At 54.4% G+C, this 57,671-nt stretch carries 51 protein-coding genes (2 of these 51 cut by a window edge); 36 read left to right on the forward strand and 15 right to left on the reverse strand.

Features of this window, described 5'->3' with window-relative positions:
* Both U9M73_RS00235 and U9M73_RS00240 read left to right on the forward strand, forming a co-directional pair.
* On the forward strand, positions 1-339 hold the final stretch of the coding sequence (locus U9M73_RS00235; protein ID WP_323075825.1) for an aminotransferase-like domain-containing protein. It extends 1,143 nt beyond the left edge of the window; 339 of the gene's 1,482 nt are visible here — the last part of the coding sequence; its start codon lies off the left edge, out of view; it ends in the stop codon at positions 337-339.
* 57 nt (positions 340-396) lie between these two features.
* Positions 397-1,332 carry a D-alanine--D-alanine ligase gene (locus tag U9M73_RS00240; protein ID WP_323075826.1) on the forward strand — a complete coding sequence of 312 codons (936 nt, stop codon included), beginning with the start codon at positions 397-399 and terminating at the stop codon, positions 1,330-1,332.
* Positions 1,333-1,388: 56 nt separating this feature from the next.
* Here U9M73_RS00240 and ald read toward each other — a convergent pair whose 3' ends face one another.
* Together ald and U9M73_RS00250 are read right to left on the reverse strand one after the other, a co-directional pair.
* The gene (gene ald, locus U9M73_RS00245; protein WP_323075827.1) at positions 1,389-2,522 is read right to left on the reverse strand and encodes an alanine dehydrogenase; all 1,134 of its coding nucleotides are present in this window, start codon (positions 2,520-2,522) and stop codon (positions 1,389-1,391) included.
* 103 nt (positions 2,523-2,625) lie between these two features.
* The gene (locus U9M73_RS00250; RefSeq protein WP_323075828.1) at positions 2,626-3,873 is read right to left on the reverse strand and encodes a PucR family transcriptional regulator; all 1,248 of its coding nucleotides are present in this window, start codon (positions 3,871-3,873) and stop codon (positions 2,626-2,628) included.
* Between the two features lie 159 nt (positions 3,874-4,032).
* Here U9M73_RS00250 and alr point away from each other — a divergent pair, with 159 nt between their 5' ends.
* The 3 genes from alr to U9M73_RS00265 all read left to right on the forward strand — a co-directional run bounded on the left by alr (position 4,033) and on the right by U9M73_RS00265 (position 7,793).
* On the forward strand, positions 4,033-5,208 hold the full coding sequence (gene alr, locus U9M73_RS00255) for an alanine racemase (protein WP_323075830.1): 1,176 nt from the start codon (positions 4,033-4,035) through the stop codon (positions 5,206-5,208).
* 238 nt (positions 5,209-5,446) lie between these two features.
* Positions 5,447-6,379 carry an aldo/keto reductase gene (locus U9M73_RS00260; protein ID WP_316011272.1) on the forward strand — a complete coding sequence of 311 codons (933 nt, stop codon included), beginning with the start codon at positions 5,447-5,449 and terminating at the stop codon, positions 6,377-6,379.
* A gap of 46 nt (positions 6,380-6,425) precedes the next feature.
* Positions 6,426-7,793, forward strand: a complete 1,368-nt coding sequence (locus tag U9M73_RS00265; RefSeq protein WP_323075832.1) for an MATE family efflux transporter — start codon at positions 6,426-6,428, stop codon at positions 7,791-7,793.
* 83 nt (positions 7,794-7,876) lie between these two features.
* On the opposite strand, the gene U9M73_RS00270 is transcribed toward U9M73_RS00265, so the two are convergent.
* Positions 7,877-8,812: an S-layer homology domain-containing protein gene (locus tag U9M73_RS00270; RefSeq protein ID WP_260069757.1), complete on the reverse strand. Its 936-nt coding sequence runs from the start codon at positions 8,810-8,812 to the stop codon at positions 7,877-7,879.
* 188 nt (positions 8,813-9,000) lie between these two features.
* Positions 9,001-9,783, reverse strand: a complete 783-nt coding sequence (locus U9M73_RS00275) for a Cof-type HAD-IIB family hydrolase (RefSeq protein ID WP_323075834.1) — start codon at positions 9,781-9,783, stop codon at positions 9,001-9,003.
* A 198-nt stretch (positions 9,784-9,981) separates the two neighbouring features.
* Between U9M73_RS00275 and U9M73_RS00280 the strand changes: the two genes are divergently transcribed.
* The 3 genes from U9M73_RS00280 to U9M73_RS00290 all read left to right on the forward strand — a co-directional run bounded on the left by U9M73_RS00280 (position 9,982) and on the right by U9M73_RS00290 (position 14,267).
* Entirely contained in the window at positions 9,982-10,941 is a 960-nt protein-coding gene (locus tag U9M73_RS00280) for an alpha/beta fold hydrolase (protein ID WP_009224628.1), read from the forward strand.
* 65 nt (positions 10,942-11,006) lie between these two features.
* Positions 11,007-12,614: an amidohydrolase gene (locus U9M73_RS00285; protein ID WP_407673852.1), complete on the forward strand. Its 1,608-nt coding sequence runs from the start codon at positions 11,007-11,009 to the stop codon at positions 12,612-12,614.
* A 390-nt stretch (positions 12,615-13,004) separates the two neighbouring features.
* Positions 13,005-14,267, forward strand: a complete 1,263-nt coding sequence (locus tag U9M73_RS00290; protein WP_456094082.1) for an IS91 family transposase — start codon at positions 13,005-13,007, stop codon at positions 14,265-14,267.
* Between the two features lie 329 nt (positions 14,268-14,596).
* Here U9M73_RS00290 and U9M73_RS00295 read toward each other — a convergent pair whose 3' ends face one another.
* Entirely contained in the window at positions 14,597-16,426 is a 1,830-nt protein-coding gene (locus U9M73_RS00295) for a methyl-accepting chemotaxis protein (protein WP_009224631.1), read from the reverse strand.
* Positions 16,427-16,591: 165 nt separating this feature from the next.
* Between U9M73_RS00295 and U9M73_RS00300 the strand changes: the two genes are divergently transcribed.
* The gene (locus U9M73_RS00300; protein WP_009224632.1) at positions 16,592-17,098 is read left to right on the forward strand and encodes a CYTH domain-containing protein; all 507 of its coding nucleotides are present in this window, start codon (positions 16,592-16,594) and stop codon (positions 17,096-17,098) included.
* 32 nt (positions 17,099-17,130) lie between these two features.
* Here the strand turns inward: U9M73_RS00300 and U9M73_RS00305 are convergent, their stop codons facing one another.
* The gene (locus U9M73_RS00305; protein ID WP_323075840.1) at positions 17,131-17,889 is read right to left on the reverse strand and encodes an SGNH/GDSL hydrolase family protein; all 759 of its coding nucleotides are present in this window, start codon (positions 17,887-17,889) and stop codon (positions 17,131-17,133) included.
* Positions 17,890-18,080: 191 nt separating this feature from the next.
* On the opposite strand from U9M73_RS00305, the gene U9M73_RS00310 reads away from it, so the two are divergent.
* From U9M73_RS00310 to U9M73_RS00355, 11 genes are all read left to right on the forward strand, one after another.
* Positions 18,081-19,064 carry a Gfo/Idh/MocA family protein gene (locus U9M73_RS00310; protein WP_269724332.1) on the forward strand — a complete coding sequence of 328 codons (984 nt, stop codon included), beginning with the start codon at positions 18,081-18,083 and terminating at the stop codon, positions 19,062-19,064.
* Between the two features lie 212 nt (positions 19,065-19,276).
* Positions 19,277-20,011: a hypothetical protein gene (locus tag U9M73_RS00315; protein WP_009224635.1), complete on the forward strand. Its 735-nt coding sequence runs from the start codon at positions 19,277-19,279 to the stop codon at positions 20,009-20,011.
* Between the two features lie 18 nt (positions 20,012-20,029).
* Positions 20,030-20,269: a hypothetical protein gene (locus tag U9M73_RS00320; RefSeq protein ID WP_009224636.1), complete on the forward strand. Its 240-nt coding sequence runs from the start codon at positions 20,030-20,032 to the stop codon at positions 20,267-20,269.
* 591 nt (positions 20,270-20,860) lie between these two features.
* Positions 20,861-21,088, forward strand: coding sequence for a reverse transcriptase domain-containing protein (locus U9M73_RS00325; RefSeq protein WP_260069761.1), 228 nt, complete (start codon positions 20,861-20,863; stop codon positions 21,086-21,088).
* 3 nt (positions 21,089-21,091) lie between these two features.
* On the forward strand, positions 21,092-21,502 hold the full coding sequence (locus U9M73_RS22115; RefSeq protein ID WP_407673965.1) for a group II intron maturase-specific domain-containing protein: 411 nt from the start codon (positions 21,092-21,094) through the stop codon (positions 21,500-21,502).
* A gap of 288 nt (positions 21,503-21,790) precedes the next feature.
* Entirely contained in the window at positions 21,791-22,771 is a 981-nt protein-coding gene (locus tag U9M73_RS00330; RefSeq protein WP_323075846.1) for a sugar-binding protein, read from the forward strand.
* Positions 22,768-24,207: a sensor histidine kinase gene (locus tag U9M73_RS00335; RefSeq protein ID WP_260069763.1), complete on the forward strand. Its 1,440-nt coding sequence runs from the start codon at positions 22,768-22,770 to the stop codon at positions 24,205-24,207. The genes U9M73_RS00330 and U9M73_RS00335 overlap by 4 nt, the downstream gene beginning before the upstream one ends.
* Before the next feature lie 22 nt (positions 24,208-24,229).
* Positions 24,230-25,801, forward strand: a complete 1,572-nt coding sequence (locus U9M73_RS00340) for a helix-turn-helix domain-containing protein (protein WP_323075847.1) — start codon at positions 24,230-24,232, stop codon at positions 25,799-25,801.
* Between the two features lie 57 nt (positions 25,802-25,858).
* Positions 25,859-27,148: a D-xylose ABC transporter substrate-binding protein gene (gene xylF / locus U9M73_RS00345; RefSeq protein ID WP_323075848.1), complete on the forward strand. Its 1,290-nt coding sequence runs from the start codon at positions 25,859-25,861 to the stop codon at positions 27,146-27,148.
* Between the two features lie 112 nt (positions 27,149-27,260).
* Positions 27,261-28,772, forward strand: a complete 1,512-nt coding sequence (locus U9M73_RS00350) for a xylose ABC transporter ATP-binding protein (protein WP_323075850.1) — start codon at positions 27,261-27,263, stop codon at positions 28,770-28,772.
* A gap of 2 nt (positions 28,773-28,774) precedes the next feature.
* The gene (locus U9M73_RS00355; protein WP_009224642.1) at positions 28,775-29,968 is read left to right on the forward strand and encodes a sugar ABC transporter permease; all 1,194 of its coding nucleotides are present in this window, start codon (positions 28,775-28,777) and stop codon (positions 29,966-29,968) included.
* Positions 29,969-30,095: 127 nt separating this feature from the next.
* Here the strand turns inward: U9M73_RS00355 and U9M73_RS00360 are convergent, their stop codons facing one another.
* From U9M73_RS00360 to U9M73_RS00375, 4 genes are all read right to left on the reverse strand, one after another.
* Positions 30,096-31,316 carry a phosphodiester glycosidase family protein gene (locus U9M73_RS00360; protein WP_323079033.1) on the reverse strand — a complete coding sequence of 407 codons (1,221 nt, stop codon included), beginning with the start codon at positions 31,314-31,316 and terminating at the stop codon, positions 30,096-30,098.
* Between the two features lie 612 nt (positions 31,317-31,928).
* The gene (gene glgP / locus U9M73_RS00365; protein WP_009224644.1) at positions 31,929-33,545 is read right to left on the reverse strand and encodes an alpha-glucan family phosphorylase; all 1,617 of its coding nucleotides are present in this window, start codon (positions 33,543-33,545) and stop codon (positions 31,929-31,931) included.
* A 175-nt stretch (positions 33,546-33,720) separates the two neighbouring features.
* Positions 33,721-34,314 (reverse strand): SLOG family protein, encoded by a 594-nt coding sequence (locus tag U9M73_RS00370; RefSeq protein WP_009224645.1) that lies wholly within the window; start codon positions 34,312-34,314, stop codon positions 33,721-33,723.
* A gap of 500 nt (positions 34,315-34,814) precedes the next feature.
* On the reverse strand, positions 34,815-35,327 hold the full coding sequence (locus tag U9M73_RS00375; RefSeq protein ID WP_009224646.1) for a hypothetical protein: 513 nt from the start codon (positions 35,325-35,327) through the stop codon (positions 34,815-34,817).
* 157 nt (positions 35,328-35,484) lie between these two features.
* On the opposite strand from U9M73_RS00375, the gene U9M73_RS00380 reads away from it, so the two are divergent.
* Together U9M73_RS00380 and U9M73_RS00385 are read left to right on the forward strand one after the other, a co-directional pair.
* The gene (locus U9M73_RS00380) at positions 35,485-36,471 is read left to right on the forward strand and encodes a Gfo/Idh/MocA family protein (RefSeq protein WP_323075851.1); all 987 of its coding nucleotides are present in this window, start codon (positions 35,485-35,487) and stop codon (positions 36,469-36,471) included.
* A gap of 22 nt (positions 36,472-36,493) precedes the next feature.
* The gene (locus U9M73_RS00385; RefSeq protein WP_323075852.1) at positions 36,494-37,663 is read left to right on the forward strand and encodes an SEC-C metal-binding domain-containing protein; all 1,170 of its coding nucleotides are present in this window, start codon (positions 36,494-36,496) and stop codon (positions 37,661-37,663) included.
* 76 nt (positions 37,664-37,739) lie between these two features.
* Here the strand turns inward: U9M73_RS00385 and U9M73_RS00390 are convergent, their stop codons facing one another.
* Positions 37,740-40,046 (reverse strand): helix-turn-helix domain-containing protein, encoded by a 2,307-nt coding sequence (locus U9M73_RS00390; protein ID WP_009224649.1) that lies wholly within the window; start codon positions 40,044-40,046, stop codon positions 37,740-37,742.
* Positions 40,047-40,404: 358 nt separating this feature from the next.
* Here U9M73_RS00390 and U9M73_RS00395 point away from each other — a divergent pair, with 358 nt between their 5' ends.
* The 7 genes from U9M73_RS00395 (at position 40,405) to U9M73_RS00425 (ending at position 50,293) form a co-directional block, all read left to right on the forward strand.
* Entirely contained in the window at positions 40,405-41,367 is a 963-nt protein-coding gene (locus U9M73_RS00395; RefSeq protein WP_009224650.1) for an ABC transporter permease, read from the forward strand.
* 18 nt (positions 41,368-41,385) lie between these two features.
* Entirely contained in the window at positions 41,386-42,291 is a 906-nt protein-coding gene (locus U9M73_RS00400; protein ID WP_009224651.1) for a carbohydrate ABC transporter permease, read from the forward strand.
* 41 nt (positions 42,292-42,332) lie between these two features.
* Positions 42,333-43,982: an extracellular solute-binding protein gene (locus tag U9M73_RS00405; protein WP_009224652.1), complete on the forward strand. Its 1,650-nt coding sequence runs from the start codon at positions 42,333-42,335 to the stop codon at positions 43,980-43,982.
* A 51-nt stretch (positions 43,983-44,033) separates the two neighbouring features.
* Complete coding sequence (locus tag U9M73_RS00410) at positions 44,034-45,473, forward strand: alpha-L-fucosidase (protein WP_260069768.1); 1,440 nt, start codon at positions 44,034-44,036, stop codon at positions 45,471-45,473.
* A 39-nt stretch (positions 45,474-45,512) separates the two neighbouring features.
* Positions 45,513-46,559: a carbohydrate-binding family 9-like protein gene (locus U9M73_RS00415; RefSeq protein ID WP_323075856.1), complete on the forward strand. Its 1,047-nt coding sequence runs from the start codon at positions 45,513-45,515 to the stop codon at positions 46,557-46,559.
* Positions 46,560-46,565: 6 nt separating this feature from the next.
* Positions 46,566-49,193 (forward strand): transglutaminase domain-containing protein, encoded by a 2,628-nt coding sequence (locus tag U9M73_RS00420; RefSeq protein ID WP_323075857.1) that lies wholly within the window; start codon positions 46,566-46,568, stop codon positions 49,191-49,193.
* A gap of 62 nt (positions 49,194-49,255) precedes the next feature.
* Positions 49,256-50,293, forward strand: coding sequence for a glycoside hydrolase family 18 protein (locus U9M73_RS00425; protein ID WP_009224656.1), 1,038 nt, complete (start codon positions 49,256-49,258; stop codon positions 50,291-50,293).
* Positions 50,294-50,481: 188 nt separating this feature from the next.
* Here U9M73_RS00425 and U9M73_RS00430 read toward each other — a convergent pair whose 3' ends face one another.
* Positions 50,482-50,709, reverse strand: coding sequence for a hypothetical protein (locus U9M73_RS00430; RefSeq protein ID WP_009224657.1), 228 nt, complete (start codon positions 50,707-50,709; stop codon positions 50,482-50,484).
* Positions 50,710-50,887: 178 nt separating this feature from the next.
* Here U9M73_RS00430 and U9M73_RS00435 point away from each other — a divergent pair, with 178 nt between their 5' ends.
* Both U9M73_RS00435 and U9M73_RS00440 read left to right on the forward strand, forming a co-directional pair.
* Complete coding sequence (locus U9M73_RS00435; protein ID WP_009224658.1) at positions 50,888-51,232, forward strand: DUF1492 domain-containing protein; 345 nt, start codon at positions 50,888-50,890, stop codon at positions 51,230-51,232.
* Positions 51,181-51,405 (forward strand): hypothetical protein, encoded by a 225-nt coding sequence (locus tag U9M73_RS00440; RefSeq protein WP_009224659.1) that lies wholly within the window; start codon positions 51,181-51,183, stop codon positions 51,403-51,405. Before U9M73_RS00435 ends, U9M73_RS00440 begins: the two co-directional genes overlap by 52 nt.
* A gap of 155 nt (positions 51,406-51,560) precedes the next feature.
* Here the strand turns inward: U9M73_RS00440 and U9M73_RS00445 are convergent, their stop codons facing one another.
* The 3 genes from U9M73_RS00445 to U9M73_RS00455 are packed head-to-tail and all read right to left on the reverse strand — an operon-like array spanning position 51,561 to position 53,184.
* On the reverse strand, positions 51,561-52,154 hold the full coding sequence (locus U9M73_RS00445) for a DUF4825 domain-containing protein (RefSeq protein WP_323075861.1): 594 nt from the start codon (positions 52,152-52,154) through the stop codon (positions 51,561-51,563).
* Positions 52,151-52,828 (reverse strand): permease prefix domain 1-containing protein, encoded by a 678-nt coding sequence (locus tag U9M73_RS00450; protein WP_036644908.1) that lies wholly within the window; start codon positions 52,826-52,828, stop codon positions 52,151-52,153. Before U9M73_RS00450 ends, U9M73_RS00445 begins: the two co-directional genes overlap by 4 nt.
* On the reverse strand, positions 52,825-53,184 hold the full coding sequence (locus U9M73_RS00455) for a PadR family transcriptional regulator (RefSeq protein ID WP_036644910.1): 360 nt from the start codon (positions 53,182-53,184) through the stop codon (positions 52,825-52,827). The genes U9M73_RS00450 and U9M73_RS00455 overlap by 4 nt, the downstream gene beginning before the upstream one ends.
* 233 nt (positions 53,185-53,417) lie before the next feature.
* On the opposite strand from U9M73_RS00455, the gene U9M73_RS00460 reads away from it, so the two are divergent.
* The 5 genes from U9M73_RS00460 to U9M73_RS00480 all read left to right on the forward strand — a co-directional run.
* Positions 53,418-53,594 carry a hypothetical protein gene (locus U9M73_RS00460; RefSeq protein ID WP_323075863.1) on the forward strand — a complete coding sequence of 59 codons (177 nt, stop codon included), beginning with the start codon at positions 53,418-53,420 and terminating at the stop codon, positions 53,592-53,594.
* Positions 53,595-54,110 carry a DUF6273 domain-containing protein gene (locus U9M73_RS00465; protein WP_009224663.1) on the forward strand — a complete coding sequence of 172 codons (516 nt, stop codon included), beginning with the start codon at positions 53,595-53,597 and terminating at the stop codon, positions 54,108-54,110.
* Positions 54,111-54,568: 458 nt separating this feature from the next.
* Positions 54,569-55,597 (forward strand): LacI family DNA-binding transcriptional regulator, encoded by a 1,029-nt coding sequence (locus U9M73_RS00470; protein ID WP_323075868.1) that lies wholly within the window; start codon positions 54,569-54,571, stop codon positions 55,595-55,597.
* A gap of 344 nt (positions 55,598-55,941) precedes the next feature.
* The gene (locus U9M73_RS00475) at positions 55,942-57,360 is read left to right on the forward strand and encodes an ABC transporter substrate-binding protein (RefSeq protein ID WP_323075870.1); all 1,419 of its coding nucleotides are present in this window, start codon (positions 55,942-55,944) and stop codon (positions 57,358-57,360) included.
* 151 nt (positions 57,361-57,511) lie between these two features.
* Positions 57,512-57,671, forward strand: the 5' end (the start) of a protein-coding gene (locus U9M73_RS00480) for a carbohydrate ABC transporter permease (protein ID WP_407673853.1). It continues 926 nt past the right edge of the window; only the first 160 of its 1,086 coding nucleotides appear in the window; its start codon is at positions 57,512-57,514; its stop codon lies beyond the right edge, outside the window.

Consider the following 57,671-nt stretch of genomic DNA (forward strand, 5'->3'; position numbering starts at 1 on the left):
AATCTCGAAAAATATCTGAAACGGGCCAGGGCCGAATATCGGCGGAAGTACGAATGGACGAAGGCCTGCTGCGAGCAGTACGTGCCATTCTCCCGGTTGTCGGGCAGCGGCGGGTTACATTTGTTCCTGGAGTTTCCGGAGGAGTTCGATACGTGGAAGCTGCTCGAGCTTTGCGCGGATCAGGGCGTCCTCTTTACTCCGGGGGATATGTTCTACGTTGACGGCGGAGGACGGAACACGATGCGAATTGGTTTTTCGCGGGTGTCCGAGGAAGACATCGAAAAGGGGATTCGCCTGATCGGTGATACGGCTGCAAAGCTGTTAGGAGATCAGAGTTAGCAACGGGGTAGTTAGGTGCTGCATGGACTTAAACAACGGGTGAAGGAGAGAAACAGGATGAAGGTAGGCGTAATTATGGGCGGCGTCTCCTCGGAACGCGAGGTCTCGCTGATGACGGGGAAGGAAATCGTGGGGAAGCTGGACCCCAATAAATATGAAGTGGTGCCGATTGAGCTGACGAAGCGGGAGGAGTTGATCGACCGGGTGCGGGGCATCGACTTCGCTTTGCTGGCGCTGCATGGCGTGTTTGGCGAGGACGGTACAGTGCAGGGCGTTCTGGAGACGATGGGCATCCCGTACTCGGGCAGCGGCGTGTTGTCCAGCAGCTTATGCATGGATAAGAATCTGACGAAGAGGCTGCTGCAGACTGAAGGGATTGCGACGCCGGACGGGGCCTATCTGGAGCGGGCCATGTTCGCGGACGGAACGTGGGAACCCAAGATGGCGGGGCTCGCGTATCCGCTGTTCGTCAAGCCGAATGCAGGAGGCTCCAGCATCGGCGTCCAGCGCGTCGACCGGCCGGAGTTGTTGCGCGGTGCGCTGGAGGAGGCGTTCCGCTGGGGCGAGTCTGTGCTCGTCGAGTCCATGGTGTCCGGCCAGGAAATCACCTGCCCGATCCTGGACGGGGAGCTGCTTCCGGTGCTGGGCATCCGGGCGGCCAATGGAGCGGAGTGGTTTGACTACGAAGCCAAATACAGCGACGGCGGGGCGGAGGAGAAGCCGATCACGCTGCCTCCCGACGAAGAGACGCGGGTACGGGCGGCAGCACTGGCGTGTTATCGGCTGTTGCAATGCCGCGTTTATGCCCGGGTCGATATGATTCTCAAGGACGGTGTCCCTTACGTGCTGGAGGTAAATACGCTGCCGGGGATGACGGCGAACAGCCTGCTGCCGCGCAGCGCCGCTGCCGCTGGCATCAGTTACAGCGAACTGCTCGATCGGATCATCGAGCTGTCGCTGGCCGAGCGAGGGAGCGGCGTTGCTGCCACATAAAATAAGAGACCCGCTGGTTGCGGATCTCTTGCTCTTGTTGAATGCGGCGAAATCGCCTAGTTAACTGGGGAACTGGGCAGCTCCAGCGCTTGCTCAACAGGCACATACTCGTAGTGAAGGTCCCGGGCAACAGAGGCGTACGTAATCGCACCAGCGGCGACGTTAACGCCTTTGCGCAGAGCTGCCCGTTCACTGAGCGCCGTGTAAAGGCCCTTCGAGGCGATCTCCAGCGCATAAGGCAGCGTAGCGTTGGCCAGCGCCAGCGTAGAGGTGCGCGGTACGGCGCCCGGCATGTTCGCCACGGCGTAATGCACGACGCCATGCTTCACATAGGTCGGATCGGAATGGGTCGTGATCCGGTCGACCGTTTCGAAGATGCCGCCCTGGTCGATGGCCACGTCCACGATGACCGAGCCGGGGCGCATCGCCTTCACCATGCTTTCGGTGACCAGCTTTGGCGCCTTGGCACCGGGGATCAGCACCGCGCCGATCACCAGGTCGGATTCAGCAACCGACTCGGCGATGTGCTGCGGATTCGACATCAGCGTCTGCACGCTGGCGCCAAAGATGTCCTCCAGCTGCCGCAGGCGATCCGGATTCAGATCGATGATCGTCACGTCGGCGCCCAGGCCGATCGCCACTCGGGCTGCGTTCGTGCCAACGACGCCTCCGCCGATGATCGTCACTTTGCCGCGCTTCACGCCAGGCACACCGCCGAGCAGGATGCCTTTGCCGCCGTGCGGCTTCTCCAGGAACTGCGCCCCGATTTGCACGGACATCCGACCGGCAACCTCGCTCATTGGCGTCAACAGCGGCAGCGTTTTGTTCACTTCAACCGTTTCATACGCGATGGCGGTCACACCTTGATCTTTTAACGCTTGCGTCAGTTCCGGTTCCGGCGCCAGATGCAAATACGTGAACAGGATCAGACCTGGACGGAAAAAGCCATACTCCGACGGCTGCGGCTCCTTCACCTTCATCACCAGATCGGCCGACCAGGCTTCGGCGGCGCTGCCGACCACCTTGGCCCCGGCGGCCGCATATTCCGTATCCTCAAAGCCGCTGCCGGCACCCGCCTGGGTCTCGATCCATACCGAGTGACCTGCTTTCACCAGCGAATAGGCGCCCGATGGGGTCAGGGCAACTCGATTCTCATTATTTTTGATTTCTTTGGGGACTCCAATGATCATGCTGTAACCTCCTCTGTCAAACGATCTGACATCAGTATAGGACAGGAGCTGTGATTTTTGTTTGTGGCGATATGAGAAAAAAGACAGCCCGCATTGTGAAATTTCACAATGCGTTGCTGCCGCCGAAACGTTCGGCTTTGAGTTCCAAATATAAGGTTACTTTCTGCTCCATGCTGGTTAAGTCGATCCGGCCGATTTCAGCGATTCGCTTCAGCCGGTAATTCAGGGTATTCGCATGAACATGCAGGGCTTCGGCGGCTGTCTTCGCATTGCTGTCATGCGCCAAAAACACCTCCAGCGTGTGCACCAGCTCGCTGTGATGCTCCTGATCGTAGGCCCGCAGCCGGGCCAGTTGGCTGCCCGCGCGGCCATGCCGCTGAAGCTCCTCCCAGATTCGGGGAAGATACCGGTAATACCCGAGATCGCTATATATCACGAGATCTCCGGTCTCCTTGGGAAACCGCTGCTTCACCTCAAGCAGGAGCAGCGCTTCGCGGTAGCTGTCTTCCAGCCGTCCGTATTCGCTGTAGAGACATCCGCTGGCCAATCCTAGGAAATGCGGCGAAAAATAGGTGCGCAAATTCTGCTGAAGCAGCCCCAGCTGGCTGGCGACTCCATCCTTAGTATCCGCCGTTATCGGCGCAAATAACAAAATCAGCTGATTTTTATTGATGGCGTGCAGCACGATCCGGCTATAAGCGGAGAGGGGAGCGCATTTCTCCAGCGCCTGCCGCTGCCACGATTCCTTCACTTCGGCGGCAAACTGCAGGACGACCACATGGAATTGCGGAGGGAGTGCGATCCCGATCCGCTGAGCCTTATCCCGGATTAGGGTTTCGTTGGACAGATGCCCGGTCAGCAGCTGCCAGAAAAAATCGCGATGCGCCTCTTCCTCCTTATGGCGCTGCAGCTGCCACCTAGCCATTTTGGTGCGGGCGGCTTGGGCCGCCTTGGCGAATAACGCCATTTCCCGTTCTGAAAAAGGCCTCTCCGCCTCCAGCACCCAAATAAAGCCGACAACCCGGGAGCCCAAACGGATCGCCGTTGCAACGCGGCCGCTAAGCCCCACCTCTTGAATCGGAGCGACGCGAATCGGCGCTTCGCTCTCCAATAGGCGAGGCATAACGCCGTCCCGCCAGAGACTGCCAATGATCTGATCGGGCACCCGGCGCCCGACGATGGTGGCCAGCCGCGCCGCGTCGGTCTCCGGCTCGTGCGAGCTGTAGGCAACCAGCCGATGGTTGGCGTCTTCGATCGTGACCGGACGGCCCAGCACGTCGCTGATCTTCTCCGCGAGCAATTCCAGATTGTCGGAGTATGGCTCGAAAATATCGTCTTGATCTTGGCTCATAGGCGAGCGTCACCTCCGATGCGGTATGGTTTGTGAAGCCGCACTAGGATCATGCCGTTTTTTTGGGGTAGGAAGACAAACCCCGGCAGGAGCGGCTCAATTATACTTAATTTCAAGATGCTTCATGCTGATTATTGATTAGGAAAGAGGTATTCCACGATGACAACGATGCAATCGAGGGTCTCCACCCCTACCGGCTATCGGGAAACTTGGGCGGAGGTGTCGCTGGACGCCATCGCCCACAATACGAGGCTCTTCCGCAAGCAAATCGCCGAGGGCTGCCGGCTGATGGCCGTAGTCAAAGCGAACGGCTACGGACACGGAGCGGTGCAAGCGGCGCAAGCCGCCATCCATGCCGGCGCCGATTGTCTCGGCGTTGCCCTCGTTGATGAGGCGCTGCAGCTGCGAGCGGCCGGTATATCACAACCTATTCTAGTGCTCGGCTACACGCCACCGTTTGGCGTCGAAGCGGCGGTTCGGCAGGGCATCACCTTGACGGTGGATACCCAGGAAGTCCTGCAGGAGACGATCGCTTGCGCCAAAAAGCAAGGGTGTGCAGCACGCATCCACTTGAAGGTGGATACCGGGATGTCCCGGATCGGCTTATCCAGCACCCGGGCGGTGATTGAGCTCGCTGAACTTGCGGCAGCGGCTGCGCCCTTCGTCATCCTGGAAGGCGTGTTTACCCATTTCGCGGATGCGGACGGACCCGACCCGACGTATACGTGGGAGCAATTCGCCCGGTTCCAAGCTTGTCTCGATGCCCTGGAGGCTCACGGATTGCACGTACCGATCAAGCACTGCTGCAACAGTGCTGCCGCGATGCGGTTCCCGCAAATGCATCTGGATCTCGTTCGCATCGGGATCGCACTCTACGGGCTATATCCTTCGCCGCAGCTGCGGCTGCCGGAATATCCTTTGCAGCAGGCGATGCAGCTCAAGACGAAAATCGCTTCGCTGCGGCGGATCAAGCCGGGCCAAACCGTCGGCTACGGCCGGACGTACCGGGCAGCCGAGGAGCGGCTGATCGCCACGGTTCCCATCGGATACGCCGACGGGCTGTCGCGGACGCTTTCGAACCGAGGGTTTGCGCTGGTTCGCGGACAGCGGGCGCCAATCATCGGCCGAGTGTGCATGGACCAGACGATGTTGGATGTCACCGAGGTAGAGGGCGTCCAAGCGGGAGAGGAAGTGATCCTCTTTGGCGGAACGAGCGATACGGCGGCGATATCGATTGACGAGGTCGCCGATTGGATCGGAACGATCAACTATGAGGTCGTTTGTCAGCTCGGAGTCCGAGTCCCGCGCGTATATCCTCAAATCTTAAATATGTAAGATTAGGTATCATGCTTATGGCATCATAATCCAAGCTTCCGGTTTTCGTAAAGAGGTTTTTGCGGTATTTCCCGTGAAAAACCTCTTTTATGTCATATATCTTAACGTTGTATGCGGACAGGTTTCAAGTAGGAAAGGGGGGGAGCGGATTTCTCCTTGCGCGGCTTACATGATCCGGTCTAGAATTGGGGCATGAGTTCCTTTATTTAAAATCCAAACATCGCAGGAGCGTGAGAGGATGAAGTACAGAAGGTACGGAACGACCGGCAAGCAGGTGTCGGAAATCGGCTTTGGTGCTTGGCAGCTTGGCAACAAGCAGGATTGGGCGGGGATGGAGGATGATGAGGCCATTCGGCTCGTGCACGAGGCGCTGGATCTTGGGGTGAACTTTTTTGATACCGCTCCCAATTACGGGCAAGGCAAAAGCGAGGTCTTACTCGGCAAAGCGTTGGAACGAAAACGGGACAAAGCGGTCATCAATACGAAGTTCGGTCATTCCCCGGAAGGGACCGATTATTCCGCATCTCAGATCCGCAATTCGGTGGAACGCAGCCTGATGCGGCTGCAAACCGATTATTTGGACTCGGTATTGATCCATAATCCGCCGTTTGATGTTCTGGATGGTAAATACGGTCATTATCAAGTGCTGGAGGATCTGAAGGCGGAAGGCAAAATTCTGGCATATGGCGTGTCCGTCGATTCCAGCCGTGAGATGTTGGAGGCGCTGGAGCATTCTCAGCTTGGGGTTATGGAAGTGATGTTCAACATCTTTTATCAGGAAACAGCACAAGCGTTCCAGGCCGCACAGGAGAAAGATGTTGCGCTCATTATTAAGGTGCCGCTGGATTCCGGCTGGTTGTCGGGCAAATATGACGAGAACAGCTCGTTCTCCGGCGTGCGCAGCCGCTGGTCTCCGGAAGTGATTCAGACCCGTGCGAAGCTGGTGGAGCAAATTCGCTTCCTGGAAGATGAGCACACGACGATGACGATGGCGGCACTTCGTTTTATTTTGGCGTATCCTGAGGTGACAACGGTGATTCCCGGCGTCCGAAACAGCGCTCAGCTTCGTGAAAATGTAGCTGCAAGCAGCGCGCCTCTGCCGGAGGAATCACTGCGAAAACTGCAAGAGCTATGGGAACGGGATATCCGCTTCAAATCGTTGGGCTGGTAAGCAAACGTGAAGGCTAGTAAGCATACATGAAAGCTGGTACGCAAACATGAAATTTCTGGTGCAGGATAAGGCATTTTATCGCAGCTTCTTCAGACTGACTCTGGTAATTGCTTTGCAAAACATCATTTCCTTTGGCGTCAACTTATCGGACAATATCATGCTTGGCGGTTACAGCGAATCGGCCTTATCCGGAGTAGCTCTGGCCAACCAGATCCAGTTCCTGCTGCAAATGCTCGTGCTGGGCGTAGGGGAGGGCGTCGTCATCCTGTCGTCACGGGCATGGGGCGCGCGGGACATGGGGACCATCAAGCGGGTGGCCAGCATCGGGATGCGCCTGGCGCTGCTACTAGCGTTGCTGCTGTGGCTGGCGGTGTTCTTGTTCCCGCACGGATGCCTGTCTTTATTCACCAACGAGGACAGCGTCATCGCTGAAGGGGCCAAATATTTACGGATTATCGGCTTCTCCTATCTCTTTTTTGCGGCAACCAATCTGCTGCTCGCTTCCCTGCGCAGCGTGGAAACGGTCAGAGTTGGATTTATCCTCTCCGTATCGACATTACTGATCAACGTCTGCCTGAACTATTTGCTGATTTACGGGCATTTTGGCTTTCCGGCTTGGGGCGTGCGCGGCTCGGCCGCAGCGACGTTAACGGCCCGGATCATCGAGTTGGCCATCGTGGTGGGATATCTCAAACGGGTGGATCGCAAAATCCGGTTCGCGCTGCGGGACTTCTTCCAATTTGACCGGGGCACGTTCAAGCAATACCTTAGCGTGGGCTCCCCAATCCTGATGTCTAATGCCCTCTGGGGGCTGGCCATGGCGGTACAGTCCGGGATCTTGGGGCATATGGGGGAAGCAGCGATCGCCGCGAACAGCATCGCCACGACGGTCTTCCAAATCGTGTCGGTCGTCACGTACGCTTCGGCCAGTGCAACGGCCGTCATCATCGGGAAGACGATTGGCGCCGGACATCCGGAGAAAATCAAGCCATACGCCCAAACGCTGCAGGTGCTTTATGTGATCATCGGTTTGGGGACGGGGGCGGTGCTCTTCTTGATCAAAGACATGGTACTGGGATTTTATGCCATATCCCCGGCATCGAAGGATCTGGCCCTGCAGTTTATGACGGTGCTCTCCATTACGGCGGTAGGCACGGCTTACCAAATGCCGGCGCTGACGGGAATTGTGCGCAGCGGGGGAGATACGAAATTTGTGTTGTACAACGATTTTATCTTCATGTGGCTGATCGTGTTGCCTTCCGCCTTTCTATGCGCTGCGGTGTTGGGGTTATCGCCGCTGCTGACGTTTATCTGTCTTAAATCCGATCAGATTCTGAAATGCTTGGTGGCGATCGTGAAGGTGAATCGCTATCGGTGGATTCGGACGTTTGGAAACCCGGAGCCTCGAGCATAAACTCCACATAACAAAGAAAGGACCGCGATCGTCCGGCTGCTGCCGGACCCATGCGGTCCTTTCTTTTTTTCATATCATGCGGGTTATTTCGATTGGGCGCCCAGCACCGGCTGGTATCCGGCCGGAATGTACGTGACGGCCTTCACCTCGGAAATGACCTGAGGATAAAATTGTCCTGGCTGAGGCTCTACGACGCGATAGTCGATGATCGCCTTGCCGTCTTTAAAGGAGATATTCGACACTTCCAGGCCGTAGCCCGGATGCGGCGCCATCGCCGTGATCTTCACTTTCGTCACGTCACTGGTGATTTTGTCTGTGCTCACTCCAAAATCGTACAGGCCGGGAATCGGGTTCACAATCGGCTCATTGTCTTTGATAAATTGCAGCGTCCGATCAAGCATGCCTGCGGCTTCACTGCGGGAGATCGGTTGCTTCGGTCCGAAGTTGCCCTTCTTATCCAGGGTGACGATTTTGGCTTTCAGAAGCGCTTGAATGCTGTTCATATAGTCTTTGTTGATTTGCTTCTCATCATTGATGGACAAATATTGCATCGTAAACGCGTATTCGCCCTTCGTGCTCAGCGCTTTGAACAGCCAGTGGCTGAATTGCTCCTTCGTCACTTTGGCGGCCGGGTTGATGTCCTTCGGAATGTCCAGCCCGTAGTAGTTCGCGATCACGAAGGCTTCGGAATACCAAGCGTTATCTTTCACCTTGGTGTAATAGTTGCTGGCTTTTGGCAATTGGATGAACCGGACCGTATCGAAGTTCAGGTCCAGCGTTTTCACGATCAGAGAGACGGCTGCAGCACCCGTCAGCTTCTGGGCCGGGTAGTAACGACCGTGAAGGCCGCCTTTAATGATCCCCAGCTTCTCCAGGCGTTCGATCGCCTTCTGCTCCTTGTCGCCTTTAATGTCGCTGAAAGCTGAGGCCGTACCGCCAAACATCATCGTGAACGCGATGACCATTAGCAGCGTCAGCTTTGAAAGTTTAGAGAAAGAGAAAGTTCTTTTCGGTTTCATTCGCAAAATCCCTCCTGGAAACAGTAGTGAGTTAAACGCATCCGATCCGTCGGCTGCTCTGCTCTTGCGCAGCGTCCGGCGAGGCTTTGGGTATCATTTCCCTCCTTCCGGATTCAGTTTGGTTTAACCCTTTGACGCAGGAAGGGCTGCAGATGTTTCAAAGAATCTCCCATTTTTTGCGAAAAGTCTCAGTTAATCAGTCCCGCATAACGCAGCCCCTGACGGATACCGCCCTCATCCACGGCAGCTGTGACATAATCGGCATAAGGCAGCAGCTCCGGATAGGAATTGCCCATGGCGATCCCCAACCCTACTTCCTGCAGCATTTCCTTATCATTCAAACCGTCCCCGAAGGCTACAGCAGCGGACAGGGGGATGCCGAGACGCTCCAGCATGGCTGCGATGCCTATCGCCTTGGAGCCGCCGCGGAGCGTCACATCCATCGCTTTCGGGTGCCAACGGATCAGACGCAAGTCCTCGAATTGCCCATCGTACAGCGCTTCGTCCTGCTCCTCACAATGCAGAAAGGCTTGATACACCGGGGATTTGCTCCAAAATTCCGGATCGAATCCCGGATGCTCGACCTTCAGGGAATTAATGGATTCCACGACAAAGGGGTGAGCCTCGGTATTGGCGCAGTAGCGTTCATGCCCCTGAAACACCAGCGGATGCTGATGACGTCCGGCCAGCTCGACGAGCTTCCGGAGACTTTGCGCGGGCAGGGGCCGCTGGAGCAGCGGCTCGCCCCGGTAGACGACGTAAGCGCCGTTCAGACTGACGAAGGATTCGATGTCCAGCAGCTTGGCGATCGGTTCAAAAAAATACGGCGCCCGCCCGGTCGCAATGACCGGCTCGATACCGTTTGCTTTTAGTTCAGCGATGGCCTGGATTGTATCCTGAGGGACTTGCTTGTCCTCGTTCAGCAGCGTGCCGTCGAGATCAAAGAAGACGATTTTGTAGTTGTTGTTCATCTGTATGGCTCCTATCCGTTCGTTTTTTTTATCTTCATCTATAAAAATAGTGTACCATGGGCACGCAAACTGGTCATACTTCTCCTTCCTCTTGTATAGAAAGCGTTGTCAAGCTATACTGTGAGCGATGGCCCGGCAACTGCTACAGTTCAGCCGGACGGTAAAATTAGACCCTATTGTGGAGAGAGGAAGAGGTCAATGCCGGTTATCGACAAGCCTTTGGACGAGTTACGCAAGTACAAAGGAATGAACCCGAAGCTGCCGGATTTCGACGCTTATTGGGAGGTCGCGCTGCGGGAAATGCGCGCGGTTGATCCGCAGGTGCGATTGGAAAAGGCCGAATATCAGCTGCCGGGTGTGGAATGTTATCATCTTTATTTTACCGGGGTAAAGGGAGCCCGCATCCATGCGCAATACGTGCGTCCGGCTAAATCGGATGGCCCGGCGCCGGCCGTGATCCTGTTCCACGGTTATTCCGGGAATGCCGGGGACTGGACCGAGAAGCTGGGGTACGCCTCGCTGGGCTTCCATGTCTTTGCGATGGACTGCCGCGGCCAAGGCGGCAAATCGGAGGATGTCGGCGGAACGATCGGCAATACGCTGCAAGGCCACATCATCCGCGGGGTAGACGGGGATCCGCAAAATATGTTGTTCCGCCATATTTTCCTGGATGCCGTGCAATTGACGGGGATCGCGATGGATATGCCGGAGATCGACGAGAATCGCGTTGGCGTTACCGGTTGGTCGCAAGGCGGCGGGATCACGTTAGCTTGCGCAGCGCTGGAGCCGCGGGTTCGCCGGGCTGCTCCAGTTTATCCGTTCCTCTCCGATTACCGCCGGGTATGGGAGATGGATTTGGCCAAAAACGCATACGAGGAGCTGCGTTTGTATTTCCGCCGCTTCGATCCGCAGCATGAGCGGGAGGAGGAGCTGTTTGCCAAGCTAGGCTACATTGACGTGCACCATCTGGCCAGCCGCATTCAAGCCGAAGTGCTGATGGGCGTTGGATTGATGGACGAGATTTGCCCGCCGTCCACGCAATTTGCCGCATACAACGCGATTACTTCGCCGAAGAAGCTGGAAATCTACCCGGATTTCGGTCATGAAGGGCTGCCGGGAATGCACGATAAGATCGTTCAGTTTATGCTTGGGATGTAATGTAAGTCTGCCGTGAAAAAAAGCAGGCACACAGGCCGACGGATAGGCAGAAAGGAGCGGTGTTCGTGACAGGCACGTTATTTATCAACGGGAGAATCCAAACGTTGGAGCAGAGCGGACTCTCCGAGAAAGAAGCGGATGCGATATACGTGGAGAATGGGCGCATTCGCGCCATCGGGAGGACGGCAGAGCTCAAGCTGCAGCTGGCGGGCCGGGCGGTGCGTACCGTCGACTGGGAAGGGGCCGTGGTGCTCCCCGGCTTAACCGACTCGCATATGCACCTGTCCATGCACGGCATGAAGCTCGCCATGCTTGATTTCAGCGGCGTCACTTCGAAGGAGGAGATGCTGCGCCTCGTGCGGGAGCGCGCTGCCGTGACGCCGCCCGGCGAGTGGATTCTCGGCTTGAATTGGGACGAGAATCGGTTCGTGCCTGCCGCTGCGCCAACGCTGGAGGAGCTGGATGCGGCCAGCGACCGCCATCCGATCTTCCTGACGCGCACCTGCTTCCATGCGTATCTGGCCAACTCCGAGGCGTTTCGCCGCGCGGGGATTACGGCGGATACGCCGGATCCGGAAGCTGGCGCTTACGGCAGAGACGAGGACGGCCGCTTAAACGGCTGGGTGTATGAGGAGGCGTCGGTGCCGTTCACCCGGGCGCAGCCCGAACCGGACTACGCCGCGAAGAAGGACGCCATCCGCCGCGCCTGGCTCGACGCGCTGCGCCTTGGGCTCACAGCTGCCCATACCGAGGACCTGCGGTTTCTAGGCAGCATCGAGACGATGCGGCGGATTTGCCGCGAGCTGCGCGAGGAAGGGATCGCCTTCCGCACCCACCAGCTGCTGTACTATCCGTTCCTGGAGGAGGCGGAAGAGCTTGGGGTGCGGGCCGGCGACGGCGATGACTGGCTGCGCATCGGTGCGGTGAAGCTGTTCGCCGACGGAGCGATCGGCGGCCGCACCGCGCTGCTAAAGCAGCCGTACAGCGATGCGCCGCACACCCGGGGCATGGCGATCCATCCGGAGGAGCGGCTCGCCGAGATCGTGCGCGAGGCGCGGCGGCAGGGCTTCCCGATCGCCGTGCACGCGATCGGCGACGGCGGCGCCGATCTCACGCTGCGCGCGATGGAGGCGCAGCCGCTGATCTCCGGCAGCCGGCTCCCGGACCGGCTGATCCATGCGCAGGTGCTGGACGCCGGGCTCGTCCAGCGCATGGCCGCGCTGCCGCTCGCGGCGGATATCCAGCCGCGGTTCGTGGCCAGCGACTTCCCCTGGGTGCTGGAGCGGGTGGGGGAAGGGCGTACGGAGTACCTGTACGCCTGGAAGAAGCTGCTGGCGGCCGGAATCGCCTGCGCCGGCGGCAGCGACGCGCCAATTGAGCCGCTCAGCCCGTTCCTCGGGCTGCATGCGGCGGTGACCCGGCGGGCGCCGGAGGAGACGCACGAGGGCTATCTGCCCGAGGAGAAGCTGACGACGGCGGAGGCCTTGGCGCTCTTTACCCGCGGCAGTGCACAGGCCGCCGGGGAAGCGGAGGAGCGCGGGGAGATCGCCGTGGGGAAAGCCGGGGATTTTACGGTCATCGACCGGGAGATCGAAGGCGACCCCGAGCAGCTTCTCCAAGTCCAGGTGCGGATGACCATCGTCAACGGGGAGATCGGTTACCGGGCGCCATAGACTTGCACGGTGAAGCCGGAGGTCATGTCCAGCAACTTGTTCCGCTGTTGAGCCTTCCCACTCCCCTCTCGCGCCTAATGTATATGAAAAATCGAATACAATTTAACGATTTGGGCGGATTTAAGGGAATCTATATGAAATTTCATATACATTTGCTCATTTCCGAGAGAAACAGCCTAAATCTATATGAAAAACCGAATAGATTCCCTTTTTTTCTTCGTTGGCACCATTTTATATATGAAATTTCGAATAGATTTCCGATATGACCTAAAGAAGCCGTCCCAGGGAGCTTGAACTCCCGGGACGGCTTTCTTTGACATTATAGAATTTATAAATTTTGGGGTGGGAGCAGGTCTTCCGCCTGATTTCTGTTTTTGGTAAGGTTAGGATATGGAGACGAACATTTTGAAACGAATCTTCTTTGATGAGCGAGGGCACTGGGATCGGTTTGTGGCAAAACATGGTGGCAAGCTGCGTGCCAATGTGCGGAAGGAAGTAGAGAAGTTCCGTCGATGCGGGGATCCCAGAAACGGTTTTAAGCTGATGGTATGTGAAGGATGTCATGACCTATGGCTCGTTCCGTATCGTTGTAAAGGAAGATTCTGTACGACCTGTTCATGCGGAGAAACAGAGGAATGGGCACGTCTCCTGGAACAAGATGTATTCCAAGTCAACCACCGCCATGTCGTCTTCACGATCGACGAAGGATTACGGGAAATCTTTCTGCTCCATCGGGCAAAATTACTCAAAGAATTTATGGATGAAGCGGTACGCTTAGTCAAAGAACATTTTGAGAAGAAACATAAGGTAACTCCCGGAATCGTAGCCGGGTTGCATACGTTTGGGGCACGGCTTAACTTCAATCCTCATGTACATATGCTTGTAACGATGGGAGGAATGAAGAAGACCGGCGAGTGGAAAACATACGATTTTATTCCGTTCGAGATGCTGCGTAAGCAATGGCAGACGGTTGTTTTGAAGCTGATTCGTCGAAAGTTAAGTGAACAAGAGAAAAAGCAAGTGCAGTCCCGTTTGCAAAAAGCTTACTGCGAGAACGGAGAAGGCTTTTATGTGCATGCTCCGAAACAGAAAGGGAACGTCAAGCAGCAACTCGGGTATATCGGGCGATACATGAGAAGACCAGCGATAGCGGTTAGCCGGATCGAAGCGTATGACGGAGAAAAGGTGACATTTCGTTACCGGGATAAGAATGACGGGGAAGAGAAGACCGAGACGATTTCGGTAGAAGAATTTATGGGTAGACTTGTGCGGCATATTCCGGATGAAAACTTCAAAACGATCCGTTACTACGGGGTTTATTCGCGGCGGATCAAGAGCCTGTGCAAGAAGTTAGTCAGTGAGTGGCAAAAAGCCGCGAGAAGATGGATTGTCAAGGCAAAGCGGATATTAAAACGCAGAACGTGGAGTGAACGGATCAAGGAGCAGACGGGGAAGCCGCCATGTTGCCCAAAATGCGAAAGTTATTACGAATACAAGGGAGAAGCCTGCCTTGAGGATGGGAAGTTGAAGGTGAAGTACGCGGTGTGCTCCACCTCAAAGGCATGTCTGGAGAGGATGATTCGGGATGTCGCCGGTGTCAAAGAAACGAAAGGTAGCGAAGAAAAAGAAAAAGCCGCAAAGCGGGCTGCATAGCAAAGCGAAAGTAACCTACATTTGTCTTCAATGTCATACAACAGAAGAGATTCCGCTGAATGTCGTTCGGAATTTCGATGCGATGGATGATGGAGATCCAACCGTACCTCCGCAATTCAGCTGCGAAGAATGTGGAGGAGGCATGTACCCGGAATATTACGAGGGAATTCATGGTTACGAGTACAGGATTAGCGATGTAAGAAAATAGCCGGGTATAAGTTTTTCTCCCACACCCGGCCATTTTACACGTATGAACTCAGTTGAACGAACTTAAAAGGACGCCGCCAGGCGTTTTTCTTATTGTGCTCGAGCATGGTGCCTGAACATCCTTACACCGTGAAGCCGGAGGTCATGTCCTGCAGCTTCTTCGCCATCGCGGCCAGCTGGTCGGCGGTGCCGTCGATTTCGTTCATCGTGGCGAGCTGCTGCTGGATGCTGCTACTAATCTGCTCCGTGCCTCCGGCGATCTCTTCGGTCGCGATCGCGATGCTGCTGATCGCTTTCTCCATCTCCCGGGTGCTCTGCGCCTGCCGATCGTTATCCTCATCGATGCGGGCGATCTGGCCGATGATTTCTTGCACGCTGCCCAGAATATGATCGATACTGCGCTTTGCCTCCGCCGCTTTTTCCACGCCTTCTTGCACCTTGCCGGCCGCTTCATTGGCCGAGGCTACGGCTTCCGCCGACTTCAACTGGTTGTCGGCAACCACATCGGCGATCTCTTGAGCGGCGATCCGACTCTCATCGGCCAGCTTGCGAATTTCATCGGCCACGACGGAAAATCCTCTGCCGGCTTCCCCGGCGCGGGCCGCTTCAATCGCGGCATTCAGCGCCAGCAGATTGGTTTGGGCAGAGATGCCGGCGATCAGCTCGGTCATGTTGGCGATGCGCTCGGATGAATCGTTAAGCTGGCGGATCGTTGACGTAACGAGGCGGGTTGACGACTCGATATCGGTAATGGCCTCTTCGATCTCTGTAATTTTCATCGCCCCGTTGGCTGCGGCTTCGCCGACGATTTTACTCTTCTCCGCTGTATGTTTGCTGGCGATGGCCGTGGATTCGGAGAACCGGGCCATATCGGTTAAGCTGGCGGACGTTTCCTCCGCGACAGCGGCATTCTCCGAGGTGCCGGAAGCGATCTGCTGTACCGTGGCGGAGATGTTTTCCAGTGAAGCGGTGGTTTCTCCCGTTGCCCGGCTCAGCAACTGACTGGCGGAATACATCGTGCCGCTGGAGGCGATGATTTCCCCGATGATCGTTTGCAGCTTGGCCATAAAGGCGTCAAAGCTTTGGCTGAGCACGCCGAGCTCATCCTTGCTGCGATAACCGATTCGCCCGGTTAAATCGCCGTTGCTGTCGGCAATCTCCTTCAGCTTGGCGGTTACTTTTTCAATCGGATGGACGACGGCGCGAATAATAAACAATGCCAGAACGACAGTGACGGCGGCGGAAATGGCCAGCAGGATCAACATGGTGATCCAGGTGGAACGGTAGACCGCTTTGCTGTCTTCATAGGTTTGCCGCGCTTCATTGATATGTTCATTGATCCAGCCGTCCATCGCGTCGATCAATTCGGCTTTCGCCGTATCCAAGGCGGTCATTTCTGCTGGAGGTCCGCCGGGTTCCCCTGCCGGTTCGGCGGCTGGGTCTGCCCCCGCCGCAACCCCTGTTGCATCCCCTGCTTCAGCACCCGCTTCAGCGGCCTCCTCCGTTGCAGGCGCGTTCGCCCCTGGGCCTCCTGGACCGGTCATGCCGTTCTGGTACGTCGTCAGGAAGTTGTCCAACGCCTCAGTATATGCTGCGTATGTAGTCAATACATTGCTTACAGTCGCTTGGTCAGTTTCATCGTTATATTCGGACAAGCTTGCCTCGATCTTCGTTAAGGTTGCGGTGATTTCCTCCTTCAGCGAAGCGCGTTCTTCGTCATCGGAGGCGTTCATGTAGCTGTTGGCCGAGGTGCTCGCCGCAATCATGCTCGATTTCAGCTCCTCCAGCTTCACGATCGGCACGAGCCGTTCGTTATTCAGTTCCTCCAGCTTGTCGTTAACGTTGGAAATTTCCCGAAGACCCACGACACCGATGATAAGGAGAAACGCAAACAGGCAATACGCCAGCAAGCGGATTTTTAGCGCAATCTTCATGTCTTGGATGAGTTTCACGTGATTGTCCCCCTAGGTATGTATTCGTATAATGGATATGTCCAGTGTATCTGGGGGGACTGAATCCAGCATGAATAACAACTGAATGGAGCATGAAAGACCGCTGAATTCACGATGAACGGATACTGAATTTTTACTGAAAAGAACATGAGGAGGTTTTTTCCGTTGTCGCTGGAAATTGAACGCAAGTTTCTGTTACCGGCGTATCCGGAGCAACTGATTCGGGAGGGAGCGCTGGTGGTTCGGTCGGAACATGCGATCGACCAGACGTATCTAGCCCTGCATGAGGATCAGGAGCTGCGGGTTCGCAGGATCGAGGATTTGCGTACCGGAGAGATTCAATATACGCATACCTTCAAAAGAGGGTTTGGCCTGTCCCGCGAAGAAGTGGAAGTGTCCATTTCGGAGGGGCTGTATGAGCAGATTATCGCGATTCATCAGGCGATCCCTTTGACCAAACGACGGGTGACTGCCGAATGGGACAAGCGTACAGTAGAGATCGACGTTTACGACCAGATCGATTTTATCGTGCTCGAAGTGGAGTTTAGCTCGGAGGAAGAGGCGCGGTCCTTTGAGCCGCCGGCCTGGTTTGGCCCGGACATCAGCACCAGCAAGGAATACAGCAACAAGAAGGTATGGCGCGATTTACAAGCCCGCAAAAAAGAGACCTGACATCCTCAGGTCTCTCGTTCTATGACAGTTCTCTATTCCAACGCCAATCCGCCGCTTCCTTCCCGCAGCAAGAACCGGTAGTTATTGCGGACGAACTCCAGCACCTTATCGCAGATGATCCGGTGACCGTCTTCGTTCGGATGGATACCGTCTGAGCAGAGGAACTTCGTGTAATCGGGGTGCTCCAGAAATGCGCCGCGCACGTCGATCATTTTGGTCTTGGTCATTTCCGATACTTTCAGAATCGTTGAATTGTACCGTTCCTGCCACCAATAAATCTTTGTGACGCTCCCCAGCCATTTCAGGATATTCTTCTCCGCTTCCGGGTCGTTGCGGCTGACCCATTTGAAGTAATTGTCGGCGTTGAGCGGCGGCAAGCTCATCAGGACCGGGACAATGTTCTGACTCTTAACGAATTGGATCGCTTCGGTCAGCATTTTTTCGAATAAGGAAAAGTCGGTTTTCGGGTGGTGTTCTGCATCGGGATGCTCAGCAATTTCGTTCCAGTTGAAATCACAGTCATTGCCTCCATACTCGATTAAGACGATGTGGGGTTTATCTTTCTCCACGTCCCTCTTGAGGTTCGTGAGCCCCTTCATTAACGTGTTACCAAACCGCGCGGTATTATGAACCGCACCCTTCAGCTTCTGCTGCAGCAGTGAAACATAATTGTTCTCCAAGACGACGTACTTATGACGTTGTTCATCATAGATGACGCCTTTGGAAATGGAGTCTCCACTGACCATATACTTGATTTCATTTTTGGAAAAAAACTTGCTGTCGTTAATCACAATATCACCCCTCTTAAACCCCGAAACCTTGTTCATTTCGTTATATCTATTGTAGATGAGTTTTCTTGCCATGCGCAAGTAAGCAGTTTGTATTGACAGGATATGTGAATGCATGCGAAAGTGGACAAGGTTGACAGGGAATGAGAGAATACGAGTGAAGCAACCATGAACAAAGGGAGGAAATCAATGTGATACGTTTCGCCACGATTGGAACGAACTGGATTACGGAACGTTTTATTCAGGCAGCACTGGAAACGGAGCAATTTGCCTTAACGGCGGTTTACTCCCGGACCGAGGAGAAGGGCAGAGAGTTTGCTGCCAAGTTTGGCGATCCGCAGGTCTATACGGATTTGAAAGCCTTAGCGGCCAGCTCTGACGTCGATGCCGTTTACATCGCCAGCCCGAATTCATTTCATGCGGAGCAGGCCATCTTGATGATGGACCACGGCAAGCATGTGTTATGCGAGAAGCCGATGGCGTCCAATGCGGCAGAGGTTCGCCGGATGATCGAAGCGGCGCGTCGCAACGACGTGCTGTTAATGGAGGCGCTGAAATCGACGCTGATGCCGAACTTCCGGGCCGTTCAGGATAATTTGTACAAAATCGGCCAGGTGCGGCGTTATTTTTCAAGCTACTGCCAGTATTCTTCGCGGTATGACGCCTTTAAGCAGGGCAAGGTGATGAATGCCTTTAATCCTGCGTTTTCCAGCGGGGCTTTGATGGACCTCGGCATTTATTGTATCTATCCGATGGTGACGTTGTTCGGGAAACCGGAATCCGTGCAGGCTTCGGCGATCATGCTGTCTTCAGGCGTAGACGGGGAAGGCAGTCTCGTTGTGCGTTATCCGGAGATGGACGGCGTGATTATGTATTCCAAAATTACCGACTCCTATTTGCCAACGGAAATCCAGGGGGAATACGGAACGATCGTGATCGATCGAATCAACCAGCCGTATGAGGTCAAAATCCTGTACCGTGACGGCACAACCGAGGAGCTGACCTGCTTCCAGCCGCAGGAGTCGATGTACTACGAGGCGCTGGAGTTCATTGAGCTGATTCTCAGCGGCAAGCGGGAGAGCCAGATCAATACGCATGCCCGTTCGCTGGCTGTCGCCGAGCTGATGGAGGAAGCCAGACGCCAGTTTGGCCTGCGGTTCGCAGCGGACGAGGCATAAAGGGCGGCAGTGTTGTCGCCCGCTTAAAATTATTTAAAGGTTTTAATTGTTAAAAATTGAAAAATACCACTGTATGTTGTATTCTATTAATGTAAATTTATATCAAATTATCCTTAGAGAGGAAAGGTGGTATTTGTAATGAAGTTTTCGAAGTTTCCTGTCGTCCTGTCACTTGTGGGAAGTTTCCTGTCGTCCTGTCACTTGTGGTAAGTATGTTTGCATTCGCAGTTCCTTCGACTTTTGCTGAGAGTGGGAGTATAGGTTCAGAAGAGATTAAAGTAGTTAGAGCGATCTTAGTTGAAAATGGCGTGAAAAAAGAGTTAAGTGCAACAGAATACGAGGTACTTATGGAACAAAATAACCATAAAGTACAAGAGATTGAGAGACAAAAGAATATAAACCAGGCAAAACTAAACAAAAATGATGGTGTTGCTAATGAATTGAAACCAGACGAAATAACTCCTTTTGCATTAATAGACATGAGCATATATACTGAGGCTGGTTTTATTCAATCCGTGTATCGTAACGACTTAACTCGTAGGATTTCTGTTCCTGTATACAATGAAACAAGTCAGGAAGTGACCCGGACTATTTCTTTCACTGCTTCGCAATCTTATACAAGCAATGTATCCCTTACCTCCACGTATGCGAAAAACGCATTCACAGCAGGTGTAACAGTAGGCTCTTCTTGGAGTAATACTTACAGTGATAGCGATTCTGTTACACAAAAAATTCCACCCCACAAATATTCCTGGATGGAATATACCCCCAATATGAGTAATTCCTATGGAACTATGCATGAAGAAGTATGGAATTTTGATGGTTTTACTAATGTGAAAATTGTGGACAAAACCTATTTTCTTGATGTTTATATAGCCAAACCAGGAAATGCTGGATTACCCGACGGACTCTATACAGTAAAAGAGAGCAGCACTAAACCCAACTGAAATATAAGGTGACAAGTTATGAATAAACGAGGTACCGGTACAATCCTAATCGTGATCGCGGCAATGTTATTTATATTCCGTAATTCAACTCACTTACTAGTGGCTGCAATCATGGGGCAAAAGAATGGCAATTTTGCTGAAGGTACATTTAGCAATGCCATGGGGGCAACCTTTTCTTACTCGATGATTCCTGAAATTATTGCATTAATTGCGGGGCTGATCTATCTGATTTGGGCAGAAATCCAAAAGGAGAAATAATCAGCTAAAATATTGTCCGATAGCTAGGCTGTTCATTCCATTCGAAGCTGTCGCGAGCTAATGGTGGACGTCAGAAGCCAATTTCGGCCTGCTGCACGCGGCAGACGCTTCGATTTCCGCAGAATAAATAGAAATCAAGCCCAAACTGGTTGGCCAGTTTGGGCTTATTCGTGTGCGCCCGGCATGGGCGATAACTAGGCGGTGAAAGTCCGCTACAGGCTTGGCAGTAGGAACTGTTAGCCAAGGGCAAGGGTGTCCGTCGCGAGGCGGAATCTGAAGGAAGCCGGAGGCAAACCCTCGGTCTGACGAACAGAAATCACATACAAGGCATGGTGAGACGGACGAGCTTGCACGACAAAGTAAAGTCCAATACTGCCCGAATCTCATCATGTAAATGTGGCAGATAGATGAGGGGAAAGTTATCGCTCTTACCCGGGGAGGTCTCACAGACATGGAGCAGGAAAATCCGAAGCATGGAGTAAAGCTTGCTGTGAGAAGTCAGCAGAGGCCATAGTACGCGGAGCCGGGACAGCGGCGAGCGGAAGGGCTGAACAATCTAAACGAATTTGATCAGGAGATGGAAACCGAGGCGTGGAGGTGATCCGCTATGCCGATGACATCGTGGTGCTAGCAAAGAGTAAGCGAGCAGCCATACGACTGCTGGAATCCAGCCGGAAGTATCTGGAACAGAAGCTAAAGCTCCAAATGAATACGCAGAAGAGCAAGGTCGTTAGCGTCTTAGCGCAAAGGCACTTCAAATTCCTCGGATTTGCTTTGGGAAAGAACGGAGACGGCGTATACATACGCGTACATCGTTAATCCCTGGCCAAAGCGAAGAAGAAGCTAAAAGAGCTAACGAGTCGAAGCCAAGGCAGAAATGTACGGCAAGTCATGGAAAACGTAAAGGTCTACATTCGCGGCTGGATCGGCCATTTCTATGTAGCGGACATGAAGCGAATTCTGCAGAACTGGAATGAATGGCTGCGAAGACGGATGCGGATGTACATCTGGAAACAATGGAAGAAGCCGAAGACGAGGGTGCAAAACCTGCGAAAGCTGGGAATACCGGAGTGGCAGGCATACCCATGGGGAAACACTCGATTGGGCTATTGGCGTGTAGCCGGAAGCGCAATATTAAATCGCTCTGTAACAAACGAAAGGCTCGCACGAGCAGGGTATTATGACTTCCCTGCTCAATACGAGCGATTACGTCAATTGCACTCAAGCGGTTGAACCGCCGTATACCGAATGGTACGTACGGTGGTGTGGAAGGTCGGCTACTCCATTATTGGGTAGCCTCCTATCCGATTGAACCTACTTACGATAATTACACTCTTCTGATTGCTATCATCCCCCACTATCGCCCCCCTCTCCTTCACAATCATGTAATTGAGAAACGTAGAGGCTTGACAGGCCTGAGATCTGAATATTGAAAGGGTCCGCTGTTAGATAGCTTTTATCAAACCTAGTTGCAACCGTTTACATCCTGAGATAGGATTATCGGAAGAGGTGAACTGGTTCATGAAGGACAAGAAATGGCTGGCGGGCATCATGATCTGCATCGTGGTTTTGGTCTATTTGTTTATCGGCTTTGCCAGGTACTCGGGGAAAATCGGCAGCATTGTCAAGGAGCTGCAAGGGCAGCCCGCGAGCGGAGAGCCACGCTATCATATCGTGCTGATCGAGCAAGAGCGCTACCATCCCTATTGGGAAATGGTGGAGAAAGGTGCAGCGGAGGCGGCGGAGAAGTATGGAATCGACATCGAGTTCACGGGGCCGGTGCGCAACAACATGGAAGAGCAACTGAACCTGCTGGAAAAAGCGATCGCCGCCCGCGTCGACGCGATTATCGTGCAGGGGCTCAATGAAGAGCGGTTTACGCCGGTCATCGATAAGGCGGTACGCCGTGGCATCCCCGTCGTGACCATCGACACCGACGCGCCAAACAGCCAGCGGCTGACTTATGTCGGCACTGACAATTTAGCCGCGGGCGAGCGCCTGGGTCGCCTTGTCGTGGAGACGACTGGCGGGATTGGCAAGATCGGCGTGATCATCGGCAGCGATCAGGCCGCCAACCAGCTGCAGCGGCTGGACGGGCTGAAGAAAATCGTCGCCGAACACGAGGGGCTGGAGATCGTGGACGTTCGCAGCTCGAACATCTCCCACATGGAGGCGATCCAGCAGGCGGCCAACATGCTCCGGAACCATCCGGAGATCACCATTATGGTCGGCACCAGTGCAACCGATGCGCTTGGCATGCTGCAGGCGGCCAAAAACCGCGACGACCTGACGATTATCGGCTTCGACAATCAGAAGGAAACGCTGGAGGCGATTCGCAAGGGGGAGATCGAAGCGACGGTTGCGCAGCAGCCTTTTTTGATGGGGGAAACGGCCGTTCGGCTCCTTTATGAGCACTTTGGGGGACAACCGCTGAAGAAGGCTTACTTCACGGAAGTGAAGGTGCTGAATGCGCACAATGTGGAGGAGGGCGAGAGTTTATGAGCATCCGCCGCAAGTTGTTTCTGTTCATCCCGCTGTTCGTGCTGGTGATGAGTTCGGTATCGTTTTTCCTGTTCCAAAGCGGAAAGAGTGTTCAGGAGAGCTACCACTTGATGATGAAGCGCATCTTGCTGTACAAAGAGATCTCCTACGAGGTGGGAGAGAACATGCGGTCGATGAACCGTTTCATCATGCAAGTGGACATGGAAAGCTTGCCCGAGGTTGTTAAGCATTTAAACGCAGTCAAGTCCTTGAGATCGGATCTCGACGGCCTCCAAACGATTGGCGGAAGCGACCTGGCCCTCGCCAATTACCGCAACCTGATCGACACGTTCCTGGAGCAGGCCGAGGCGATGATCGAGCGGATCAGTTACGAGGATTCCGATACGATGGCCGGGGCTTATATCGAAGCCGAGCAGACGCAGCGCTTTATCCGCGAGGAGGCTCAGGAGCTGGTCGACTTGGAGCTGGAGCAATATAAGCCGATTTACGAAGAGATGATGGATGCGACCGGAAATCTGAACAAGCTGGGCATTCTGCTGGTGGTGACGGCAGCGGCCTTCAGCATTCTGCTGGCGATTTGGTTGTCGCGCAGCATTACCAATCCGATCCGCCGGCTGGTCGCGACTGCCAAGCAGATCTCCAAAGGGCGGATGGACACGAAAGCGCCGGAGAGCGACAGCAACGATGAGATTAGTATTTTGTGCCGGGCGTTTAATGGAATGATTGACAACATCCAGCAGCTGATGGCGGAGAATATCAACAACTTGGAGAAGGACCGGCTGGTGAAGGAGCTGGAGCTCAAGACGCTGCAAAGCCAGATCAATCCGCATTTTTTATTTAATACTTTAAACTCCATCTCCAAGCTGGCCTATCTCGAAGGGGCAACCAAGACAAGCGACCTGGCTGTTTCCGTGTCTCGTCTGCTGCGCTACAACTTGCAGAAGCTTGACCAGGCGGTCCCGCTGCGCGAGGAGGTGGCCCATGTTACGGAATACATGAACATCCAGAAGGCGCGGTTCCGCGATCGGATTGCCTTCAGGATGAACATCGACGAACGCGCACTGGACGGGAGAGTCCCTTGCTTAACCTTGCAGCCGATTCTGGAGAACGCTTTTGTACACGGCATTGAACAGATGGAGGAAGGGGCTGTGCTGGAGCTGGCGATTCGCCTTGGCGAGGGGGATCGGGTCGAGATTGAAATCCGCGATAACGGGGTTGGCATGAGCCGAGAGACGGTGGATCGGCTGCTGCAATCGGTACGCGGCGATGCTCCGCAGATGGGGGGTAAAAGGCATTCGACCGGCTTGGGTACGCATAATGTGTTCAAGCGGCTGCATTTATTTTTTGACGGAGAGGAACAAATCGAGATCGACAGCGAGGAAGGGGCTGGAACCGCCGTCCGGTTTACGCTGCCTCTTCGCGTAGGGATTTCATAGGACAGGGAAGGGGGAATCCGAATTGTACACTTTGCTGATTGCGGACGATGAAGCATTGGAACGGGAAGGTCTGGAAATGATGATCAGCCACGCGATGCCGGATACGTTCCGTTTTGTTCATGCGGAGAATGGGAGGCGGGCGATCCAGCTGGCGGAGGAGGAAAGGCCGGATTTTATTTTTATGGATATCAAAATGCCGGGGATACAGGGCTTAGAAGCGGTGCGGGAGATTATGGCCCGTCAGCCGGGGGCACGGGTGGTTATTATCACGGCCCATGATTATTTTGCCTATGCGAAGGAGGGGCTGGCGCTAGGCGTACGGGAATATTTGCTGAAGCCGGCTCGGCGGGAAGAGATCGTAGACGTACTGAAGCATCTAATCGCTGAGACCGAAGAGGCGAAGCGGGCCCGCGACGAGCAGCTCTCCCTGCAGGAGAAGCTCTCCCACCTGCTGCCGCTGGCGGAGAACGAACTGTCGCTGATGTTAATGCTGGAGTATGCGCAGGAGGTCGAGGCCGACCAACTGGCCCGAATGCTGAACCTCAAGTGGAGGAAAGGCTACGCGATGGTATTGTCATTTGTGAAGCACACCCCCAAGGAATGGGCCAGCTTCCAGGTGGTCAAGAAGGAGATTTACGATGCGGTCAAGCAATGGGCGAAGCCGGGCTTGTCCTGCATTGTCAGCCCGGTGGTGGGCCATCAGATCGCTTTGTTTATCCCGTTGCCGCCGGGACGGCCGGGGTATGAGCAGCGGGTGATGGCGTTGGAATGGGGCGAGCGGCTGCGCAGCCAGGTGGAGGAGCGGTTTGGGCTGCCGTTGTCCGTCGGGATCGGCGGGGTCCGCGAGGGCTGGGACGGGCTAAGCCGCTCGTACCGCGAAGCGGTTCGCGTCTGTGCGGAGGAGCAGGACATCGTCTGCGTCCGACATTATGACGATATCGCCGAAAGCTCGGGCGGCCCCGCGATTCCGCTGGATGAGGAGAAGAAGCTGCTGGATGCACTGCTGCGGCAGGACAAACCCGAAGCAGCCGAGCGCTTTGACCTGCTGTTCGAACGCCTGAAAGGGGGGCGGTCGGATTATTTTCCGCGTCTGCGCGGGGATGTAATTGGGTTGCTCCTCTATTTGAGCCGCGGCGTGGAGGCGGGGGACGGTCCCGAGTTAATCGAGGATCTGAGCGCCTGCGAGGATACGGCATCGCTGCGCGAGCGCGCGCTGCACCGGCTTGGCGGCTGGATCGACGGCCTGCGGGAACGGAAGGAACGCAGCCGTTCACATGTGCTTCAGCGGGCGCTCCTATTCGTCAACCAGCGGTTCAAAGAAGAGATTTCGATGGAGCAGACGGCGGAATACGTGAATCTCAGTCCTTACTACTTCAGCAAATTGTTTAAGCTGCAGACCGGAGAGAATTTTAGCGATTATCTCACCCGACTGCGGATTGAGGAGGCGAAGCGGCTGATCGCCGGGCGCTCGTTAAGCCTGAAGGAAATCTGTTATGAGGTGGGCTACAAAGACCCGAATTATTTTAGCCGGGTATTTAAGAAATCCGTTGGCATCACCCCCAGTGAATATCGCCAGCAAATCGAAATCGAATAAGTCCGTCCGTTCGGTTAGCTTAGGTGAGTCCTTGTCCCAGACAAGGACTTTTTTGTTGTGATTGCACAAAAAAATCCAGTGAAAGCGTTCGGTTTGAAAGCATTTACATCCGATGGCAAAGGAATGCAGAACAAGCGCAAACAAGTGCAGGCTTTGACCGAACCGAAGCGCGAGGAGCGATGCTACGATATTTTTGTAAGCGGAATCATCAAACGATTATTTAAAAGAAGGGGCGTAGGCGTAGTGAAAAAACATAGTCATTTTGTACGGTTAAGCTTGGCAGCCATTTTGTTAGCTTCCACCCTGGCAGGCTGCGGGGTTGTTTCGGACGGCAGCGCCAACAGCGGGAACACAAAGAACAATGCAGAGAGCGCGGCTGGAGGCAAGGACGACGGGAAAATCGTCATCGGCATGTCGATGGACACCCTGAAGGAAGAACGGTGGCAGAAGGACCGGGATTTATTCACCGCCAAAGTCGAAGAGCTCGGGGGCGAAGTGAAGGTGCTTGCGGCGAACGGTGACGACGCAACGCAGTTGAGCCAGGCGGAGCAACTGATTTCGCAAGGCGTTGACGTGTTGGTGGTCATCGCACACAACGCCGAAGCAACCGCACCCATCGTGGAAAAAGCGCACAAAGAAGGCATCAAGGTCATCGCGTATGACCGTTTGATCAGAAACTCGGACGTTGACTATTACATCTCCTTCGATAACGTTCGGGTCGGCGAACTTCAAGCCCGCGCTGTAATTGAAGCGGCACCAAAGGGCAACATCGTTTACATCGGCGGTGCGGACACCGATAACAACGCGCACATGTTCAAGGAAGGCGCGATGAACGTGCTGAAGCCGCTGGAGCAGAAAGGCGACATCAAGATCGTATATGACCAGTTCTCCAAGGACTGGAAGCCGGAAGAAGCACTGAAGAATATGGAGAATGCGCTGACCGCCAATAACAATGACATTCAGGGCGTGGTCGCTGCAAATGACGGCACGGCCGGCGGGGTAATCCAAGCGTTAAACGCACAAGGTATGGCCGGCAAAATCCCGGTATCCGGGCAGGACGCGGACTTGGCCGCAGTCCAACGGATCGCCGAAGGTACGCAGCTGATGACCGTCTACAAACCGATTAAATCGATTGCCATCACCGCTGCGGAAATGGCAGTTGCGGCCGCCAAAGGCGAGGAAGTAAAAGCGGACAAAACCGTCAACAACGGCAAAATTGACGTGCCTTCCGTGCTGCTGGATCCAATTCCGCTCAACAAGGATAGCCTGAACGTCGTGATTGAAGACGGGTTCCACAAGCTGGAGGACGTGTACAAAAACGTACCAAAGGATCAATGGCCGAAGTAATGCGAACCGGACATCGGTAAGGGCGGAAGCGGCGAAAACCAGGGAGCGTTCGGCGCCTCCTTGGTTTCGCGCTTTTCGCCGATCCTTAGGCGAATGAAGGAGAGCTAAGCCTATGTATGTATTGGAAATGGTGAATATCAGCAAGGAGTTTCCCGGCGTGAAAGCCCTTGACCGCGTGAACTTCCAAGTGCGTAAAGGGGAAATCCACGCGCTCTGCGGCGAGAACGGAGCGGGTAAATCAACGCTGATGAAGGTGCTGAGCGGCTTGTACCCAGCCGGCACCTACAGCGGGGACATCGTCATCGGCGGCGAGAAGAAGCAGTTCCACAACATTGCCGATGCAGAAAAAGCCGGCATCGCCATCATTCACCAGGAGCTGGCGCTCGTGAAGGAGATGACGGTGGGCGAGAATATTTTCCTTGGGGCGGAACCAACCAAACGCGGCGTGATCCAGTGGGATGAGCTGTATCATAACGCGGCGCAGTGGCTGAAGCGGGTTGGGCTGAATATTTCTCCGGATACGAAAATCGGCAGTCTCGGCATCGGCCAGCAGCAGCTGGTGGAGATCGCCAAGGCGTTGTCCAAGCATACGCAGATTTTGATTCTGGATGAACCTACGGCCGCTTTAACGGAAAGTGAAGTGGCGATCCTGATGGACATCTTGAATCAGCTGCGCAGCGAAGGGGTGTCTTGCGTTTATATTTCGCACAAGATGCCGGAGGTGTTTGCTCTGGCCGACTCGATTACGGTGCTTCGCGACGGTCGCACGATAGCGACGCTGGATCGCAAGGAAACGAATGATGACCAGGTCGTGTCGATGATGGTCGGACGGGAGCTGACGGAACGGTACCCACGGGTGGAGCATCGCCCATCGGATACTGTGCTGGAGGTTCGGAACTATAACGTGTGGCATCCGGAGAAGCGGAATCAGAGGGTGATTAAGGATGTCAGCTTCCGGGTGCGCAAAGGGGAAATCCTCGGCATCGCGGGGTTGATGGGGGCCGGCCGGACCGAGCTGGTCAGCAGCCTGTTTGGCGCATACGGCGGTAAGGCGACGGGGGAGATCTTCGTAGAAGGCAAACCAGTGCGGATTCGCTCCGTCTCCGACGCCATCCGCGCCGGACTCGCCCTCGTCAGCGAGGATCGCAAGCGTCAAGGGCTCGTCATGGGGATGGACGTCAAGACGAATACAACGCTGGCGACGTTGGCTAAGGTCTCGAAGTTAAGCGTGATTAACGATAATGAGGAAATCCGCTGGGGTCTGAAATATGTGCAGGATTTAAAGACGAAAACCGCGTCGTTGGAAACCCCTGTCGGCACATTGTCCGGCGGGAACCAGCAGAAGGTTGTTATCGGCAAATGGCTGATGTCTGACCCGAAAATTCTCATCATGGACGAACCAACCCGCGGCATTGATGTCGGGGCGAAATACGAGATTTATCATCTTATGAATCAGCTGGTCGACCAGGGCGTGGCCATCATCATGATCTCTTCGGAGCTTCCAGAGGTGCTCGGGATGAGTGACCGAATTCTGGTGATGAGCGAAGGCAAATTTGTCCGGGAGTTCGACTGGCGCGAAGCGACCCAAGAAAATATCATGCAAGCCGCTACGGGAGGGAAATAAACATGGAGCTTCAAAAGGAACTAGGTAAACAAACGGATGGGGCCGCCTTAAAGCCGACGCTTTGGGGCAGCCTGTTCGGCAAAATGGACGTGCGGGCCTACACGATGGTGGGCGCACTGGTGTTGATCTGGGTGCTGTTTGGCCTGCTGGACCCGACTTTTTTGACGGCGCGGAACTTATCCAACCTGTTTACGCAAATGTCGGTGACGTCGATTTTGGCGATTGGGATGGTCTTGGTGATCGTCGCCGGGCATATTGACTTGTCGGTGGGTTCCATCGTGGGGTTGACCGGCGGGCTTGCCGCGATTTTCAGCAACTGGCTGGGGCTGCCGGCGATTGTGGTGATCCTCGCTACGCTGGCAGCTGGCGCGATCTTAGGCTTGCTGCAGGGCTGGTTGGTCGCCTACAAAATGATCCCCGCCTTTATCGTCACGCTGGGGGGCATGATGGTCTTTCGCGGCACGCTGATGGGCGTGACCAAATCGATGACGATCCCGGTCTCCGATAAAGTGCTGGCGCTGCTGGGTAACGCGTATTTTGCCTCGGGATTCGGCATCATCCTTGGGATATTGGCCATTGGCCTGATTGTGTGGAGCACGCTGCGCAAACGTCGTTCCCGGCAGAAATACGGCTTTGAGGTGGCGCCATTTGCAGTGGACGTGATCAAGATGGCCGCGCTCTCCCTGCTGGTCGTCGCTTTCGTGCTCGTGATGAATGCCTACAAGGGCATTCCGTTCCCGATCATCTTCGTTATCGCGCTGGCGGCCATTTTCTACTTCCTGTCCACCAAAACAACCTTCGGCCGGCACATTTATGCGATCGGCGGCAACCTGGAAGCGGCCCGGCTGTCCGGCATCAATATCCGCCGCAAGACGATGATCGTCTTCCTGCTCAGCGGGTTGCTGGCGTCCATCGCGTCGATTGTCTTGACGTCGCGCCTCGCTTCGGCGACGATCACCGCCGGGAACATGGCGGAAATGGACGCGATCGCGGCTTGCGTCATCGGCGGGACATCGCTGATGGGCGGTGCGGGTACGGTGCTGGGCGCCTTAATTGGAGCGCTCGTCATGACCTCGCTCGACAATGGGATGTCGTTGATGGGGCTGGAGTCGTTCTGGCAATACGTGGTGAAGGGCTCGATCCTCGTCTTTGCGGTTTGGCTCGACATTTCGAATCGGCGTAAAGGGTTGAGATAAGAGGGTGATGTAAAAAGACGGCACTTCTTTGGAGCTTGTCCCTGCGGGGTGAACTCCTTGGAAGTGCCGTTTTGATTGTTGATGGTCTTACGTTGGTTGGTCGCTTCGTTGCTGTTGACTTTCTTGCTTATTGGTAGGTGACGATCAGCGCATTGCTGATTTTGCGGCCCGGTTGGGTCAGGTATTTCCCGTTATAATACAGGCCGCTGGAGGCGCCGCCGTCGAGGTTCATCGCTTGGTACGCGCCGGCTTGCTTCATGATTTCCGCGAGCTGCGGAATCGTGGCGCCGCCGGTGGTCAGCAGGATCAGCTTATGGTCGCGCGTGAGGCCCAAGGCGCTGCGGGCACCGCCGCCGGTGAGCATTTTCGGGTCCTTGAAGCCCTCCGCTTTGACGTCAACGGCTACTTTGCCATTGACCACAAGGCGCGGCCCGGCTTGAAGCGCTCCCTCCATCGTGCCTGCGTTAAAGGCATCGTTGAAGTCATCGCCGGGGATCAACCGCGCCAGCAGGTTGGAGTCATAGGTGAAGATGGTGCGCTTGTCGCCGGAAGCTTTCATCTTCAACTCGCCGCCGCTGACTATATAGCCGTAAGGAGCTTTGTAGGCGTTATCTGTATAAGCGTTGAAGAACGTGCCGTTGATGGCAACGACAGCCTTATGGCGCTTGGCGAGGCTGCTCAGTTCCTCGACCTTGCCGACCGCGTCGCCAGCGAGCGCCACCTTCAGGCGGACTTTGGGATCCATCAACGAGATGGTGACCATCTGCGTGGAGAAGGAACGTCCGCCCACTTTAAACGTCTTGCGCGCGCTGACGATCGCTTTTGAGGCGCCGGCGCTGGTGAGCGCGCTGCGGCTTGTATACGGCAGGGTCAAGCGGGCATCGCCTTGACCCAGGGTAACTGAGCCGGCGGTTTTGTCCCATTCCGCCGGCAAATTGAACGTGGCGCTGACGAATTGCAGCGGCACGTAGGTCGCGCCGGCCTGGGTGAACGGCGCGTCGGCTAGGGTGGTCGGCTCGCCGTTAACCTCGGCCTTGGCGGAGCCGACCTTCAGGATCGCGGACGTGGCTTCGCCCTGCGCGATCGTCAACTGCTGCCGGGCTGCATCCCACTGAACCTGGATACCGTTCAGTCCGTTTAAGGCCCGGCTGGGCACAAAGGCATGTCCGCTGGAAGCGTCCAGCAGGACGACGTTTTTGGCAGGCGCCGCCGTCGCCGTGCCTGCGGCGGAGGCGGGAGCGGGGGCAGAGGCCCAACTGATGCCGCCGGAGATGAGGCAGACCAGGGCGAGCCCTAGAAGCAGCAGGCGTTTCGCAAAGGCGCGATAGAATATGCTCGTTTTGTTCATCAAGTTGGTTTCTCCTTTTATGTATATTGGGAATCGCTTCTTTAGGTAATATCGGAAATGTATTCGATTTTTCATATACAAAAGGGTGCCAACGACGAAAAAATTGGAATATATTCGGTTTTTCATATAGATTTCGATCAATTCTCTCGAAACTGGGCAAATATATATGAAATTTCATATACATTCCCTTAAAACCGCAGAAAACGCTGAAATGTATTCGATTTTTCGCATACATTTGGTGCGGAAGGGAAGTGGAGACGAACTACATTGTGTGGAAGGTGAGTGTGGGCGCACCCATACCAATAAACAACGGTTCGAAGGGGAAGTTGAGCTGCATCGACACCAAATAAATAACGATAAAATAACGATGCGAGGAGGGGAGCCGCATCCATACCAGTAAATAACGGTTTGGAGGAGATAAACAACGGTGTAAGAGGGGAAGTCACATCCACACCAAAAAACGGTGCAAGTGCAACCCCTCACACTGCGTTGCAGCTTTATCCGCCGCATTCACAATCACACCTCATCCACCACCGCTCTCGCCAAGCTCACCATCCGTCGCATCCACCGCTATTGTCACGTTCACCACTGCTTTCGCCGCATCCACCGCTCTCACCGCATATACAGCTTCCGGTAATACTCCTCCAGCATCCGCTTGGTTGAGAATGCCTCGCGGGTGGTTTCGATGCTGCGCTGCATCATCTGCACCCAGCGGGGGCGATCCTCGTAGTAGGCCGGCACGACCCGGTTGAGCAGCGTGTCGTAGAGCGCTGCGCTGTCATGCCGGTCCAGCTCGTCCGGGTCGGCCGACTCGAAGCCGTCGCCGATCTGCCAGCCGTTCTCGCCGTCCAGGCAGGCCTCCGGCCACCAGCCGTCGAGGATCGAGCAGTTCAGCACGCCGTTGACGGCGGCTTTCATCCCCGAGGTGCCGCTCGCTTCCAGCGGCCGGCGCGGGTTGTTCAGCCAAACGTCCGCGCCGCGGGTCAGCTTGGCGCCGATCGTCATGTCGTAGTTTTCCAGAAACACGACGCTGCCAGGATATCGCTTCATCATCGCGACCAGGTTGCTGACGATCCGCTTGCCAGTTTCGTCATTCGGATGGGCTTTACCGGAGAACACAAGCTGGATCCGTCCGGATTCAAGGTAAGGTGCGATTAGGTCCGGACGGGAAAAGATCAGGTCGCTGCGCTTATACGGCGCAGCCCGGCGCGAGAACCCGATCAGCAGCCGCTCCGGATTCAGCTCCACTCCCGACCGCTCGCGGATCAACCCGATCAGCTCGCGCTTCAACTCCATATGGACGGCCCATACATCGCCGCCCTCGTCATAAGCGCGGAGCATCCGCGGGTCGGCCCACGTCGGCAGGTGGATCGCGTTGGTGATCCCGATGATCTCCGCGCGCCCGGCCACGTCCTTCCACATGCGGTTTGCGGTCTCCGCATGCAGCGCAGCCACGGCGTTGGCGCGGCGCGCCAGCCGCAGACCGGCGACGGTCATGTTAAACGGGTTGCCGCCAATCCGCTCCATCTGATCGCGGCTTAACCCGTTAAAGGCGGACATCGCCTCCAGCAAATCCAGCCCATGGGCTTCGTTGCCTTCCTTGACCGGCGTATGGGTCGTGAACACGACCGTTTCGCGGGTATTCCGCCAAGCGGATTCGAAGGTCAGCCCGGCCTGCATTTTTTCGCGGATCAGCTCCGTGGCGGCCAGGGCGGCATGCCCCTCGTTGAAATGGTACACCTCTACCGGGATGTTCAGCGCGCGCAGCGCCTTTACGCCCCCGATGCCCAGCACGATTTCCTGGGCGATCCGCTCCTCGCCGAAGCCGCCGCCGTATAAGCGAGCGGTAATCCAGCCGTTCTCGCTGCCCGGGAGGTCGGTATCAAGCAAATAAAGTGGATTATTGCCAAACTGTTCGGTTTTCCATACTTTGCAAGGAACCTCGGTATTTTTGATCGTCACCGTGACGGTGATACCGGTGTCCTCAAGAAACTCGTATTCGTGATCGGTAAACATATCGTAGGGCCGTCCATCCTCGCCGATCCGCTGATCGGTATATCCTTGCTTCCACTTGATGCCAACTCCGACGAGCGGAGCGCCGATATCTTTGGCCCCTTTGATAAAATCACCGGCGAGGACGCCAAGTCCTCCCGCATACATTTTAAAATCGGAATGAAGACCGTACTCCATGCTGAAATAAGCAACGGTAGGGAGCTGCCTTTCGCCCATGGGAATACCTCCTTTGCTATGCAAACGTCATGCTGCACTGAAAGCGATTTACGCTATTAGTGTAGTCCGGAGGCGGGCGGAAGGTGACTGAAGGGGGATTGGCCCGTGAGAGCGGGGAGAGAGAGGCAGCGGGGAAATGGGGGATTACTGCGTTAACACCCGGGAAGAAATTCGCTTAAGCCGGGCCATATTCATCCGGGCGGATGTCGCTGTCAACGTAAGCCCGCTCCTGTTCTTCGCTAGCGATTGCTTGAATTTCTTCGGAACCGATGTTGATGTAGACGTAACCGTCCTGGGCTTGCTTCTTTAAGGCACGTTCCTTAAAATATTTCGGGCTTGCCTCGCCCGACTCCTCGTCATAGACGAGCAGAATACCATCGGTCTTCCGGAATAGCAGCTCGTCCCGGCCCGCAAACTGCCAAGGGCCGAGGTAAGGATCTTTGCTCGCTGCAGCATAATGGTCGACCTGGCGAAGAATTTGCGAATAGTAGTCTTTTTTCTCATCGCTCCATTTCTCTTCTTGACGGCTGTAGGCGGTGATGATCGAGCATTTCAGCTGGGGGTACCGCTTCCTCAACTCAAACACAGCTTCGCAAGCCCACAGATCCACGCCGTATTGGCCGGGGGTAATGACCCATTCTAACCCTTCTTCCAACAAGGGGATGAGGCGATGGGTGATCGCTTGACGGATATAGGGAATGCCTGGGTGCTTCTGGTTGTAAATACCGAGCTCATGGGCGCGGTAACCGGTGACGAGCAGATTTTTCAAGTTGATAACTCCTTAGCTTCAGTTGTTCCTAGGGCCGATCGCGGCCACGTAACGTATTATACCTTGCTATCCCTTCCCGGCAAAAACAAAAACACCGCTTCGCGCAGGAGGAAGACCTCACCGGCTCGGCGGTAGATGTTTGACATTGATCATACGCGGGATCAGGCAGATCGCCCAAGCCCATGGCAGCGGTTACAAAAAACGCTACCCATTAACCGTGAATCGAGAGTAGGGTAAATACCGTGTAGAACACTGCGTAAAAAACACCCAGCCCAACAATCCATAGAAAAGCGTTGCCTTTCAATTTCTCCGGTTGCCACATGAGGACTCGCTCCTTTACGTTTCACTGGACTTACAAATGTGAACAAATTGTGTCTGACTTAATTATTGAACATTTTGTGTCAAAAATCAAACAATTTATTGAACGAATTCAAACTTTTTTTGAAATCAACAAAAAACCATGCCCCGTAAGGCATGGTCGGTCGCTCGAGTTTCAGTTATTATCCTTTAAATGGGGAAAAGCCTTCCTCCGCCAAATACTCTCCGGCTTCCTCGCGGGTTTCGAAGGCCATCTCCAGGCTTAATCCGGAGTAGATATACCACAAATCATCCTCGTATTTGAGCGTCAGCTTCTCGCCTTTGGCATTTGCCCACACACCCCCGGTTGAGGTGTTCTGCAGGGAAGCGTCTTTCGATCCGGAGTTCACAGAGGGTGAAACGCTGTCTTCGTCCTTCCGGACGGACAAAGCGGTAATTGACGCCTTGACCAGGCGGCGCAGCTCGGGCTCCGCCATGTCCCGAATATTCACGAATCCTTTGGCATCGGTCTCATAACCGTCCAGCAGCCCGGCGTAAACAAACCCGTTCCCGTTGGGGTGCAGGTGGTAGACGACGGTCTTTTTATCATAAACGCTGCCTTCATAGTGGAAATTTACCCGGCCCAGCGATACGTTTCTTTGTTCCAGCTCAGGGAATGATTTGAAGATTTCCAGTTTCTGCTCAAATGTCAGCATGCAGCCCAACCTCTCAAATGGCGAAATTGCGGGGGCTTGTCCTTCCCGCGTCTATTGATTATAGCATATCGGACGCTCCAATTCGTTCCGTTTCCCCATCGGCGGGTTAGCAGTTATAATGAATGGAAGATGAATCGAGCAAAGGAGGAAGGAACGAATGGGAGAGGCGACGATCAAGTGGGGAATTTTAGCGGCTGGGGGAATTGCCGAATCGTTTGCGGGGGATTTGGCGCATGCGAGCAACGGCGAAGCCTATGCCATCGGTTCGAGAAATCTGGAGAAGGCCAAGGCGTTTGCTGAGAAATTTGGGATTCCTAAAGCGTATGGAAGCTATGAGGAACTGGTCGCCGACCCGGAAGTCGATGCCGTCTATGTAGCTACACCGCATCCTTACCATAAGGAAAATGTGATGATGGCACTGCGTGCGGGAAAGGCTGTCTTATGCGAGAAGCCGTTTACGGTCAATGCCGCCGAATTGGAGGAACTGGTAGCCTATGCCCGCGAACACAAGCTGTTCCTGATGGAAGCGATGTGGACGCGGTTCCTGCCAGTCATCCGCCGGGTGCGGGAATGGCTGGCGGCCGGACGGATCGGCGAAGTGCGCATGGTGAAAGCGGACTTTGGCTTCCGCGCCGGCTGGGATCCGGCCGGGAGGCTGCTCAACCCCGAGCTTGGCGGCGGGGCGCTGCTGGACGCCGGCATCTACCCGGTTTCGTTTGCGTCGATGGTGCTGGGGCCGCACCCGCAAAGCATCCAAAGTACAGCGCATATCGGGGAAACCGGGGTCGATGAGCACTTCTCCGTATTGTTGACCTATGAAAATGGGGCTGTCGCTTCCTTAAACGGCGCCGTGCGGTTGGCGATCGGCAACGATGCTTATATTCATGGAACGAACGGCAAGATATACATTCCCGGGTTCCTTAACGCGACCACGGCCACGTTGTATGTCGATGGGGAAGAGCCTGAGACCGTGACCGATGATCGGACCTTTAAAGGTTACGCCTATGAGGCGGAAGCCGTCGGTCTGGCCCTGAATGCCGGGTTGACCGAAAGCAGCGACATTTCGCTCGATGAATCGCTGGCTATCCTGCGCTTGATGGATCAGATTCGCGGGCAATGGGGGCTGAAATATCCGTTTGAATGAAATGAAGAAGGAGTAGTTTTACATGACTGATCAGACGAACCAACTGCTAGAGGAGAACAATATTAAGCATGCGATGATTGGCGAGGTGATGCATCGGCTGTCGGACATCTTGCCCAGCCTGACCAAGACCAGGCTGGCGGCGTTAGCCGCCGTTTATAGCATCCCTGGCCGCTCCAAGATGAAGAAGGAGGAGCTGGCCGCCGCCGTTCAAGCAAGCATTGAGAATCCCGAATCGCTGGAGGTTGCTTTACGAAATAGCAGACCGAAGGAATGGGAGCTGTTCGCCTCGCTGCTTTACGGTTCCTATCAACCAAGCAACGCGACACCTTTCGGATACTACTATTATTTCCTGGATCGCGGCTTGCTGTTTACTTTTTTCACTGATAACCAGTTGCACCTGGTGATTCCGGACGAAGTGAAGGCAGCCTTCCGGAAGCTGGATCAACCGGCTTTCCGGCAAGCGCTGGAACGAAGCCACCGGCTCTACAATTACTTGATGGCCGCGATTAATCTGTATGGAATCATCGCGCCAGCGAAGCTTACGGAAATCTATAACGCGCAGAACAGCCATGCATCCATCACAGAAGAGGACTTGCTGCAACAGCTGAACCAATTTTTACTCCGGACGGATCAGTATTTTGAGCTTCGTCAGGGCTATATCGCCTCCTTGGACATGGAAGACAAAGAATTTGACGAGCTCAAGGGCAAAGTGCAAGGGAAACCTTACTACGTGCCGGAGGCGCAGGAACTGCTTAAATATGCGGATCAAGACTACTTTGAGATGACTCCGCAACTGACGGCGTTGCGGGAGTTTGTGACGAAGGAGTTTCATTTGGATGCGGAAAGCGCGGAGTATTTAGTAGACGACATTCAACTCGGCTGCTCGATGGAAGCTTCCTTGCAGGATCTGCTCTACGAATTCGAACGTCGGGACCTGAACTTCTCGTCGCAGAAGCAGGCACAGCAAGCGGTAGCCCTCATTGGCGACGTATACGATCACACCCGGATGTGGTCCAATGCCGGACACACGTTGGACGAGCTGCGCCGGATGCAGGACAATTCCGGAAGCTCGCAAGCGAGACCTTCCATTCGCGGGCATATCGTTAAGCAAGCCCGGTCGAACAAGATCGGCCGCAACGAACCTTGCCCTTGCGGAAGCGGTTTGAAGTACAAGAAATGCTGTGGAAAATAAACCAAAGCATCAATTCTAAAAGGCTGCCTAAGCACTCAAGCTTAGGCAGCCTTCTTCTCATTCTGGAACCACCGTCTTATCCGACATCGGCCGAGTCCGAAATCGGTGGATTGCTGGATTCCACCTGGGAGTACAGTTTGCGGTACTGGCCCGGAGTTAATCCGGTTTCCTTCTTAAACTTACGGATGAAGTTAGGCGTGTCGAGGTAGCCGACCCGCTGAATAATGTCCTTCAGTGGATCGTTGGTGGACGTCAGATCGTTCATCACCGCCATCATCCGTTTTTGCCAGATGTATTGAACGAAATTGATTCCCATCTGATCTTTGAAGGAGCGGCTGAAATGGGACACCGAAATCGAATATTTGCAGGAGATTGCTTCCAGACTTAACGAGTGATCCATATAATTGCTGTCGATGTAGGCGATAATTCGGTCCATCAGGGAATGCTCTTCCTTGCGTTCGTTATGCAGCGCCAACTCGCAGATCCGCGAAGCAAGGCCAAGGAAATGGCGCTCCAGCTCCTGCAGGGAATTAAACGCATCGGAACTTGGGATTTCGTAGGTCCAATCGCGAATATCCATCTCCATTCCCGTTCGCAGAATTGTATTCAAGATGTCAAAGCTAATGCAGCGCTTCATCTCGACGGATAGCTCCGGATTTTGCAACACCTTCATCGATTCGCCGATCGTTTGGGCGGCCACTTCGTAGCTGCCTTGCTTTAAGCTTTGGGACAGCTTCAGCAACTCGTTCTTAGGCACCCAGGACGTTTCTCCCGGCGCATGGGACAGCTTCTCGAAGAAGGTGATGCTGCCATGCCCGGTAAACATCCGCGATTCAAACGCCGAGCAAGCCTCAATAAACGATTGGTTCAGTTGATCAGGATCGCTGTAATAAGTACCTACACCGATAACCGGGTCGATCCGGAACTGCTCCAGCAGATTGTCGTGGATGCGGTGGACGATCCGGCGGAACTGGTCGGGTCCGGACCAGGAGTCGACCTTGTCAAAGCCAACGATCAGAGCGATTTGTCCGGGTTTAGGCAGCTCCACGCTGTAAAGGCACGCGCCATATTCAGGAATTTCCGCCGCGGCCAGCCGCCCGATCATCGCCTGCCAATCGTGGGTGTTCAGCCGGCTCTTCGCCGCTTCATCCCGGCCGATTACCATGGCGAAATAATGCGCTTTGTTCAGGTTGATCTCCAGCGAGCTTAACAGCTCTGGCATCAGGCTGCGGGCGTTTCCGTATTTCAGCAACATCAATAGAAAATGATTGCGTGCATACGGCTCCTGCAGATCGGCGCGCGAGCTGTATTCCTGCAGCGCCGTACGGATGCGGTCCAGCTCGTTGCCGGTTTTGTGCGGTTTGGCAGCCAGTACGCCGGGCTTCGATTTGGAATCGGCAAACTTGACGAGGTCAAGAATCGGATGAAGCTGACGCCGCGCCAAGATCAGAGCCGCCAAGGTTCCGACGACGGTCAGCACAGCCAGCAGCAGAATCATTAGGCTGCGCAGATGCATCACGCTGTCAAGGAACTGCGAGCTGGGCATCAAGGTGACGTATTCCCAGCCGTTGGTCTCTGACTTGACCGAAACCACGGAATGCGATACCCCGCCTATCTCGATGCTGTGGATTCCTGTTGAAAGCGCAACCAATTGTTGTAAGTCCGATCCCTGAAGCGATTGTTCTTGATTGTTCTTGGAAGCCATGACACGACCGTGGTTATCGAAAATATAAGAAGATCCTTCATAGTTGCCAAGAATTGTATCGATCAGTCGGGTTAATTCCGATTTTGGGATCAAGTACATTAATGTCCCGTGCGGGTTCGGGTTGTTAGGTGTAATCGGAACGAGATAAGCCAAGACCGAATGCTGTATCGTTCCGTTCTGGTTCAGCATCTCGGTGGAGTGAATGACAGGAAACTTGACGGAATTCAGTTCCTCAACCAGTGTAGAGCCTTCCCAGTTCAGAAAATGATAACGTTCGTGAAACACGTCCAGACTTGTCATCCCGGCGGTGGAATAAATCCTCTCATCGCCATGGAAGTAAAGGAACATTTCCCCGATGATCGGGCTGGTCGCCTTGTAATTTTTGAGCGCATTGATCGCCTCTAAGCTGTAATACGGATCATGCACGCGATAACGGGCCAGTTGATCGTCATAAGCAACCCGCGAAGCGATATCGCTGAGCTGCTTAACATGGCTGTCCACGATCGTCTTGGCCTGCGTTAACTGGTTCAAATGGGATTGTTCAATTTCGGAGCGGAGATTGCGGACCGCGCTGTTATAGATGAAGACCGATAACAATGCAAGTGGAACCAGTAGCATGAACAAGTAAGACCAGGTGTATTTTTGAAAAAGCTTAGACTTAAAGTAATTCAGCTTCACGTTACGTCTGCCCCCTCGCCCGCTCTATTTTATTTTTTTATATAAAATGTAAAGGAGTTTGCCGGATAACGCAAGGGAGGAAAGTAGCGGAAGCGGGTGGTAAAAACATGTTATTTTTGCTTGCCAGCGCTTGTTCTCTGGCTTTATTCGGCTTAGATCGCGGCATGAACCGTAAAAAAATACACATTTCCTCCATTTGTTCAGGACAACTAAGTGTTAAGTTTATTTACATGAAAAGATATGAAAATCAATCAATTTGTTAAAATTGCCACGGCGTTTTGTTATCTCGAAGCAAAATGACATATTTACGAAGGCCTGGCGGCCCCATTACACTTCAGAAAAAAAGGAGGAGTCGCCGATGCAGAAAAGCGCACCAACCGCGATCGACACCAGGCCTATAACCCCAATCGCTACCAAAAGTAAACTTAGGACAAAAATCCTCCGGAATTGGCAATTGTACATTTTTATCGCACCTGCATTATTAAGTATTTTGATCTTTAGCTACGTGCCGATGTACGGGATTCAAATCGCTTTTAAAAACTTTATTCCCGTGAACGGAATTTTGGGCAGTCCATGGGTTGGCTTCGATCACTTTGTTCGTTTCTTTAATTCTTATTATTTCTGGGATCTGCTATGGAACACGCTGGGGATCAGCTTATACGGGCTGGCCGTAGGGTTCCCGCTCCCGATTATCCTGGCCTTGGCTTTCAACGAGGTGAAGGACGGCTTCTTTAAACGTACGGTTCAGACCGTAACCTATGCACCGCACTTTATTTCGATGGTCGTAATGGCGGGGATGATCATTACGTTCCTGACGCCTTCAACAGGGATGATCGTGAACTTGATTGAAGCGTTTGGCATCAAGGCTCCTGACTTCTTGTCCGATCCTCGCTGGTTCAAAACGGTGTATGTGCTGTCTGACGTATGGCAAGGAACCGGATGGGGCACGATCATTTATTTGGCCGCATTAACCGGGGTTGATCCGGGTCTTCATGAAGCGGCTATTTTGGATGGGGCCTCGCGTATGCAGCGGATTCGGTACATCAATATTCCGGCGATTCTGCCCACGATTACCATCCTGATGATTCTGAATATGGGCAGTCTGCTGGGCGTTGGGTTCGAGAAGATCCTGCTGCTGCAAAACCCGCTGAACATGGAATCCTCCGACGTCATCTCGACGTTCGTCTACCGGTCAGGCTTGCTGGATGCGCAGTATAGCTTCTCCACGGCGGTTGGCTTGTTCAACTCGGTTGTTAACGCGATATTGCTTGTCACCGTCAATCAGATCGTTCGGCGCGTCAGTGAAAACAGCCTATGGTAGAAGAAAGGAGTGGGGCATGTGGTATCGGCAATTAAGGAAACTCGGCGGGATCGCATTTTTCTAGCATGCAACTATGCGTTTTTGTTTCTGGCGCTGGTCATCGTCGCATATCCGATTATTTACATCATTAGCGCCTCTGTCAGTACCCCGAAATACGTCTCTTCCGGGGAAATGTGGTTATGGCCGATGGGCCTTACCTTCGAAGGGTATGAACGGGTGTTCCGGGATCCGCAAATCTGGACCGGCTACGGGAACACCATTCTCTATACCGTTGTAGGGACGCTGGTGAATCTGGCGGTGACCATCCCGGCCGCCTATGCGCTTAGCCGCAAAGACTTTGTTGGGCGGAACCTGTTTATGGGGATCTTTATGGTAACGATGTTCTTCAGCGGTGGTTTGGTCCCGACCTATTTGCTCATTAAGGATTTGGGCATGGTCAACACGATGTGGGCTTTGATCCTGCCGGGGGCCACCTCCGTTTGGAATCTTATCGTTTGCCGGACGTTTTTTCAGTCCAACATCCCAAAGGAGCTCCAGGAGGCCGCAGAAATCGATGGCTGCAGCAACTTTCGGCTATTTTTCCAAATTGTGCTGCCCTTGTCGACTTCGATTATCGCGGTAATGGCTCTGTTCTTCGGGGTAGGTCACTGGAACAGCTACTTTTCAGCCATGATTTATCTGAATGACGATGCGAAATATCCGCTGCAGCTTGTGCTACGGCAAATTCTTGTCCTGCAGGAGATGTCGGCGCAAACCGGTTCGATCGACGCCGCTACCGCAACTGCCTTAAATAACCGGGCGGAAGTGGCCGCGCTGGTCAAATATGCGGTGATTATTGTAGCGACGCTGCCGGTCATTGTGGTGTATCCTTTCCTGCAACGTTATTTCGTGCAAGGTGTCATGATCGGTTCCGTTAAGGGATGATCTTGCCATACATTCAAAATATTCAAAAGGAGGATTCATTCATGCAGAAGCTGAAAAGACGGGGAGCATTAGCCTTAAGCTTGCTCCTGCTGGCCTCGTTGCTGGCAGCCTGCGGTTCGTCCGGCAATTCGGGCAACACGGCAAGTAATTCGGGAAATGGGGCGAATTCGGGAACGAACGCATCCAATTCCGAACAAGCTGGTGAAGTGAAGGGCGTTAAGAAAGAGGGATTCCCCATCGTCGATGAGCCGCTTACGCTGACGATGTTTGCGCCCGATGCCGGGATGGCTGATTGGAGCACGATGCCCGTAGTCCAAGAGATGGAGAAGCTGTCGGGGATCAAAGTGGAGTTCCAAACGGCTCCTATCGATAGCTTCAGTACGAAGAAAAACCTGGTGTTCGCCAGCGGTGACCTGCCAGATGCACTGTACGCAGCGGACATTACCCCTGCTGAGCAAGTCACCTATGGCAGCCAAGGGATTCTGATTCCTCTGGAGGATCTGATTGACAACTACGCTCCTAACTTGAAGAAGATCCTCGACGAGAACCCAGATATTCGTAAGAACATCACGACGACGGATGGGCATATTTATGCCCTGCCGTTCATCGATACCGCAGCGGTATGGTATCGCGGTCCGATGTGGTATAACGGCAAGTTCTTGAAGGCGTTAAACGCCGAAGAGCCAAAGACCACGGAAGAGCTCTACACCTATCTGAAACGGGTGAAGGAAGAGGATCCGAACGGGAACGGCAAAGCCGACGAAATCCCGCTCTCGTCCGTGAAGCTGGACGATCTGCGGATGTTCTTCTTCGGGTTCTGGGGGATGTATGACACGACCATCTATGCCGATAAGGACGGCAAAGTGCATTATGCGCCGCAAGAAGAAGGTTATAAAGGGTATTTGACCTTTATGAACCGCCTGTGGAAGGAAGAGTTGCTGGATCACGAGACGTTCTCGCAAACCGATGACCAGAAGAAGGCAAAAGGGAAAAATAACCAAATCGCCTTGTTCAGCGATTATCATCCCTATTTCACGCTCGGCGGGGAACCAAGTGATGAGCATCCGCTGATGACGCCGGTGGCGAGTGAAATTGCCGGTACGCCGGTTTACGGCAAGCATCCGGGCATGTCGGCCAACGGGACCTTCGCCATTACGAAGAGCAACCCGAATCCGGCAGCGACGATGCGTTGGATCGATTATCAATACAGCTATGAAGGTGCAACCTTGTGGACGCAAGGTCCGGAAGGACTGTTGTGGCAGTACAAGGACAAAGAGAACAAAGTGAAGGAATGGCTGCCGGTGCCGGATGGCAAAGACCGTGAGGAGTATCGCGGAACGATTACACCAAACTACGGTATTTTGACGCCGGGGGTCAACCTGAGCGAATTGACGAACGGCTTGAAGACAGAATTTGACGAATGGATTGAACAGCAAACCCAAGAGAAGCTGGCTCCGATCGGCAAACCGCCGTTCCCGAACGCCTTCCTGACGACCGATGAGCAATCCGAGGTGTCTGCGTTGCTGTCTGACCTGAATACGTATGTGACGCAAATGGAAGCGAAGTTCGTTACCGGCCAGGAATCGCTTGATAACTGGGATAAATATGTCAGCCAGCTGAAGAAAATGGGCAGCGATCGCATTGCCGAAGTATACCAAGCCGCTTATGACCGTTGGAATCAAGGCAGCTAAGGTAGCTAATACGAACAAATAAATCTATCGGACCGAGATAAGGAGGCATCCATGAGCGAGAAGGAAATCGCGTATCAGGAGCCGTCGGCCGAGCCGCAGAAGGCGCCCTCCGAGGCGCCTTTTGCAGCTGAACCGGCAGTGGAGCAAGGCGTGCACAATTACAGCAGTGAACGGAACTGGGTGAAACCGGAAGATCCGTTCATCCTCGAGCGGCTGGAATGGTTCCAGGATCAGAAGCTGGGCCTGATGATGCACTGGGGGCCATACTCCCAGCTTGGCCTGGTGGAGTCCTGGGCGCTGAGCGATGAGGACGGGGACTGGTCCCGGAACGACATTGACTGGATCGATGACATGGAACAGTTTAAGCAGGAATATTTTGATTTGAATCGTACGTTTCATCCGATCCGCTTTCAGCCCGAATTATGGGCGAAAGCTGCAGCTGATGGCGGGTTCAAGTATTTAACGTTTACGACCAAGCATCATGACGGATTTTGTATGTGGGATACCCATACCACCAACTACCGGATCACCGGGCCGGATTGTCCGTTCCATATGCACCGTTATGCGGATATTTGCCGGGTGCTGTTCGATGCGTTCCGCGCCGAAGGATTGGCGATCTCCGCCTATTTCTCCAAAGCGGACTGGCATACGCCGTATTACTGGGCGCCGGGCATGGAACGGGGCCGCAGAATGTGGCGCGGACCTTCGTACGATCCGAAGCAGTACCCTTGGCTGTGGGAGCAGTTTGTTCAGTTTACCCATGCGCAAATCATGGAGCTGATGACGCGGTATGGCCGCATCGATATGCTGTGGCTGGACGCCGGGTGGGTGAATGCCCGCCGCGGTCAGGACATTCGTCTCGGCGAAGTGGTGGAGAAGGCGCGGCAAATCCAACCTTGGTTGTTGACCGCGGACCGGACGGTCGGCGGGCCGTACGAGAACCTGATCACCCCCGAGCAAACTGTGCCGGAGCGGCCGCTCACCGTCCCTTGGGAGAGCTGCATCACCATGGGGCATTCGTTCTCGTTCAGCTATAACGACAGCTATAAGTCCGTCCGCGAACTGGTGCATCTGCTCGTCGAAATCGTCGCCAAAGGCGGCAATCTTGCGTTAAACGTCGGGCCGCAGCCGGACGGGAGGCTGCCCAAGCCGGCGTTGGAGCGGATGAAAGGGTTAGGCGAGTGGCTGAAGGTGTACGGGGAAGCGATCTACGGGACACGGATCTGCGAGCCGTATGCTTCCGGGAACATTTACTTCACCCGCAAGGGAGAGACAAGATACGCCTTGATGCTGGTGCAAGAGGACACCGAGGCAATTCCGGAGGAAGTGCTTCTGCCGCTATCCGCTTCCGGCATCATCCGGATCGACCTGGTCGGCGGCGCCGAAGCCTTGGACTTCCGACCGTCTTCCGAAGGCGGGGTGGCGGTGCGCCTGCCCGACGCCGCGCGGCAAGGGGAGACGCCGATCGCGATCGTGCTGCGCATCCGCTAGGCAGTCTTTACTTAAGTCAGGAAGGGAGAGAGAACAACGGTGAATTACAGCGAGGTGCCTGAACCTTCAATCGAATATGCGCCCAAAACCTATGTCTGCAAGCGGGCCGCCGGGCCGCTTGTCCTGGACGGGCGGATCGACAAGCCGTTCTGGGATGCCGCGGCATGGACCGACGACTTCGTGGATATCGAAGGCGATGTGCGGCCCAAGCCAAGCAAACGGACGCGGGCGAAAATGCTGTGGGATGATGAATACTTCTACGTGGCGGCCGAAATGGAGGAGGACGAAATTTGGGCGACGCTGACGGAGCGGGATTCGGTGATTTTCCATGACAACGACTTTGAAATCTTTATCGATCCAGATGGCGACAGCCACCTATATTATGAATTTGAAATCAACGCGCTGAATACGGTATGGGATTTGCTGTTAGTCAAGCCATACCGGGACGGCGGACCGCCGGTGAATGGCTGGGATATTAATGGGTTGCGCACGGCGGTAGATATCGATGGGAAGTTAAACGATCCGACTGCAAAAAATCGACGGTGGAGCGTGGAGGTGGCCCTCCCGTGGGCCGCGCTGCGCGAATGCGCGCCGGAGGGGCGTCCGCCGGTGCCGGGCGAGTTCTGGCGGGTGAATTTTTCCCGGGTAGAATGGCGTGTGGAGGTGCAAGACGGCCGCTACGTCAAGCAAATCAATCCTGAGACCGGGAAGCCTTATCCCGAGGACAACTGGGTATGGTCCCCGCAAGGAATCATCAACATGCATTATCCCGAGCTGTGGGGTTATGTAGTCTTTGCGGACGAGGGAGCCGATGCGGGCGGCGGATCCGCCGGTTTCCCGCTGCCGCAGGACGAATATATCAAATGGGAGCTGCGCCGACTGTATTATCGCCAGCGGAACTATTATGCCCGTAATGGCCGATTTACGGCGGAGCTTACAGAGCTCGTCAGCGCGGAAGAAAGGGATTCGCTACGCATTCATCCGACGGTCGAGGCCGCGAGAAGAAGATTTGAGATTTCCGCGCCAGCTTCGGACGGCAAGGGAATCTATTATATCCGGGAAGACGGAAAACTGTGGAAGGAGTGAGCGTTGATGAGCGTGGAGACGCCGGTGTTTTCGTTAAGTGAACAGGAGCTGGAGCAGATTGAACGCAAGTTTACGGACATCCGAAAGCTGGCACAGGGCCGGGAGAAGGAATTGTTTGACGTTTTTGACGGCCCTTTAACTGCCGAAGAGGCGTGGGCTTTAAAATTTCTATATGTGCATATGCCGCTAAATGATCTGGCCGATTATGACGGCACGTTTTTCTTGACCCATGTTCGTCAGGCGCTTGCCATCCGTAAGCAGGTACCTTGGGGCGCCCGGGTGCCGGACTACCTGTTCTTGCATTTTGTGCTGCCGGCCAGGGTGAACACCGAGAACCTCGAGGATTTCCGTGAGGTCATTTATGCGGAGTTGGGGCCGCGGACGGCGGGCTTATCGATGGCGGAGGCGATTCTCGAGGCGAATTACTGGTGCCATGAAAAAGCCACCTACATCGGCAGCGACTTGCGCACGCTGTCGCCGATCGGTATGATTCGCAACGCGCGCGGGCGCTGCGGCGAGGAGTCCACGCTGGCGGTTGCGGCGCTGCGCAGCATCGGCATTCCGGCGCGGCAGTGCTACACGCCGCGTTGGGCGCACTGCGACGATAATCACGCGTGGGTCGAGGCTTGGGCTGACGGCAAGTGGCATTATATCGGCGCTTGCGAACCGGAGGCCCGCCTAGACCAGGGGTGGTTCAGCGGTCCGGCACGACGGGCAATGCTGGTGCATACCCGCGTCCCGGCGACCTATTCCGGGCCGGAGGAGATTACCGTCAAGGGCGGCCCGTATGCGGAGCTGAACCTGCTGGCGAATTACGCGCCGACCCGGACGATCGCCGTGGAGGTGCGGGAGGCGGACGGCACGCCGGCGGCTGGGGCAAAGGTGCAGTTCCAGCTGTACAACTATGCCGAGCTCTTCCCGCTGGCCGAGCTGATCACGGATGAGCGGGGCGAAGTCCGGTTCACGACCGGTTACGGCGATCTGATCGTTCGGGCCGTGCGGAACGGGGCTTGGGGGCAGCGGAAGATCCGCATCGCCGATGGCGACCGGTTCGAGATCGTGCTAAGCGGAGCGGTGGCGGAGCAGCCGGCTGGAAGCGAGGACTTCGAGATGGTGCCTCCGCCGGAGCTGGAGGGTCCGGAATCTGAGCCGCTCCCTGCGGAGCAGTTACAGCGGCATGAAGAACGGGTGGCCGAAGGGGCTGCATTGCGCCGTGCTTACGAGGAGACGTTCTTAACGGAGGAGGATGCCAAGCAACTTGCTGCCCAGCTTGGGCTGCCGGCAGACCGGGTATGGAAAGTGCTTGAGCCTGCCCGCGGCAACAGCCGGGAAATCGCCGCTTTCCTGGAGGAGCGCGTCCCGGAACATGGCGAATGGCCGCTGCTTCTGCTCGAAAGCTTGCGGGAGAAAGATTTGACCGATACGATGCGCGAGACGCTGGACGACCACTTGACCGGATCGTTGCCATGGAAGGATTCGTACAACCGGGAGCTGTTCGTGACGTACGTGATGTGCCCGCGTGTGTGGTTTGAGATGATCACCCCTTACCGGAAGGCGCTTCAGAATCAATTTACCGAAGCGGAGATCAAATCTTATCAAGCCGATCCTTCCCGGATTGCTGAGTTCCTGAATGAAGGCTGGAAAGTGCATGAGGGACCGGGGAACCTGCGCGGCAAAGCAGGACCCCTGGGCACATTCCAGCTGCGGATTGCGGACCAAGGTGCGCTGGACATTCTGTTCGTCGCGTTATGCCGGAGTCTCGGCATTCCGGCAAGGCTGCATCCAAGCGAGCTGAAGCCGCAGTATTATGCGGCTGGTACTTGGGTGGATGCGGCAATCGGAAGCGTACGAGAAGGACAGGCGGAAGCCGAGGGCCGCGCCGGCCAATTGCTGCTTCGACGCGAAGCGAATGGCGGAACCGACGCACCAAACGCCTCTTATATGGAGAACTTCACCATCGCCCGGCTGGAAAATGGGTTCTATAAAACGCTGCTGTACCCGCACGGCAAAACCGATGTGTACGATACGGCGTTTGATGTTGAGCCGGGGGATTACCGGATCACATCGGGCGTACGGCTGAAGGACGGTACCGTGCTGGGACGGTTCACGTACTTCCGGGTGGTGGAGCAAGAGCAGACCGAGGTTACGCTGACCTTTCCAGCTCCATCACGGCATATCCCGGTGTACGGGACACCTGATCCCAAAACGCCGCTATGGCAAGCAGACGGGACGGAGACAACGCTGGGGGCGTTATGCCAAGGGCCACGCGGCGCGATGATCGCTTGGCTGGTGCCGGAACGGGAGCCGTCGAAGCATCTGCTGCGTGAAACAGGAGAGCTCGCGGAAACGTTTGACGTCTTGGGGATCCCGGTTATTTTTGTCCTTGGGCGTGAAGAGGACTCACCGGCTCCCGTCGTCCCTGAAGCCGCTGCCCGCTTGCCGAAAGGCGCGGTATTCGCCGGCGATCCGGGTCACATTGCGCTACGCCGGTTCACGGACGCCGGCATCCAGTTAGGGAGCGGAGGGTTCCCGCACCTATTTGTCCTGGACCATGAAGGGAACGTCCGTTACGTGCAATCGGGTTATAAGCCGGGAAGCGGCAAGGAAGCACTCCAGATTTTAAGCGATTTGTAGCTGTGTACGACGACAACTCAGATTTGCGCGAGTAGCCGCGCAAACAAAGGGAGGAGCACCAAATGAGCCGGAACTATGTGGTGGCGGGATACGTTAGCGACCGCCACCTCCCTGAACTGACGAAGGAAGAGCTGAAGAAGCTGACCCATATCAATATCGCCTTTGGCCATGTGCGAGAGGACCGGATTCAAACGGGACATTTGCAAAACTTGGGCCTGCTGCCCGAACTCAAACGGGAGAATCCTGACTTGACGGTCCTGCTGTCCGTAGGCGGCTGGAGCGCCGGCGGCTTCTCGGAGGCCGCTTCAACGGAAGCCGGGCGGCAGGCAATGGCCGAGTCGGCGGTCCGCGCCGTCACGGAATATGCGCTTGACGGGGTCGACCTGGATTGGGAGTATCCCTGCTATGCCGAGGCGGGGATTGCTGCCAGCCCGGACGACAAGGCGAATTTCACGCTGCTGCTGCGGACGATGAGAGAGGCGCTGGATCGGCAAGGCGAACGGGATGGCCGCCATTATGGGCTGACGATCGCCGCTGGGGCGGACCAATATTACATTGACGGTACGGAGATGGCTGAGGTCCAGCGTTACCTTGATTTCGTCCAGCTGATGACGTACGACATGCGCGGCGGCTTCCAGACGTTGACCGGGCATCACACCAACCTGTACACAGGAACCGGGGACCTGTTCCGCATCAGCGTTGACGCCTCGGTGAACCTGTATATTCAGGCCGGGGTGCCCAAGGAGAAAATCGTCATCGGCGCAGCGTTTTATTCACGCATGTGGAAGGACGTACCAAACGTGAATCGCGGGCTGTATCAAATGTCTCCCGGCCCGGGTGGGTACGGCCCGGACTTTACTGCATTAGCCGCCGAGTATATCGACCGCAACGGATTTGTCCGTTACTGGGATGAGGAGGCGAAAGCGCCGTATCTGTTTGACGGCCAAACGTTTATCTCCTATGACGATGAAGCATCGATCCGCTGTAAATGCGATTACGTCAAGGCGCAAGAACTGGCCGGGGTGATGTTCTGGGAGTATGGCTGCGATCGGACGCACCGGCTGCTTGATGCACTGTACCAAGGGTTAAAATCACCGTAAGGAACAATCTTAAACTTTCCTAGCCCGCAAAAAGCCTCATGCTTCGCCAACCTTGAACCAAAGGGATAGCGAGCAGCATGGGGCTTTTTGTTATGACATCAATCGTTCTAACTTTGCCGGGCCCGTCATAGATATAAATAGGGGTGTTTTTACCCGCATCTGCGGTACAACCTTAGGCCTGAGGATTTTCACAGTTTCCTAGATTCTTTGCTGCCGGAGGCTCCTGAGGTCTGCCGATCTTCGCCCAGAATATCATCCAGCCGCTGCACTTCTTCGGAGAGAGCCTGCAAGGAAGCCTCGATGTTGCCCAATTTATCGCCAACGGTTTGCAGCACATATTTGATCAGGATGAAGCAAAGTGTGACGGGAAAGCCAACATTAGCAACCAACGACACAATATCTGCAACCTGCATCATGGGTACCTCCTTGAACTTTTTTCGGGCCCTTCACTATATGGGGAAAAAAAGTTTGTCATGGCACAACCAAAATATAGAAAAAATGTTATAATCATTACTACTTATATAATTATGGTTGTATAACCCCCTTAAAAATTTCCCTATACATAGAAGATGAAAATGAAAGGGGGAGGTAGTTTTGAAGGAACAACATACCGTGTACGAGCAATATCGGAAAGAAGTTTATCGTATTGCATGGAGGGTTCAATACAGAGCGAGAGTCGTCAGAAAACGGGAATGTTCATTCAATGGAGTCGAGCCGGCCGTAACCTGCTTCACCTCATCTTCTGATAATAAAATTGTTGTAAGACAGCTGATCAATGCGCTTCCTTCTACGACGGGAAAAACGATCATCTCCAAAATCTATCTACAGGACAAAACGGAGGGGGAAGTCGCCCGCGAGTTGAATATGAGTCAGCAAGGGGTGAACAAATGGAAACGAAAGATGATCAAAGAGTTGTCCCGGATGATGAAGAGTTCCTGAGTTTGCTTCAGAAAGCAAGGGATAACGATCCCGATGCGACGTTAAAGTTAATCGAGCTGTTTAAAGGCGATATTGTGCATATAAGCAAGTATATTCATATGTCCGAAGAGGACGCCGTTTCCGACATCATTCTCGAGTTTCTGGAGATGATTAAGAGGCGGGAGGAGAAGTAATTGACATGCAAAAAAAGTCGGTCAGGAAGTTCATTCCTGATCGACTTTTTTAAATTTTTTGATGAATCCGGTTGTAAATGCGGTTTTTGATTTTCCCTTAGAGATGAGTGCGGTAAAGGGGCTTTATCAGATAAAAGCGTTGGGAGAAGGAAGCGTTAAACGGATAGAGTCTCGGTCTCATGGAAAAGCTCCTGGAACGCTCGCCACGCGTAATCCCGATCTGTCAGCTTGTTTTGCACCGCAGCTTGCCAAGCGGCATGGTCGGTGGTTAAAGACGAAAACTGATCTACGCCGTACCAGTCTAGCAGTTCTTCACGCGTTACACGGTAGGCCGCCGAACCTTCGTTAAAAATCACGGCCTCCAGGTTATCGATATAAGCAAAAGCGGCCGTGACGCTGTATAAATACGCTCGATCGCGATCGACATCCGCCATCGGCACCGAAGAATCCAGATTCACTTGCACGGTGAACACGTCCGGATCAAGGGCAAAAGAACGAATCGGTCCCAGGGGGAGCGAAAGGAAGAGGCCCGAAACTTTAGAAGCATTGCCCATGTAAGGTGTCGCAAAAGAGGCCGTACGGGTGATGTCATGGGTCAGCGGATTGTTTTGCGCTTCGTTGTAGAGCGCCTCCTGCTTATCCTGGCGCGGTAGCGCCACGCCTTCCACCACGCCCAAGCAGACGAATCCGGCAAGGAGCAGGGCGAAAATTCCGATGTTCCAACGTTTGAAGGTTTGTCTCGTCGTCATGCTTCCCAATCACCTACTTCATGTTTTGTCAGCAACGAAGCGCTCAGCTGGAACGCCAGCGGAATCCCAATCGTGAGAAACGGCTTGGCGTATTGGATGCCCAGTAGCGCAAACTGATAAGGACCGCCGATCTTCACTTGATAGCCAAACCAGATATTGCTCCCGAACCGGAGGGCCGTAATCGCGAGCAGGGTGACAAGAATGAACAGCCCCCACAGCAGCCACACGATTCGGCTTCGCCGCCGGGCCGCCGCGATATGTCGCGGAGCCGTTACTTCAAGCGCTTGGCCGCGCCACGTTAAATGCAGCACGAGATAAAAGAGGCCAAGAACCAGGACGAAGCCCAGAAGGAAGAAACTTAACGGCGTGCGTTCGATCAAACGTAATGGAATAGTGAAGATCCACAGAATGATGGCTAAAAACAGCATCTTTTGCATCCATTCCAAACGATAGCGGTTTACATAGATCAGCGGGTGTTCGTCGATCAGCCCGTCGATGCGGGTGAGGCTGGATGTTGCCGTTCGGACGGCTTGTTCGTAATCCATTCCGCCAGCCATGAGATCGGCGACTTTGGCTTCCAGATTACCGATGATTTCCTCTTTCATCTCACGGTTTCGTCCGGTTGCCGGGTAGCCGGCAAATAAACGATCCACGTGGTTTTGCAACGAATTCATGATGGGGATCCCTCCTGTTTCTCGATCAGAACGTCGATGATCTCGCGGGAAAATTTCCATGCCGCCAAATTGGCTTTGTAAACCTCGGCTCCCGCAGGGGTGACATGGTAATATTTGCGCCGCCCGCCCAAACTGCGATCTTCCCCCCAATAGGATTCGATCAGCTTCTGGGCCTCCAATCGCTTTAAGCTGGTGTAGAGCGACGGCTCTTTCAATTCGTAACGTCCTTGGCTAATGGAGGAGATGGATTTCATGATCTCATACCCGTAGTTATCTCCCTCCTCCAGCAGCACCCGAAGAATAATCGTATCGATGTGGCCGCGGATCAAATCCCGGCTGATGGCGCTGTCGTTCACTTTGTTCACCTCTTTTGAAACAATGTAATACATATTACTATGTGTGTCAATGTAGTTGATGCTTGGTTACTTTGTCACTAGATCGCTAAGTCAGTAAGTTACTAGATCACTAGATCACTAGATCCTATGGTCGCTTGTTATTGGCCGAAGAAGAAGTCTCATCGATTAGTTGTTGCGGCCCCCCTGGGAACTTGTTGTAAAATAGATAGACTGAAGAAGAGGAGGGGAGTCTTATGGATGGTAACCATCAACCTGCTTCTATGCCGCTCCATCATGCGATTCATCCGGGGGAACGGATGACCTTCGGCTCGTACCCCCATTCAGCCGATGGGACGGTACAGCCGATCGGACGGTACAGCCGATCGTATGGCGGATTCTCCAAAATTCAGGCAACGAGTTGTTTCTGTTGAGTGAAGAGATTTTGGACTGCAAGCTTTTATCACGGGAAAAGCGCGGATGTTTCGTGGCGGGATGCCGTAGACATCATCTGGCGCGACTGCGATTTGCGGCAGTGGTTAAACGAGGAGTTTTTCGCTGCTGCCTTTAGCCCGGAAGAGCAAGCGTTGATCGAGCCGGCTTATTGCACAGATAACGGGGAAGGCTGCCCCGATACGGAGGACAACGTGTTTCTGCTGAGTGTAGCGGAGGTGAAGGCATTCACCGCAAGCCTTGGCAAGGACTGGCTGACCGCCGTAGGGACGGATTATGCGAAATTGAAGAAGCCCGACGGCTGCAGCCTTTATGTCTATGACAAGGGCGAGGAAGTCAATTATGTGCTGCGAAACGGTCAGAAGATGGGCTGTTCCTGGTGGTGGCTGCGCACGCAGGGCAATTTACCTTCGCGCGCCCATTTTATCGGTACGGGATGCAGCATCCGCAGCTATCAACGTCAGTCTGGCAAGGGATGGCGTGCGGCCAGCAATTAAGTTGAGTTATGCTCAATGAATGGATTTAACGGAACGTACAGCCCTTATTTCGCATGGAAGCAGCTGGTCGGAACTTTTAACGGAATCAGATGACGTTATTTGGCTCGAATAGGCTAGAGCGAGGTTGATTTACGTCCAATAACGGCCTTACGTTCCGTTAGAACGGGAAATCTCGCGGGAAATGGACTTTAGCGTCATCTGGTTCCGTTAGAGCAAGAACGAGGTATATCGTCTGGCCCCCAGTCAGTCCGTTTACGCTGCATTTGAACTTCTTAGGTAGGGAAATGCCAATGGGGGAGTGCTTACGAGTAGCCGGACTCAAAGGGATAAAGGTGAGAAAGGGGGCGGACGGGCTAGGGTCACCCCTAGGATTGTAAGCGCTTCAAAAAAATCTTGTCATCGAAAAAATCCCTTGTTATAATCGCATTGAAAAGCTTTTCAAATCGAGGATACAAACGATGAACAAAAACAAAAGCAAACCAACGATCCGTGATGTTGCTAAAAAGGCGGGGGTCTCCATCAGTACGGTCTCGCGCGTCATGAACGCGCCGGGTACGGTGGTGGAGAGCAAGCGAAAGCGCGTGCTGGAGGCGATTCAGGAACTGAACTACCAGCCGAACGCGTTCGCCCGCGGACTGATTTACAAGAAGTCTTTTACCTTAGGATTGTTGATTCCCGATATTGAGAACATGTATTACGCGGGAATGATCCGGGGAATGCAGGATGCCTGCAACAAGCTGGGGTACAGCCTGATGATCTGCAACACGGACCGTGATAAGGAGCGGATGTTGTCGTATATCGATACGTTTCATGAGAAGCAGGTGGACGGGATCGTATTTGCGAGCGACAAAATGTTTCCGGAGTATTACGAGAAACTGATTGGTTGCCGCATCCCCTGTGTCATGGTGTCGTCCCATTCGGACGACTACGATATTCCGTGCGTCGAAGTCGACGACGAGGCGGCAGCTTATGACGCAGCCGTTTACCTGATCGAGCTTGGTCATCGCCAAATCGGTATGATTGGCTTCAATCACGACAATTCCATTTCAGGCCCGCCGCGATTCGCCGGGTTTGTTCGGGCCATGAAGGAATACGGACTGACATCGAATATCGAAAACGTGAAATTTGCCAGTCACTATTTTGAGCATGCGTATCAGGCGGCACATGAGCTGTTTACCGAGCATCCTGATTTGACCGCGGTGTTTTGCGTTGCCGACGAATTTGCCATGGGGACGATTTCGTATCTTCGGGATCGGCACATTCTTGTCCCGGGGCAGGTGTCCGTCATCGGCTTTGACAACCACCGCATGGCCAGCATGTATATTCCTAAGCTGACCACGATATCCCAACCCATCTATGATCTAGGCCACCGTGCTGCAGAGAAGCTGCATGAGCTGCTGACGACCGGGAGCGTGGCGGTGCCCAGAGAGATCCTCCAACACAAGCTGGTCGTAAGGGAATCCTCACGGGAAAGAACCACGGTGTAGCCAAGTAATAACACACACAACGCAATACAACACATACAACGCAATACAACATACACAACGTAACACACATCGTAACACAACACACGCAATGTAACACAACTCACACATTCCAACACTCACCACGAACCATTTGAATCGTATTCTGAAAAGCTTTTCAAAAAAGCGGAACATTCCGGCTGGGTAGGTCATACACTTATACCGAATTGAAAACGGATACAGGCCTATATTTATCGTCGCCTGCTGCTGAAAAGCTTGATTAAGGAGGTGATTCGCCGGAATCGAATAAAGGTCGTCTGACCTACAGATGGTTGTTCCTAAATCATATCGAAGGGGATGTAGGGTCAATGAAAAAAAGATCAAAATGGACTTCCTTATTGCTCGTTAGCGGGTTATCGTTCACACTTCTCCTCAGCGCCTGCGGCGGAGGGAACAATGCGGCAAATAATGAACCGGCGGCTCCGGCTAATACGGGAACCACGGAACAGAACACAAATGATACCGCCGCAACCAATGACACTTCCACCGGCTCTCCGCTGGAGTTGGCGTTGAAAGGTGAATATAAAGGGACGAAAGTTACGATGTTTGGTCCGTTCGTAGATGCTGACCAAGTGAAATTCGAAACCAGCATCAAAGAGTTCGAGGAGAAAACAGGCATCGACATTCAATACGAAGGCTCCAAAGAGTTCGAAGCGACCATTAACGTCCGTGTAGACGGCGGCAACGCCCCCGACATCGCGGACTTCCCGCAACCGGGTCTGCTGGCTGCCGTTGCCAAGACCGGTAAGGTCATCGATCTGACCAACATACTCGACCAGGAGAAGCTGAAGGTGAACTACAACCAAAGCTGGCTTGACATGGCGACGATGGAAGATAAGGACGGCAATAAAATTATGGCGGGCATTTGGAACCGCAGTAACGTAAAGAGCTTGGTATGGTATCCGAAGAAGCAATTTGAGGAAGCGGGTTATACCATTCCGCAAACTTGGGATGAGCTGATGGCGCTGACGGAGCAAATCGCCAAGGACGGCGACACGGCTTGGGGGATCGGTATCGAAAGCGGCGCGGCAACAGGCTGGCCGGCTACCGACTGGGTAGAAGACATCATGCTCCGCACGACCTCGCCGGAAAACTATGATAAATGGGTTAGCGGTGAACTGCCGTTCACTTCCCCTGAAGTGAAGCATGCTGTTGAAGTAATGTCGGAAATCTGGATGAATCCGGATTACGTGTATGGCGGAACGAAATCGATCGTAACGACAGCATTTGGGGATTCGGCGTTGCCGATGTTCGACAACCCGCCGAAGATTTGGCTGCATCGTCAAGCGAACTTTATCACCAGCTTCTTCCCGGAAACGGCGAAGATCGACGAAGACTACGACTGGTTCTATCTGCCGCCGATCGACGAGCAATATGGGAAACCGGTGCTGGTAGCCGGCGATATCTATGCCATGTTCAACGATCGTCCTGAAGTTCGTGCGGTTATGGAATTCTTTACGACAGGCGAATCGATCAAATCGTGGGTACAATCCGGCGGCGTGATCGCTCCGATGAACGATGCTTCGCTTGACTGGTATACTTCCGAGGCCGATCGTCGTATGGCTCAGCTCGTGCAGGATGCGACCACGCTGCGGTTTGACGGCTCTGACCTGATGCCGGGTAAAGTAGGTGCCGGTACCTTCTGGAAAGGCATGACCGACTACGTGAGCGGTACGTCCACACTGGATGAAGCGTTGGCGCAAATTCAGGAAGGCTGGAATAACTAAGCCCGATTCTGGATCTGCGGCATAAACGATAACTAAAGCACCGCGGAGGGGCGCGCGAGCCGAAACGTGGGTTCCGGCACACACGCCCCTTCCTTTTTCATCAATCCAACCGGTTCAGGAAGTAACGCTCACAAAACATTTAGGAGGGGTCATGATGAGTTCAGAGGCCAAGCGAATCGTCAGCCTGAGGGCCGTGCTCTTCACCCTGATCGTCCTGGTCGCGAATGCCGCCGGACACGGCCTGATCTTCCGCTTTTTCCGCGACTCGACGCTGAATCCGCTGCTGACTGCGATCTTCGCCGTTTTATGGG

This window comes from Paenibacillus phoenicis, assembly GCF_034718895.1.
In the GTDB taxonomy this organism is placed as follows: Bacteria; Bacillota; Bacilli; order Paenibacillales; family Paenibacillaceae; genus Fontibacillus; species Fontibacillus phoenicis.

Bases quoted from the DNA above. Each gene is read 5' to 3' on its own strand.
- U9M73_RS00405 (WP_009224652.1), top strand. From the start codon at position 42,333: ATGCAGAAGCTGAAAAGACGGGGAGCATTAGCCTTAAGCTTGCTCCTG.
- U9M73_RS00270 (WP_260069757.1), bottom strand. From the start codon at position 8,812: ATGAAACCGAAAAGAACTTTCTCTTTCTCTAAACTTTCAAAGCTGACG.
- glgP (WP_009224644.1), bottom strand. From the start codon at position 33,545: ATGGGCGAAAGGCAGCTCCCTACCGTTGCTTATTTCAGCATGGAGTAC.
- alr (WP_323075830.1), top strand. From the start codon at position 4,033: ATGACAACGATGCAATCGAGGGTCTCCACCCCTACCGGCTATCGGGAA.
- U9M73_RS00265 (WP_323075832.1), top strand. From the start codon at position 6,426: ATGAAATTTCTGGTGCAGGATAAGGCATTTTATCGCAGCTTCTTCAGA.
- U9M73_RS00385 (WP_323075852.1), top strand. From the start codon at position 36,494: ATGACTGATCAGACGAACCAACTGCTAGAGGAGAACAATATTAAGCAT.
- U9M73_RS00450 (WP_036644908.1), bottom strand. From the start codon at position 52,828: ATGAATTCGTTGCAAAACCACGTGGATCGTTTATTTGCCGGCTACCCG.
- U9M73_RS00440 (WP_009224659.1), top strand. From the start codon at position 51,181: ATGGAAACGAAAGATGATCAAAGAGTTGTCCCGGATGATGAAGAGTTC.
- U9M73_RS00335 (WP_260069763.1), top strand. From the start codon at position 22,768: ATGAGCATCCGCCGCAAGTTGTTTCTGTTCATCCCGCTGTTCGTGCTG.
- U9M73_RS00375 (WP_009224646.1), bottom strand. From the start codon at position 35,327: ATGCTGACATTTGAGCAGAAACTGGAAATCTTCAAATCATTCCCTGAG.
- U9M73_RS00410 (WP_260069768.1), top strand. From the start codon at position 44,034: ATGAGCGAGAAGGAAATCGCGTATCAGGAGCCGTCGGCCGAGCCGCAG.
- U9M73_RS00470 (WP_323075868.1), top strand. From the start codon at position 54,569: ATGAACAAAAACAAAAGCAAACCAACGATCCGTGATGTTGCTAAAAAG.
- U9M73_RS00240 (WP_323075826.1), top strand. From the start codon at position 397: ATGAAGGTAGGCGTAATTATGGGCGGCGTCTCCTCGGAACGCGAGGTC.
- U9M73_RS00260 (WP_316011272.1), top strand. From the start codon at position 5,447: ATGAAGTACAGAAGGTACGGAACGACCGGCAAGCAGGTGTCGGAAATC.
- U9M73_RS00380 (WP_323075851.1), top strand. From the start codon at position 35,485: ATGGGAGAGGCGACGATCAAGTGGGGAATTTTAGCGGCTGGGGGAATT.
- U9M73_RS00330 (WP_323075846.1), top strand. From the start codon at position 21,791: ATGAAGGACAAGAAATGGCTGGCGGGCATCATGATCTGCATCGTGGTT.
- U9M73_RS00445 (WP_323075861.1), bottom strand. From the start codon at position 52,154: ATGACGACGAGACAAACCTTCAAACGTTGGAACATCGGAATTTTCGCC.
- U9M73_RS00475 (WP_323075870.1), top strand. From the start codon at position 55,942: ATGAAAAAAAGATCAAAATGGACTTCCTTATTGCTCGTTAGCGGGTTA.
- U9M73_RS00430 (WP_009224657.1), bottom strand. From the start codon at position 50,709: ATGATGCAGGTTGCAGATATTGTGTCGTTGGTTGCTAATGTTGGCTTT.
- U9M73_RS00350 (WP_323075850.1), top strand. From the start codon at position 27,261: ATGTATGTATTGGAAATGGTGAATATCAGCAAGGAGTTTCCCGGCGTG.
- U9M73_RS00290 (WP_456094082.1), top strand. From the start codon at position 13,005: ATGGAGACGAACATTTTGAAACGAATCTTCTTTGATGAGCGAGGGCAC.
- U9M73_RS00250 (WP_323075828.1), bottom strand. From the start codon at position 3,873: ATGAGCCAAGATCAAGACGATATTTTCGAGCCATACTCCGACAATCTG.
- U9M73_RS00395 (WP_009224650.1), top strand. From the start codon at position 40,405: ATGCAGAAAAGCGCACCAACCGCGATCGACACCAGGCCTATAACCCCA.
- U9M73_RS00320 (WP_009224636.1), top strand. From the start codon at position 20,030: ATGAATAAACGAGGTACCGGTACAATCCTAATCGTGATCGCGGCAATG.
- U9M73_RS00460 (WP_323075863.1), top strand. From the start codon at position 53,418: ATGGATGGTAACCATCAACCTGCTTCTATGCCGCTCCATCATGCGATT.
- ald (WP_323075827.1), bottom strand. From the start codon at position 2,522: ATGATCATTGGAGTCCCCAAAGAAATCAAAAATAATGAGAATCGAGTT.
- U9M73_RS00360 (WP_323079033.1), bottom strand. From the start codon at position 31,316: ATGAACAAAACGAGCATATTCTATCGCGCCTTTGCGAAACGCCTGCTG.
- U9M73_RS00420 (WP_323075857.1), top strand. From the start codon at position 46,566: ATGAGCGTGGAGACGCCGGTGTTTTCGTTAAGTGAACAGGAGCTGGAG.
- U9M73_RS00355 (WP_009224642.1), top strand. From the start codon at position 28,775: ATGGAGCTTCAAAAGGAACTAGGTAAACAAACGGATGGGGCCGCCTTA.
- U9M73_RS00425 (WP_009224656.1), top strand. From the start codon at position 49,256: ATGAGCCGGAACTATGTGGTGGCGGGATACGTTAGCGACCGCCACCTC.
- U9M73_RS00275 (WP_323075834.1), bottom strand. From the start codon at position 9,783: ATGAACAACAACTACAAAATCGTCTTCTTTGATCTCGACGGCACGCTG.
- U9M73_RS00280 (WP_009224628.1), top strand. From the start codon at position 9,982: ATGCCGGTTATCGACAAGCCTTTGGACGAGTTACGCAAGTACAAAGGA.
- U9M73_RS00315 (WP_009224635.1), top strand. From the start codon at position 19,277: ATGTTTGCATTCGCAGTTCCTTCGACTTTTGCTGAGAGTGGGAGTATA.